Genomic DNA, 55,565 nt, shown 5'->3' on the forward strand with positions numbered 1-55,565 from the left:
CGTTGACGGCCGGGCTCACCATGGCGCCCGGCGGCGTGGTCTTCGGGCTGTGCGGGTTCTTCTGGCACAAACTGCCCGCGCGCGTCCACGCGGCGGTGACGCCGATCGGGTACGTCGGATCCGCCGCGGCGTACGCCTTGCTGGCGCTGAGCCTGCGCGACGGCGGCCACGGCGGCGCGCTGTTCTTCGTGGCGCTGATGCTCTTCGGGCTCTCGATGGGACCGGCGTTCGGGTCCCTGATGGCGCATTCGCTGACGCACGTCCCGCTCGCGAGCGCGGCGGACGTCAGCGGGCTGCTGACCACGACGTTGCAGCTGGGCCAGGTCGTCGGCGTCGCGACGTTCGGGAGTGCTTTCCTGACCCTGGCCGGGGGTTCGTCCGCGCACGCCATCACCACGACGATGACCGGGGCCGCCGTGCTGCTGCTCGTCGGAGCCGGGTTCGCCGTGGTGCTGGCGCGCGCGTCGGTCAGGCGTTAGTGCGGCTGCCGCCCTTGATCCGCGCGTAGATCGCCGAAGCCGCGATGACACCGACGACGGCGGCGACGATCTGGAAGACGTGCCGGATCCAGTCGATGCCGTTCGTGTCCCGGACGCCGAACACGCCGGCGAGCCAGTTGCCGATGAACGCGGCCACGATGCCGACGACGATCGTCAGCCAGATCGGGATCTTCTGGTCGCCGGGCGCGAACAGCCGGCCCAGCACGCCCAGGATCAGGCCCACGATGATCGTCGAGATGATGCCCCAAAGTCCGCCGAGCACGGGTGCCTCCTCGGATTGCCGAATAAGAACAACCGTGACACCGCCCGGCGCGACCTGCCCGTTTGAACCCTCGATGGGGTGACACACAAAAAGATCCGGCCCGGCCCGCCCCCGACGGCGAACCGGGCCGGATCGGCCTGGTGGTGGTGCGCTGGTGCGTTACCTCGATACGCCGCGTCGGCCGTAGGCCCCGGCGGCGATGCTGACGCCGATGGCGGCGAGGACGACCTGGGTGAGGATCTCCAGCCAGTCGATCCCGTTGGTGTCGGCGTAGCCGATGCCACGCGCGATCGCCGTGCCGATGAACGCGGCGACGATACCGATCAGGATCGTCAACCAGATCGGGATGCTCTGCTTGCCCGGTGCGACCAGCCGCCCGAGCACACCGATGATCAGGCCGATGATGATGGCGCTGACGATGCCGGCGATAGTCATCGCTTCTCCTCTCAAGGGATCCGCGGTCCCGGTGTTCCGGGGCTCCGCGGCTCGATGGTCGGAATGCCCCGGGTGGGTGACGGCGAAACACGGTGTACCGGGAATTACCCTCCTCGCCGCCGCATCGTTACTACGTCTGCCGGACACGGCGAAGGGGCCCTCCCCAGCGGGAAGGGCCCCTTCGGGCGTGACTCAGAACGCGGCTTCGTCGAGCTCCATGAGCGCGTTGTCCGCGGCCTCCACGATCGCGCGGCGCGCGGTCAGCTCCGGCAGCACGCTCTTCGAGAAGAACGACGCCACGGCGATCTTGCCCTCGTAGAACGGGACGTCCTTGGCGGACGCGCCCGCGTCGAGCTTGGCGATGGCGACCTCGGAGTGCTTGAGCAGCTGCCAGCCGATGAGCAGGTCGCCGACGGACATCAGCAGCCGGACCGTGTGCTGGCCGACCTTGTTGATGTTCTGCGGGTCTTCCTGCGACGCCGTCAGGTAGCCGATCAGCGAGCCCAGCATGCCCTGGGTGTCCTCGAGGGCCTGCTTGAGCAGCCCGCGCTCGTTCTTGAGCCGGCCGTTGCCCGCCTCGGACTCGATGAACTTCGTGATCTCGCCGGCGACGAAGGCCAGGGACGCGCCCTTGTCGCGGACGATCTTGCGGAAGAAGAAGTCCAGCGACTGGATCGCCGTGGTGCCTTCGTACAGCGAGTCGATCTTGGCGTCGCGGATGTACTGCTCGATCGGGTAGTCCTGCAGGAAGCCGGACCCGCCGAGGGTCTGCAGCGACTGCACGAGCTGCTCGGTGGCGCGCTCGGAGCCGACACCCTTGACGATCGGCAGCAGCAGGTCGTTGACGCCGTGCGCGACCTTCTGGTCACCTTCGCCGGTCCACAGCTGGTCCTGGAACGACGCCGTGTACAGGTACACCGCGCGCAGACCCTCCGCGTACGCCTTCTGCAGCATCAGCGAGCGGCGGACGTCCGGGTGGTGCGTGATGGTGACGCGCGGCGCGGCCTTGTTCAGCATGTTCGGCAGGTCGGCGCCCTGGACGCGCTCCTTGGCGTACTCGAGCGCGTTGAGGTAGCCGGTGGACAGCGTGGCGATGGCCTTGGTGCCGACCATCATCCGGGCGTACTCGATGACCTGGAACATCTGCGCGATGCCGTCGTGCACCTCGCCGAGCAGCCAGCCCTTGGCCGGGGTGCCGTGCTGGCCGAACGTCAGCTCGCACGTCGTCGAGGCCTTGATGCCCATCTTGTGCTCGACGTTCGTGACGAAGGCGCCGTTGCGCTCGCCCAGCTCGCCGGTCTTGGTGTCGAAGTGGAACTTCGGCACGAGGAACAGCGACAGGCCCTTGGTGCCGGCCTTGGTCTCGATGCCGGGACCCTCGGGCCGCGCCAGCACGAGGTGCATGATGTTTTCGCTCATGTCGTGCTCGGCGGAGGTGATGAACCGCTTCACGCCGTCGATGTGCCAGGAGCCGTCCTCCTGCTGGACGGCCTTGGTGCGGCCGGCGCCGACGTCGGAACCGGCGTCCGGCTCGGTCAGCACCATCGTGGCGCCCCAGGCCCGGTCGATCATCAGCTCGGCCCAGTGCTTCTGCTCTTCGGTGCCGTTCTTGTTCACGATCATCGCGAAGTTGGGGCCCGCGAGGTACATGAACAGCGGGGCGTTGGCGCCGAGGATCAGCTCGGACGCGGCCCACTGGACGGTCGGGGGCAGGCCGAAGCCGCCGAGGTCCTCGGTCAGGCCCAGGCGCCACCACTCGCCGTCGAGGAGCTGCTGGTAGCTCTTCTTGAACGACTCGGGGATCTTGACGCTGAAGGTCTTCGGGTCGTACACGGGCGGGTTGCGGTCCGCGTCGGCGAAGGACGCGGCCAGCGGGCCGGACGCGAGCTTGTTCAGCTCGGCCAGCACCCCGCGCGCGGTCTCCTCGTCCGACTCGGCGAGCACACCCTTGCCCAGGCGCTCCTGAACGCCGAGTACCTCGAAGAGGTTGAACTCCAGGTCTCGGACGTTGCTCTTGTAGTGGCCCATGTCGTCACTCCAATGTGTTCGGCTCCCCGGCCGGGCACACACTCGCCTTACTCGCCGGTAACTTCAGGATATTACCTGCGGGTAACTGGAGCAAGCAGATCCGCACTTCCGAGTACCGGAAATCCCCCGAAAAGTGGGCCCCGAGCAGCGTGACCCGGGTCAGCGGTTGCCGGGGATGGCCGTTGTGTCCGCCGTCACCGGCACGTGGCCGTCGTCCGCTCGGACGATCAGTATCCCGCCCCGGAAGGCGATCGTCACGGCGTGTGTCCGGTCGCGGGCCGAGAGCTTTCGCAGGATGCTCTTCACGTGGGTCCGCACGGTCTCGACGGACAGGAAGAGCAGCTTCGCGATCGCCGAGTTCTCGAGCCCCTCGGCGACCAGTTGCAACACCTGGTATTCGCGCCTGGACAGCGGCATCCCGCCGCGCGGCGCCGGTGGGCTGTCGTGGGCGAGGTCCCCCTTCGGCACGGTCGAGCGCTTCGGCCTGGCGGTGAGCGCGGCCAGTCCGGGGTCGATGTACCGGCGCTCGGTGTGGGCCCGCCGGATCGCTTCGGCGAGCCGTCGTGAATCGATCGACCGCGGCACGATCGCGTGCGCCCCGGCGGCGATCGCGGCCGCCAGGTACTGCTGCGTGCGATTCGCGTCACGGACGAGCGTGACGATGATCAGCGCCGGGTCGCCGGCGTTGAGCAGCTTCGTCAGGTGGCAGTTCGGATCCAGCGCCGAATCGAGTACGACGACGTCCGGTTTCACCTGCTCGCACAGCTGCAACGCGGCGTGGTGGCTCGCCGCTTGGCCGGCCCAGTGCAGCCCCTGGCTGCGGTGGACCAGCGCGGCGAGGCCGTCGCGGTAGATCGGGATCGGATCGACGACAGCCACGCCGAGACTGCGCCCGCCGGGTCCGGCCGGCCCGGTGGGCCTGCGGGTGGGCTCGATGCCGTGCATCGTGGGCCTCCGTCTCTGCGCCGTCGCTCTTGGGACGCCGGACGTGTCCCCTCGGTTTCACGCGATCCGGCACCACCCGGTCCCCCCTGCCGGGACCGGCCAAAAGTGACTCCCTCTGCTTGGTACGAGTCGCAAGTTCGCAGCTCATGACGCCAGTTCCCCCTCATGGCCCAACCCGCCGGTTACAGCAAACTCTGGGTAGAAAACCCCTCCGGGACGGCTGCTCGACCGGGAGCAGAACGACCTGATGGGGCGGCGGGTGCTACTGAGGGTGGCCCGTGTCGATTCGCGTCCTCCCGGCTCGTCCCCCTCTAACGTCCAAGGTGCCGGTTGGATGCGGGTTGTGACTGGTCAGCAGGGTGCGAGCGGGGCTAGCGACTCACGACCGCGGCCCGCAGCGCGGCGAACTCCGCCGCCAGCCCGTCGGGCGTCCAGTGGGCGTTCAGGCCGCTCGGGTTCGGGAGTACCCACACGTGTGTCCCTCCGATGAGCAGCTCCTGCGGGCCGACGCGCGCCTTCGGGAAGCCGAACGCGGTCCGGTACGCCGTGATCCCGACCACGGCCAGCCACCGCGGCCGGAATTCGAGCACCTTCGCGGTCAGCAGTTCCCCGCCGTCACGCAGTTCGTCGTCGGTGAGCTCGTCCGCGCGGGCGGTGGCCCGGCCGACGACGTTCGTGACCCCGAGCCCCAGGTCGAGCAGCTTGTCCTGCTCGGAGGGGGTGAACCGCCGCGGGGTGAAGCCGCCGCCGTGCAGCGCCGGCCAGAACCGGTTCCCGGGCCGCGCGAAGTGCTGCTTGAGGGCACCGGAGTAGAGGCCGGGGTTGATCCCGCAGAACAGCACGTCGAGGCCGACCGCGATGACGTCCGGAATGGTGGTGCCGTACGCGGCGGTCAGCTGGTCCTTGGTGGGTCGGGTGTTCACCCGTCCAGTCTCCGGTACGACTTTCGGACCGGCACGGCACAAGTCCCCCTGCCCGCGACGTCGATCACCCATCCGGTTCCGCGTGTTCGGCTCGCGAACCGGCTGCCCGCGACGTCGTCCTGACCTCGGCTGATCCGATCTTCGACGCCTGGCTCGCCGCGGACCGGACCTGGTTCGCCGCACGGGCTCGTTGCCGGGGGTAGCGAATTCACCACTGACCTGCGTACCCTGTGTGATCTCCCGCACAGCGTCGTACCGAGGAGGATTCGTGCAGCTTCCGATCGTCCTCGGGCTGGTCGCGCTGGTCCTGGCCGTGGCGGCCATCGTGGTCGTTCTCGAGGACCGCCGTGCCGCGAAGCGTGCCGCCCTGCAGCGCAAGGCTCGGTTAGCGCGTCTGGGCGAGGTGGATCCGCTGGCTCCGGGCCGGCTGCACGTCGACCGTTGAAGGCTTGGCCCGCAGCAGGGCCAGCAGGAGCGCCCCGAACACCCAGCCGACGCCGGCGCCGAACGTGTTGTTCACGAGATCGTCGACGTCGAAGATCCGGTAGACGTACGGCGCGGTGCCGAAGTTCGCGGTGACCTGCGTGATCTCGATGAGCAGTGACGCCGTGAAGCCGATCAGCGTGGTGCCGACGAGCCCGCGGCGCCACAGGACCCGCGCGAACACCCCGAGCGGGACGAACAGCAGGACGTTCATGCAGGCCTGCTGGAACGTCTGCGTCATGAACCACTGCGACAGCGGCTCACCGTGCTTCAGCAGCTCGGTGTGGATGTCGGTGATCCACTGGAACGGGTGCAGCTGCACGGTCTGGCTCAGCCGCCGGGTGCCGGGCCCGGGCAGCGGCAGGAAGACGACCGCGAAGGTCATGCACCCGTAGAGCAGCACGGCCGCGGTGGTGACGATGCCGCGCAGCCGCAGGCCACCGTGCCGCGCGAGCTGGGTGAGCAGCTGCGGCACCAGCACGACGGTCCACAGCGCGAAGAAGCCGATGAGTCCGTACTGCAGGGCGGTGACCTGTGCGTTCGTCATGCCGCCGACGTTATGGATCTTGCCCGGGGTGCCGCTTCGGTCGAACAGCCGGACGCCGGACACCCCCATCGGCCACTTGGCCGACCCGGCGACGGGCCGATCGGTCAGGGCCGGTGGCCGCGACATCCGGTGTTACCGGACGCCGGCGAACTCCGGCTCGCTCGTCCGCGTGCGGCCGAATGGCTGGTCTTCCCGATGTGCGTTGCGCCACAGCTGCAGGGGCACGGCCCGGCCGCGCGGTTCCTGGACGCGGTCCGCGTGGCGGCCGCGGAAGCCGTCGCTGTGCACGTCTTCGAGGGGAACGCCGCGCGAGACGTGGCTGCGAGCGACTCCGTTTCATGCCCACCGGAGACAGCGAAGACGTTCCGGGCAACGGCCGCCGCCATCTGGTGTGGCTTGCGCTCACGCGGGAATGACCGCGACGCTCGGCACGTAAGTCTTGTGGGGGAAACGAAAGGAACGCTCATGGCACCGGTCCGGGTCGGCATCGTCGGGCTCAGCGCGAACGGCGGCTGGGCCGCGACCGCGCACGTGCCCGCGCTGGCCGCGGTGGAGGGCTACGAGCTCCGCGCGCTGAGCGCGAGCAGCGCCGAGTCGGCGCGCGTGGCCGGCGAGAAGTACGGCGTGCCGCTGACCTTCGGCGACGCCGGGGAGCTGGCGCAGCACCCGGAGGTCGACCTGGTCGTCGTCGCGGTGAAGGTGCCCGAGCACCGGGCGCTCATCGAGCCCGCGCTGGCCGCGGGCAAGCAGGTGCTGAGCGAGTGGCCGCTGGGCGTCAGCCTCGCGGAGACCCGGGAGCTGGCCGAAGCCGCGAAGGACGGTCAGACGGCCGTCGGGCTGCAGGGCCGCTCCGCGCCGGCGTTGCGCTACCTGCGTGACCTCATCAAGGACGGCTACGTCGGCCGCGTGCTCTCGACGTCGCTGATCGCGTCCGGCGGGAACTGGGGCTCGAGCGTCCGCGCCGGCCGTGACTACCAGCTGCACCCCGAGGGCGGGGCGACGCTGCTGACCATCCCGTTCGCGCACACCGCCGACACGCTGCACATGGTGCTCGGCGGGTTCGCCGAGCTGTCGGCCACGATGGCGACCGTCCGGCCGCGGGTGCGCGACGAGGTCACCGGCGACGCCGTCCCGATGACCGTGCCCGACCAGATCGCCGTCTCCGGCGTGCTGACCGGCGGCGCGATCGTGTCGCTGCACCTGCGCGGCGGGACGTCGCCGGCCACGGACTTCCTCTGGGAGATCAACGGCACCGAGGGCACCCTGGTCGTCGAGGCCGCGGACCCGCTGTTCTGGATCTCCAAGCTGACGTTGCGTGGCAGCCGCACCGGGACGCTGGAGCGGCTCGCCGTGCCGGCGCGGTACGAGCTGCCGCAGCTGGCCGGGCGCGCGTCCGAACCGTCGTACAACGTCGCGCACGCCTACGCGCGGCACCTCAAGGGCGACCTGCCGGACTTCGGGCACGCGCTGCGCGTGCACCGGGTGCTCGACGCCGTCCAGCGGTCGGCCGACACCGGGACGCGGGTTCACCCGGACGTAGAGTAACTGTTACCGGCGGTTGTAGCTTTTCCATGGACCCGGACCTACTCTCGGGTAATGGACGACGTTGTCTACGACCGCGCGGGCCACGGCGAACCGCTGGTGCTGATCCACGGCATCGGGCACCGCCGCCAGGCGTGGGCGCCGGTGTTTCCGCTGCTCACGCCGCATCGTGACGTCATCGCCGTCGACCTGCCCGGCTTCGGCGAGTCGCCCGAGCCGGCCGGCGGTTACGGCGTCGAGCCCGCGCTGGTGATGTTCAAGGACCTCTTCACCGAGCTCGGCCTCGACCGGCCGCACGTCGCGGGCAACTCGCTCGGCGGGCTGCTTTCCCTGGAACTCGGCCGCGCCGGGCTCGTCCGCAGCGTCACGGCGCTGTCGCCGGCCGGGCTGTGGAACCGGCGGCAGAAGCTCTACGCGATCGCGACGCTCAAGGCCCACCGCGCGCTCGCCCAGCGCACCCCGCCGAACGTCGTGCGCCGGCTGGCCGCGACGGCGGCCGGGCGGAAGGCGCTGGTGGGGATGATCGTCGGCCGCCCCGAGCTGCTCTCGCCCGAGATCGTCGCCGAAGACGCGCACGCGCTCGCGACCGCGCCGGGCTTCGAGCCGACCGCCGCGCAGTCCCGCGGCAGTTTCCGCTTCGCGGGCCCGGTCACCGGCGTCCCGGTGACGATCGCGTGGGCCCAGCACGACCGGGTCCTCGCCCGGCCGCGCGTCGCCGAGCTGCGGAAGGTCGCGCCGAACGGGACGTTCACGCTGCTGCCGGGCTGCGGGCACGTGCCGATGAGCGACGACCCGGAGCTGGTCGCGAAGACCCTGCTCGCCGGAAGCCGTTAGATGACATTCGCTTTACGTCCGTCTTTTGACCCTGGTAGTTGACTCCGCCGCGAGGCAGAATCCTCCGCCGTGCGCCCGTGTGGGGACCTTGGGCGCGAATCGGAGGAAACACGCATGAGGCTTTCAACCCGGCTCGTGGTGCTCGCCGCGGCCGCGCTGGCGACGACGGCGGTGACCACCGCACCCGCGTCCGCGGGCCAGCGCCCGGATCCGACGACGGACGTCCGGATCATCACGTTCAACGACTTCCACGGCAACCTCGAGCCGCCGTCGGGTTCCAGCGGCCGGGTCACGCAGTCGGACGGGACCACAGTGGACGCCGGTGGCGCCGCCTACCTGGCGACGCACGTGAAGCAGCTTCGCGCGCAGGTGCGCAACTCGCTCGTGTTCTCCGCCGGGGACAACGTCGGCGCGTCGCCGGTGGTCTCGGCGCTGTTCCACGACGAGCCGACCATCGACTTCCTGAACCAGATCGGCGTGAGCGCGTCCGTCGTCGGCAACCACGAGTTCGACGAGGGCTACAAGGAACTGCAGCGCATGCAGTTCGGCGGTTGCAACCCGACCGACGGTTGCCAGTTCGACAAGAAGTTCAAGGGTGCGGACTTCCCGTTCCTCGGGTCCAATGTGTACTTCACCAACGGCCTGCCCGCGTTGCTGCCGTTCACCGTCAAGTTCGAGGGCGGTGTGCCGATCGGTGTCATCGGCGCGACGCTGAAGGACCTGCCGACCGTCGTCACGCCGGAGGCCATCAAGGGCCTGAAGTTCGGTGACGAGGTCGAGGCGATCAACCGCACCGCGAACCTGCTCGACTTCCTCGGCGTCAAGTCCCAGGTCGTGCTGCTGCACCAGGGCGACAGCACCGAGATCGAGGGCCCGAACGACTGCCGGGTGCTGCCCGGCCCGGCCACCGCGATCGCGAAGGCGGTGACCCCGAAGGTCGACGCCATCTTCACCGGGCACAGCCACCAGCAGTACAACTGCGTGATCAACGACCCGGCGGGCCAGCCGCGCACGGTCATCCAGGGCGCGTCGTTCGGCCGCCTGCTGTCCGTGGTGGACCTGAAGATCAACCTGAAGACGCGCGACGTCGTCCGGTCGGCCACGCAGGCCCACAACGAGATCGTCACGCGCACGGTGACGCCGGACCCGGCCGTCTCGGCGCTGGTCGCCGACGCCAAGGCGAAGTCGGCGCCGATCGCGAACAAGCCGGTCGGCACCATCACCGCCGACCTGCCGGCGGCGGGCAACGCGGCCGGTGAGTCCTTGCTCGGCGACGTCATCGCCGACGCGCAGCTCGCGGGCACGCAGTCGAACAACGCCGTCATCGCGATCACCAACCCGGGCGGCATCCGCGCCGACCTGACGTACAAGTCGTCTGCGAACAACGAGGGTGACGGCGTGGTGACCTACGGCGAGGCGTTCACCGTCCAGCCGTTCGCGAACATCATGCAGACGATCACGCTCACCGGCGCGAACCTGAAGAACGTGCTGGAACAGCAGTGGGCGCCGGGGGTGAACCCGAAGTTCCTGCAGATCTCGAGCTCGCTGCACTACAGCTACTCGGCCGCCGCGCCGCAGGGCTCGCGGATCTCGAACATCACGGTGAACGGCACGCCGGTCGACCCGGCGGCGACGTTCCGCGTGTCGGTGAACAACTTCCTCGCCGCCGGCGGGGACGGCTTCACCGAGTTCACCAAGGGCACGAACCTGGCCGGCGGACCGGTGGACCTGGACGCGCTGATCGCGTACCTGGGCGCCCACCCGAACCTGGCCCCGCCCGCGGCGGACCGGATCACCCTGCTGCCGTAGCTCCGGTATTTCCAAGACGCCGGGTCGACAATGGACCCATGACGACTTGGGAAGACGTCGTCCGCCTGGCCTCGGGACTGCCCGAGGTCGAGGCGGCGACCTGGTACCGCACGCCCGCGCTGAAGGTGGCGGGCAAGGGGTTCGCACGGCTGCGCACCGAGGCCGAAGGCGGCCTGGTCGTGATGTGCGGGCTCGACGAGAAGGCCGCGTTGCTGGAATCCGGCGACGCGGCCTTCTTCACGACCCCGCACTACGACGGCTCCGGCTCGATCATCGTCGACCTCGGGAAGGTCGACGTCGATCAGCTGCGTGAGCTGCTCGAAGAGGCGTGGCGGCTGAAGGCGCCGAAGCGGCTCACGACTTGAGCTCGCCCTTGAGCAGGCTCATCAGGATCATGTCGTGGCGCTCGCCGTCCATCGCGACGAACGCCTCGCGGTGGCGGCCGTCCTCGGAGAACCCGACCTTGCGGTAGACGTGCCGGGCGCGCTCGTTCCCGGCGACGACCCAGAGCGTGATCATGTGCAGGCGCATGGCGTTGAAGCCGTAGCGGCACATCAGGTGCAGCGCTTCGGTGCCGTAACCGCCGCCGTTCCGGTACTCGGCGTCACCGATGTAGACGTCCAGCTCGGCGTTGCCGATCTCGGGCTCGGCGTCCCGCAGGTCGATGACGCCGATGAGCTTGCCGTCGGCCTTGGCCTCGATCCCGAGGACGACCAGTTCGTAGCTGTTGGCCGGGCGTTCCTCGGCGCGCTTGCGCAGTTGCGCGAGGGAGCGCGGGTGGCTGTTGTTCATCCACCGGCCGACCTCGGGGTCGTGAACCCACCGGTGGATCTTCTCGGCGTCCTCCGGCTCCAGCGCGCGCAGCCGGACGAGCTCCCCCTCGAGCATCGTTCCCCCTAGTCCCGCTTGAGCAGCAGGAAGTCGTGGACGTTCAGCAGGCCGAGGAACTGCCGGACGGGCGTCGGCATGGCCTGGCGCGACTCATCATGCACGAGCCGGGCGCCGTGCACGTGGTGGTTTTTCCGCCGGGTGACGACCGTGCAGCCGCCCTCGGCCAGCACGTTCTTCACCCAGTCGGCGTCCGGCCCGTAGGTCAGCGCGACGACGTAGCCCTCCGCCGTGCCGAAGACGTTCACCGGCGTCCGGTACTCCCGGCCCGACTTCCGTCCCTTGTGGACGATCATGCCGAACCCGGGCGCCCAGTTGACGACGTACTTGTTGACGCGGTTGGTCGCGACGCGGTTGAAGCGGGCGAGACCCTTGGGGAGCACCATGGCGGCCATAATATCAACGTGCGATGAATTAAGCGACCGGACGACCCCGGCTCCCGGGCCGCCGTCGCCCGATGGTGGGATACGGGGCATGTCGACCGAATGGCCGCTGCGCCAGGACCCGGAAGCACCGGTCATCATCGCCCTGGCTCTGGTGACCGACGCCGACGCACTGGGCTTCGTCGTCCTGGACGACGAAGACGACTGGTTCATCAGCGACGGCACCGAGCTGTCGGAAGACGTGCTGGTCAACCGCGAGAACTTCGGCAAGCTGTCGGTCCGCGAGGCCCTCGAGCTGCTCCCGCAGCTGGCCGCGCTCGCGGAGCTGCCGACGGGCATGGCCGCCGACTGGGACCCGGACCACCGCGCGTGGCTGCTGTCCTCGGTGACCGGCTCCGACGACGAGGACGAGGACATCCGCCTGCTCGCCCAGCGCCGCGCGGCCTGGGAGTTCGAAGGTTCGCCGGACGACGAGGTCCAGATCAGCAGCGGCCTCACCGAGCTGCCGACCGGGTCGGAGCGTCCGGTCCGCGCGGTCCGCCAGGTCGTCCGCGAGCAGGACGGCACGTGGCTCTTCGTCGGCTTCGAGGTCCCGGAAGCGGAGGACTTCGAGGTCGAGGGCTTGGAGCTGGAGCACGTCGCGAAGCTGTATCCGGACGTCCGCACGGTGCTGAAGGCCGCACCGGGCCAGGTCTACGACCGCGAGACGCCGGACGCCGAGTGGGAGCTCGTCGAAGGCTGAGAAAAGTCCGGCGCGGTTGTCCTGGAGACGTCCGCGCCGTTCGTCCTTACAGTGAGAGCCGGCGATCGGCGCCGGCCGACCTCTGTGAGGAGCTGTCATGCCCAAGTACGCCGCCATCATCTACGCCTCCGACGTCGACCCGACCCAGCCCGAAGCCGCCGGCATGATGCGGGACTACGACGAGTTCGGCGCGGCCGCGCAGGCCGTGATCCGCGGCGGCGCGGCCCTGTACCCGACCGCGACCGCGACGACCGTCCACGTCACCGGCGGCAAGGGCGGCGACATCGTCACCACCGACGGCCCGTACGCCGAGACGAAGGAAGCCCTCACCGGCTTCTACCTCATCGAGTGCGCCGACCTCGACGAAGCCGTCAAGGTCGCGGCGCAGATCCCGGGCGCCTGGGACGGCGCCATCGAAGTCCGGCCGGTCGTCGAATTCGGCAAGTGACCTTCGCCGGTGACGCGGTCGCGCGGCTGGTCCGGGACGAGGGCACCCGGGTACTGGCCACGCTGGTCCGCGTCACCGGCAGCGTCGACCGCGCCGAAGACGCCGTCCAGGACGCGGTGGTCCGCGCCCTCGAGACGTGGCCACGCGACGGCGTCCCCGCCAACCCCCGCGGCTGGCTGCTGGTCGCGGCCCGCAGGCGCGCGGTCGACGTCGTCCGCCGCGAAGCGAAGCGCCTCGGGAAGGAGGCCGACGCGATGCCGGCCGTCGACCCGTCCCCCGACCCGCTCGCGGTCCGCGACGACCTGCTGAGGCTGGTCTTCACGTGCTGCCACCCGGCGTTGTCCCTGGACGCGCAGGTCGCCTTGGCCCTCCGAACGCTGGGCGGCCTGTCGACGTCAGAGGTGGCCCGCGCGCTACTGCTCCCCGAAGCGACGCTGGCGAAGCGCCTGACGCGCGCGAAGCAGAAGATCGCGCAGGCCCGGATCCCCTACCGCGTGCCGTCTTCCGAAGAACTGCCCGCACGCCTGACCGGCGTAGCGTCGACGGTGTACTTGATCTTCAACGAGGGCTACACGGGCCGCGCGTCGTTGACCGCCGAGGCGGTGCGCTTGGCTCGCCTGCTGGTCTCACTGATGCCCGACGAGCCGACGGCGCTAGGTCTCTTGGCGCTGGTACTACTGCAAGACGCCCGCCGTGAGGCCCGCTTTTCGTCGGGTTCGCCGGTGCTGCTGGCTTTCCAGGATCGCTCGCTCTGGGACCCTGAGTTGATCAAGGAAGGCGTGTCGTTGGTGGGTGCGGGCCTACGCCGAACCCCCTCGGTGCCGAACCCATACGTGATCCAGGCGGCGATCGCAGCTTGCCACGACCTCGCGCCGACGTACGAGGAGACCAACTGGGACGCGGTGATCTCCTGGTACGACGTGCTGTTGTCGATCCAGGACACGCCGGTAGTGCGCTTGAACCGCGCGGCCGCGGTGGCGGAACGGGACGGTCCTGCGGCGGCTTTGGCTTTGGTGGACGCATTGCCGGGCCTGGAGGACTACCCGTGGTGGCACGCATCGCGGGCGGAGTTGTTGCACCGCTTGGGTTCCCTGGCTGCGTCCGAGGCGCTGGACCGCGCGGAGGAGGCCGGACTTCCGGCCGGTCAGGCGGCGCACCTGCGTCAACGGATAAATCAGTTGCGCCAGACCCGGACAATGGACTCATGAGTTTGAAAGAGCGATTGGTCGACTGGACCGACTTGGAGGAAGCGGAATATTATCTGGCGATCGAACTCGGCGTATTTCGCGGTGACGAAGAGTGGGTCGGGATCAAGTGGATCTTCTGGTCCGCGAACAAGCTGGGCAACGGTCTCTACAAGGCACTGCTCGGGTTGGTCGACGCCGGCGTGCTCGAATACCGCGACGAACCCGACCATCAGGTGCGCTGGTGTCACGCTCGTGAATCGGAAAGCGAAAAGCCCCGGATCTGAGACCCGGGGCTTTCGACTGAGAGCGGATGACGGGAATCGAACCCGCGTATTCAGCTTGGGAAGCTGATGTTCTACCATTGAACTACATCCGCAGTGCGTGGCAAGCATACACGGCGCGGTGATCCCCTTGTCCAGACCCTCCCTCCTTGACGTCGGCGCGTCAAGTGACAACACTTGTTGTCGACGTCGGAGGTGTGCCGGATGGATGATCCCGAGCTGTTCCGGGAGGGCGGGTTCCGGCTCGCTTCGCGGCTGTTCATCGAGGGTGACATCCGGGGTGACGAGCGGCAGGTCGCCCGGCTTCGGGAGTTCGCGCAGGTCGAGGATCGGCTCGCCGACGACGTTGTCGCCTGGATGGCGCAGCAGCCGAGGGGGCAGGGGCACCGGCTCTTCGAGGACGCTCTCAATAACGGCGCCGGGGCCGAGGGGCCGCTGGAGGCTTTCTTCGCCGCCGTCGAAGCGAAGCCCTACTGGGTTGATGACGAGCGGCTCGAGCGCGGTGCGAAGGCCATCACGCGGGCCGGGTTGCTCGGGCTCTTTCCGCTTGGCGACATGTCGCTCATGGGTGGCTACCTCGCCTCGCGCGCGACGAAGTCGCTGGTCGGGACCGGGGAGATCGAGTACAAGGCCACCCGGCGGCTCGTCGAGACCGCGGCCTGGTGGATCGATGTCACCACGCCCGGTGCCCTGAAGCACGGCGCCAAGGGGTACGCCTCCGCTCTCCGCATCCGGGTCGTGCACGCCCACGTGCGCGCCGCCATGCATCGGCGGGACGACTGGGACCACGCGGCCTGGGACAAGCCCGTCAACCAGGTGCAGACCGCCGGCACGCTGTTGCTCTTCTCGCTCGTCTACGTCTTCGGCACGCAGCTGCTCGGCCTCCGCTACTCCGCCCGCGAGCGCGGCGACATCCTGCACCTCTGGCGCTACATCGGCTGGCTGATGGGCGTCGACGACGAGCTGCTGCCCAGTGACGAAGAGGACGCGTGGCGGCTGCTCTGGCTGCTCGCCGCCACCGAGTTCATCCCCGACGACGACTCCAAGCGGCTCGCGAAGGCGCTGGTCGAGGCCAATGCCGCCGTCGGGGAAGGGCGTGGGGCCGTCGGGAAGGTGCTGTCGCACGTCTCCGTCGCCGTGCACTCCTCGATCTCGCGGCTCGTGCTCGGGAAGACCAACGCCGACTTCCTCGAGCTGCCGAACGACCTTCTCGCGCAGGCCGTGATCGTCACCGCGGCGGGTGTCAATTTCGCCGCCGAGACGGTGCGGCGGTTCATTCCCGGGGCCACCGCGCTGCAGGAACGGATCGGCGAGGCCGGTCGCCGCGGGTACGTGAAGCGGCTCGAGAAGCTCTTCTCGCCCGATGCCACCTACGCGCAGCACATGCGTGCGGCCTAAACCCACCGGATAGGCTTTGCGACGTGCTGCTCAGTGACCGTGACCTTCGCAAAGAGCTCGATGCCGGCCGGCTCGGCATCGACCCCTTCGATCCCGGCATGGTCCAGCCGTCCAGCGTCGACGTCCGGCTCGACCGGTTCTTCCGCGTCTTCAACAACAGCAAGTACACCCACATCGATCCCCAGCTGCAGCAGGACGAGCTGACCTCGCTCGTCGAGAAGGAGGGCGACGAGCCCTTCGTGCTGCACCCGGGCGAGTTCGTGCTCGGCTCGACGTTCGAGCTCGTCACCCTGGCCGACGACCTGGCCGGCCGCCTCGAAGGCAAGTCGTCGCTCGGGCGGCTCGGGCTGCTCACGCACTCGACGGCGGGCTTCATCGATCCCGGCTTCTCCGGGCACATCACGCTCGAGCTGTCGAACGTCGCGAACCTGCCGATCACGCTCTGGCCGGGCATGAAGATCGGCCAGCTGTGCATCTTCCGGCTGTCCAGCTCGGCCGAGCACCCGTACGGCTCCAGCGAGGCCGGCTCCCGCTACCAGGGCCAGCGCGGGCCGACGCCGAGCCGGGCGTACAAGAACTTCCACCGCGTCGACACCTGGCGCTAAGCCGCGACCTTCTCGTTCCAGTCGATGTGGTGGTTCCACATGAACGCGTTCGGGTCCTCGCTCTGCGGCTTCGCGAACGCGCGCTTGATGAAGAAGTCGCGGATCACCCGGCCGACCGGGCCGATCAGCTTGTCGTCGCCGTTGCGCTTGCCGCGCGCGACGACCGCTTCGACGCGCTCGCGCCGCAGCCCCTCGTAAGTGGTCAGCGCCTGGGCGATGTCCGGCACGTCGCGCAGGCACTTCCCCAGCGTGACGGCGTCTTCGATGGCCATCGACGCGCCCTGGCCCGCCGCCGGTGACGTCGCGTGGGCCGCGTCGCCGATGATCACCATGCGGCCGCGGTGCCAGATCGGGACCGTCGGGAAGTCGAACGTCGGCCAGGCCGGGTAGACGTCGCGGGTCGCGCGGATGATCTCGGCGGCCGGCGTCCGGTCGCGCGACACCAGGTCCAGCAGCTCGGTGCGCAGTTTCTCGCCGGCGAGCGCGGCCAGTTCCGAGCCGGTCGGCTCGGTCTTGCGGGCCGGGTTCGCGAACCACCAGACGCGGCCGTCCGGGCTGACGACGTGGCAGAAGAACAGGCGCCGGCCGAAGACCATGTTCAGCACGCCCGGCTCGTCCGGCAGCGTCAGGCCCTCGGCGAACCCGCCGGTGTTGAGCAGCGGCACGTACCGCGGCGACGGCGCGTCCGGGTCGATGATCGTCCGGACGCGGGAGCGCAGGCCGTCGGCGCCGATCAGCAGGTCGCCCTCGGCGTGCGAGCCGTCCGAGAACTCGGCCCTGACCTGCGCAGACGTCTGGTTCGCGCCGATCAGGCGTTTGCCGTACTCGGCGTGGATCCCGCGCCTCGCGGCTTCGTCGCGCAGGGCGACGTACAGGTCCGAGCGCAGCACCGTCTGGCTCACGGTGCCGTCCGGCAGCGTGCCGCCGAGCGGGAACTCGGCCAGCCGCGTGCCGTCGCCCAGGCCGATCGACATCCGCGGCGAGTCGAAGCCCGTGCTCTTGACGACGTCCTTCAGGCCGAGCGGCAGCAGCGCGTCCAGGCCGTTGACCGCCAGGGTCAGGAACGCGCCGACGCCCTCGGCGCCGCGGTCGTAGGCCTCGAACAGCAGCGGCTCGTGGCCGGCTTCGTGCAGTGCGATGGCGGTGATCGTCCCCGCGATCCCGCCCCCGATGATCAGCGCCCGTGTCATGTCCTTCGTCTCCTCGAAACTCTTAGAAACTAATTCGTTCTGTCGAACTAAAGAGTGGGCTACGCTGGTCGCCGTGTCAAGCGAGCGAGCGAAGCTGGTCGAAGAGGTCCTGCTCGGGGCGCGGGAACTCTCGACGGAGACGGTCATGTTCCACACCGCGATCGCCGAGACGCGGGGGTTGTCGCCGGTCGAGAGCAAGGTGCTGGACTACCTCGCCCGGCTCGGCCCGCAGATGCCGAAGGAGCTGGCGCGGCTCTCCGGGCTCGCGCCGGCGTCGGTGACGGCGTTGATCGACCGGCTCGAGCGCAAGGGGTTCGTCGCCCGCGAGCCGCACCCGGACGACCGGCGCAAGGTCCTCATCGCGCTCGACCCGGGCGCGATCGAGCGCAGCGTGCACCTCTGGGACCACCTGGTCGCCAAGGTCATCGAGCTCTGCGAGCGCTATTCCGACGACGAGCTCCGCACGGTGATCGGGTTCGTCGCGGCCGCCGCGGCCATCACCCACGAGTCGACGACACGGCTCACGCATTCCCCGGGCGGGTGATCACCAGGGTCAAAAAGGGCGGGAAAGACGGGAGCGTGTCAGGCTCCGAAAAGTCGCCTCGGCCCCCGGGAGTACCCGTATGTCGCTGTCCAGGAAGTCACTCCACCTCCTAGTGGTCCTGGCGCTGGTCCTGATGGCCTCGGCAATCGCTCCCCTTGCGGAAGCGGCGGTCGTCAAGCCGTTCCAGCTGAACTACGACGAAGTCGTCTACGGCGATTTCCTCTACGCGGGCAACGGCGTGGTGCGGTGCCCGGTGAACGCGGACAACGCGCCGACGACCGGCACCGGCAACACCCCTGCGACCTGCGCGAACACCGCCGATCGGCGGGACACGCTCGTCAACGACAACTTCTTCATGCAGTGGGCCGACGTCGACGCCGACCGCGGCACGTTCGATTCCGCCAAGGCGACGGTCACCATTCCGCCGGGCGCGAAAATCCTCTTCGCGCGGCTCAACTGGGCGGGTAACACCGGCGCTTACACGACGTCGCCGGGTGTTTTGTCGCCGACGAAGATGTGCCAGTCGCGCAACAACAACACCGCCGCGATCGTGCCGCCCGGAACACCCGTGAAACAGGACGTCCGGCTCACCGTCGGCGCCGGGAAATCCGTCGACGTCCCGCCCGCGGTCTACACCGAAGACCCACTCGACACGTTCAGCGGCGGCCAGTACTACTCGGCCTACGCCGACGTCACCAAGCAGTTCGCCGACGCGCCGACCGGGTCCGCGCTGGACCTGACCGTCGGCAACGTCTGGGCGCCGAAGGGCTTCAACTGCATGGGTGGCTGGTCGGTCGCCCTGGTCTACGCCTACCCGGAACGCAACGCCGACTACGCGCCGAACAAGCGCGAGGTGTTCATCTACGACGGGCACGTCCGGCAGAACAGCACCGACAAGCCCACGACCACGACGATCACCGGGTTCCGCGCCGCCGCCGCGGACGCGCACGTCGGCGTCACCGCCTACGAGGGCGACTGGGGCATCTCGGGCGACCAGTTCCTGATCAACGACAAACCGGCCGCCGAACCGTCGGCCGGCGGGACGTCGAACTTCTTCATCTCGAACGCCGACGGTGCCGGCGATCCCGCGGTGAAGAACAACTTCAGCGTGGACGCGAAGTCGTTCAACGTCGACACCATCCCGGCCGGCGCGACCAGCGCCAAGCTCGGCTTCGCCACCACCGGCGACTCCTACCTGGCGCAGAACCTCGCCTTCTCGACGCCGGTGCCCGAGCTCCAGATCAGCAAGCGCGCGGAACCGGCCCAGGTGCACCCGGGCGAACCGGTCACGTTCACCATCGTCGTGACCAACCCGAGCGGCGCGCCGGCGTCCGGGGTGAAGGTCGCCGACGACGCGTTCCCGGCGTGCAGCAAGGACATCGGCTCGCTCAAGGGCGGCCAGACGGTCAGCTACACCTGCACCGCGACCGCGCCGGACAAGGACTTCACGAACACCGCGAAGGCCACCGGCACCAGCGCGCTCGGCGATCCGCTGGACGGCACGGCGACCACCTCGGTGAACGTCATCCACCCGGCCATCGGCATCACGAAGATCGCCGACAAGCCCGCCTACCGCGCCGGCGACACCGTGACGTTCACGCTCAAGGTCACCAACACCGGCGACGCCAACCTCACCGCGCTGCAGGTCACCGACCCGAAGACGCCGTCGTGCGCGCAACGGCTCGCGGGCGTGCTGAAGCCCGGCGAGACCCGCACCCTCACCTGCACGACGAAGGCACCGGTCGCCGACGGCGTCAACACCGCCACCGCCAGTGGCGTCGACGGCCTCGGCAAGCAGGTCACGGCCACCGCCGACGCACCAGCACCGACGATCGCCCCGGCCATCGACGTCACCAAGACGGCCGGCCCGACGGTGATCCACGCCGGTGAGGCCGTCACGTGGACGATCACCGTGAAGAACACCGGCGACAGCCCGCTCGCCCCGGTGAAGCTCACCGACGACACGACGACGTCGTGCTCGCGCACCATCGACAGCCTCGACGCGGGCGCGGCGCAGACCTACACCTGCACCGCGAACCCGTCGAAGACCACGACGAACACGGTCACCGCCACCGGCACCGACCGCTCCGGCCAGCCGGTGACCGACACCGCGTCGGCCACCGTCACGGTGATCAGCCCGGCGCTGACCATCACGAAGGACGCCTCGCCGACGACCGTCCGCACCGGTGACCAGATCACCTTCACGATCACCGTCACGAACTCCGGTGACGTGCCGCTGACCGACGTCGCCGTCACCGACGACCGGACCCCGGCGTGCGCCAAGACGTTCGGCACGCTGGCGCCGCAGGCGAAGCAGACCTACACCTGCACCACCCCGGCACCGGCCGACGACTTCACGAACACCGCGACCGCCACCGGCAAGGACCAGCTCGGCCGCGAGGTGAAGGTCACCGACGACGCCGTCGTCGACGTGATCCACCCGGCGATCGCGATCGTCAAGGACGCCGCTCCCGCGCAGGTCCGCGAGGGCGACACCGTGACCTGGACGATCACCGTGACCAATACCGGCGACGTGCCGCTCACCGACGTCGGCGTGGCCGACGACCAGGTCGCCCCGTGCGCGAAGCCGCTCGGAACCCTGGCGCCGCAGGCGAAGCAGACGTACACCTGCACCACCGTCGCGGGCACCGCCGGCTTCACGAACACCGCGAAGGCCACCGGCACCGACCCGACGAAGCGGCCCGTGAACGCGTCCGACGACGCCTCGTTCACCGTGCAGCACCCGGCCGTCACGATCACCAAGGACGTCACCGGCGGACCCTTCCGCCAAGGCGACACCGTGCCGTTCCGGATCACTGTGCGCAACACCGGTGACGTGCCGCTGACCGGCGTCCAGGTCACGGACGCGCTCGTCGCCGGCTGTGCGCAAGCCTTCGACGGCACGCTCGAACCCGGTGGCACGTGGGGCTTCGGCTGCACCGGCACCGCGCCGGCCGACGACTTCACGAACACCGCGCAGGTCACCGGCACACCGCCGGTCGGCCCCGCCGTGACCGCGTCCGACGACGCCGCCGTCGACGTGATCCACCCGGGCATCGCGATCACCAAGGACGCCGACCCGAAGGTCGTTCGCGCGGGCGACACCGTGACGTTCACGCTCACCGTGACGAACACCGGCGACAGCCCGCTGCGGGACGTCTTCGTGGCCGACCAGCTCGCGCCGGAGTGCGCTCAGCGTCTCGGCACGCTGGCGCCGCAGGCGAAGCAGACCTACACCTGCACGCTCGTGGCCGGCGAAGCGGACTTCACCAATACCGCCACCGCCAACGGAACCGACGGCACGAACCGCCCGGTGACGTCGACCGCCGAGGCCGCGGTGGACGTGATCCACCCGGCGATCAGCATCACCAAGGACGCCGCGCCCGCCCAGGTTCGTGAGGGCGACACAGTGACGTTCACGATCGTCGTGAAGAACACGGGCGACGTGCCGCTGACCGAAGTGTCCGTTGTGGACAGCCGGACGCCGTCGTGCGCTCAGACCATCGGCTCCCTCCTTCCCGGTGCCGAACAGCACCACTCCTGCACCGTAACCGCGGGCACCGACAGTTTTACGAACACGGCGACCGCGACCGGCACGGATCCGACCGATCGCCAGGTCACGGCCACCGACGACGCGTCGTACACCGTGCTGCACCCGGGGCTGGCCATCACGAAGGACGTCAAGGGCGGCCCGTTCCGCGAGGGCGACGCGGTCACGTTCACGATCACCGTCGAGAACACCGGCGACGCCCCGCTCACCGCGTTGACGGTGACCGACGAGCTCGCGCCGGCCTGCGCCAAGACGTTCGAGACGTTGGCCCCCAAGGAAAAGCAGACCTACGACTGCACGATGACCGCGCCGTCGGACGACGTCGTCAACCGGGCCGAGGTGACCGGGCAGCCGCCGACCGGGCCGCCGCTGGACGCCGACGACACGGCCAAGGTCGACGTCATCCACCCGGCCGTGAAGATCACGAAGGAAGCTTCGCCGACGACAGTGCGCGAAGGCGACGAAGTCACCTTCACCATCGTCGTGACGAACACCGGCGACGTCCCGCTGACCAACGTGTCCGTTGTGGATGATCAGACGCAGTCGTGCCCCCGGACGTTCGACACCCTGGCGCTCGCCGGCGTCCAGACCTGCACCTGCACCACCACGGCCCCGTCGGACGACTTCACGAACACCGCCGGTGTCAACGGCACCGACCCGACCGGCCGCCCGGTGACCTCGACCGCCACCGCCGCGGTCGACGTCATCCACCCGCAGCTCGCGCTGATGAAGGACGTGACGCCGTACGAAGTCCGCGAAGGCGACACCGTCACCTTCTCCATCCTGGTGAAGAACACCGGTGACGTGCCGCTGACCGACGTGACGGTCGCCGACGACCGCACCCCGGCCTGCGCGCACACCGTCGCGACGCTGGCGCCCGACGCCGAAGAGACGTACACGTGCACCACGGTGGCGGGCCGGGACGGCTTCACCAACACGGCCACGGCCACCGGCCAGGACCCGACGAACCGGCCGGTGACGGCGACCGACAGCGCCACCTTCGTCGTCCAGCACCGGGCCTGAGCATCACCAAGAACGTCCGCGGCGGCCCGTTCCGCACCGGCGACTCGGTGCCGTTCGACATCGTGGTGACCAACACCGGGGACGTCGACCTGCACTCGGTGACCGTCGCCGACACGATCGCCCCCGAGTGCGTGCGCAGCATCGGCGCGCTGTCGGCCAAGGGCGTCGAGCGCTACGAGTGCACGATGACCGCGCCCGCCGACGACGTCACGAACGTCGCGAAGGTGACCGGAACGCCACCGACGGGCGACCTCGTGACCAGTGAGGCGCAGGCGGACGTGGACGTCATCCACCCGGCGGTGAAGATCGACAAGTCGGTCTCGCCCGCGCAGGTCCGCCCGGGCGACGAGGTCACTTACACGATCGTGGTGACCAACACCGGCGACGTGCCGCTGTCCACTGTGGTCGTCACCGACGACAAGACGCCGGGTTGTGCCTTCACCGTCGCGAAGCTGGACGTCGGGGGCAAGGAGACGCACCAGTGCTCGGCGACGGTCCGCGAGGACGTCACCAACGTCGCGTCGGTGACCGGCGACGACCCGACCGGGCGCCCCGTCACCGCGACCGACGACGCCAGTGTCGACGTGATCGGCCCAGGCATCACCGTGACGAAAACCGGCCCGGCGAAACCGCTTCTCCCGGGCCAGGAGGCCGTATTCACGGTCGTCGCGAAGAACACCGGCGACGTTGCGCTGACCGGCGTAACGCTGAATGACCCGATCGCGCCGAAATGCTCGGTCGAGATCGGCACGCTCGCGCCGGGAGAATCGTCGAAACCGATCTCCTGTTCCGTGACGATGGGCAATGACGACGTCACGAATACGGTGACCGCGACCGACCACGATCCGAACGGAAAACCCGTCACGGCGACCGACGACGCGCCGGCCAAGGTGGCGAAACCCGCGATCGACCTGCAGAAGAAGGCCGACCCGACGATCCGTCCGGGTGGGACGGTGACCTTCACGCTCGTCGTGCGCAACACCGGGAACGTCGACCTGGCCGACGTCGACGTCACGGATCCGGCGTACCCCGCCTGCGCCCGGAAGTTCCCGCGGCTTCCGGTCGCCGGCCAGCAGGAATGGACGTGCACGACGACCGCGCCGGCCAGTGGTGATGTGAGCAACACTGCGACGGCCACCGGGACGCCCGACACCGAGCAGCCCGGGAAACCCGTGCGGGACAGCGCATCCACCACCGTCCGCGTCGTGACGACGCCGGTTCCCCCTGGTCAGGACCCGGAGCCGACGCCGTTGCCGAACACCGGTTACGACCCGGTTCCCGCGGGCCTAACGGCGTTGTCGCTGCTGGGGTGCGGTGTCCTGCTGCTACTGGGCGTCCGGCGGTCGCGTCGGAGCTGACGGAAACCGTTCTCGAAATCGTGTGTTCGCCACAATGCGAAGAGTCACAGTTCGTTAGGAGGGTTCTCGCTGTAATCGTTCCGTGATACGTTCCTGCGCCGTGTCCCCCATTGGTGAACGTGCTCGCGTGGTGATGGTGTCACTCAGTGTGCTGCTCGGCGTCTTTTCCGCCGCGACCGGCACCTGGATGGCCACCGCCGAAGGAAACACCTCCGAGGCGGCCGCCGCGGCTCTGGTGCTCCCGAACGAGCCCGGCGGGTCCGGCGGCACCAGCGGCACGGACCTGAACGGCCACGCCCAGAACCACGGGGGACAGCAGCAGCCGGCCCCGACGACCTCGGCCGCGGCTCCGACGACGTCCAGCGCGGCCCCGGCGCCGACCGAGACGTCCACGCCCCCGCCGCCGTCCACTTCCGAGGCGCCGCCGACCACGAAGCCCGCGGCCCGTGTCGCGCCGTCGGTCGCCGGCCAGGTCCTCGACCTGGTCAACGTCGAGCGCGGGAAGGCGGGCTGCAAGGCGCTGGCCGAGGAATCGCACCTCACCAAGGCCGCGCAGGACTACAGCGACGACATGTCGGCCCGGAATTTCTTCTCCCACACCAACCCCGAGGGCGTCACGTTCGACCAGCGCATCAAGACCGCCGGTTACTCGAAGCCGGGCGCGGAGAACATCGCGAAGGGGCAGACGTCGGCGGCGCAGGTCATGGACTCGTGGATGAACTCCGAGGGCCACCGCGCGAACATCCTGAACTGCTCGCTCACGAAGCTCGGCGTCGGCTTCACCAAGGCGGGCAACTACTGGGTCCAGGACTTCGGGTACTGAGCTAGGCCGGGTTGTTCCACCGCTCCGCGATGTCGCCGTAACGAGCGAGCACGGTCGCGCGCAGGTCGGGATCCGTCCGCGGCACCGGCTCGATGAACACCTCGGTGACGTCGTTGAACGCCTCGGTCAGCTCGGCGGCGATCCGGACGCAGGCGCGTTCGAGGTCCGCGGCGCCGAGGGAGTCGTCGAAGTCCACCCGGGTGCAGACGAGGACCTGGTCGGTGCCCATCAGCATGGTCTGCAGGTCCACGACGGCCTCGATCTCCGGCGCGGCCGAGAGGTGGTCGCGGACGCCGCGGACGATCTCCGGGTTGGCCTGGCGGCCGATGAGCAGGCCGCGGTTGGTCCGCCCGAGCAGGTAGGCGACGCAGGCGAGCAGCACGCCGATGACGATCGACGCGACGCCGTCCCAGACCTCCGAGCCGGTGAGCTGGTGCAGCCCGATGCCGGCGAAGGCGACCAGCAGGCCGACCAGCGCGGCCGAGTCCTCGAACAGCACGGTCTTGGGCGTCGGGTCGTCGATCAGCCGCAGGTAGGCCCAGAAGGACCGGTTCTCGGCCTTGGACTCCCGGCGGGTCTGGCGCACGGCCTGCACCCACGACGTGCCTTCGAGCAGGAACGCCACGGCCAGCACGATGTAGCTGAGGATCGACGTGCTCTGCGCTTCACCGTGCCCGAAGAGCGTCGAGACGCCTTCGTAGAGCGCGAACATCGAGCCCGACGCGAAGATCGACACCGCGGCGAGCAGCGACCAGAAGTAGCGCTCCTTGCCGTAGCCGAAGGGGTGCACGCGGTCGGCCGGGCGATCGGAACGTTTCAACGCCGTCAGCAGCAGGGCTTCGGTGAACGTGTCGGCCACCGAGTGCGCGGCCTCGGACAGCATCGCGCCCGAGCCGGTGATGATCCCCGCGACCAGTTTCATGATCGCGATCGCCAGGTTCACCCCACCGGCGAGCAGAACGGTCAGGGTGCTTTCGCCGCCGGAGTTGCCGGAATCCTCGCTCACCTTGGTGAGCGTAATGGTCAGAGCCGGCGCAGGCCGTGCAGCACGCGCTCCATGAGGGCGACCGCCGGCCGGCCGTCGACGCTCACGCGGGTGTCGTGGATGGTCACCAGGCCCTGGTCGGCCATGTCGTCGAGCAGCACCCGGGCGACGCCGAGCGGGACGCTGAGCCGGGCCGCGACCTCGGCGACCGAGAGCGGGTGGTGGCACAGCGTCCGCACCGACCGGAACTCGCCGGACAGCCGGGCGCCGTTCCAGTGCGCGCCGGCCCGCGTCGAGACGAGGGCCTCGATGGCGAGGTGGCGTCGCGACTTCGTGCGGCCGCGGGTGAGGACGTACGGGCGCACGAGCGTCCGCGAGCCGGTGGCGTGGTCCTGGGGCGGGATGACGGGTTCGGCGAAGTCCTCGTCGAGCTCGACGTCACGGGCGGGCGGCGGCACCGGGGCCGGCTCGCGCACCGCCGGGGCGGGCTGGTCGGCGGCCGGCGCGGCCGGGAACCGGGCACCGACCCGGCCGACCGAGGAGGACGGCCCGGGCAGCGCGACGCGATCCTCGACGTCGTCCGGGAGCGTGTTGAGGGCGTGCCGCCCGGACGACGGGAACCGTGCGCCCACTCGTCCGGTGGTGGTCCGCCGGTCCTCGCCCATCCTTGCCGCCCCCTGATTTTTCACGATCGTCAAAGGTGATCCCGGCGGCTGCGCCGACGTCGGGGAAAGGCCAGGATACGCCGGTTGTCCGGCGGACAGTCCAGGATTTGTCCTCGTCTTGCTCCGCCATTTCGGTGATTTTTGCGATCGCTATTGGGGTAATCGATTGCCTTGAGGAATTCCCAGCTAGTGGACCATGCGAACACTCACCTGGGTACGAACTCGGCGGGCGGTGACAACGAGTAGTGCCACGGACACGACAATCAGCGCGGACTGTTCGAATATCGCGGCGGGGCCGTGTTCGATCGCCGTTTTCAGCCCCAGCCAGCAATAAGTGAGCGTCGCTCCGGCGGCCAGCGGGAACGCGGGCGGCCGCAGCCGCACGACGGCGACCACGGTGGCCGCCTCGATCGCCAGCAACAGCCCGACGAGCAGCCACGGCAGGCTGTCCACCGACCGGAAGACCAGCTGGAACGCGGTGCTCGCGCCGAGGCCGAGCACGAACGCGACCCACGGACGCCCCGGCGTCAACGACCACGCCGGCGCGCGGAACCGGAACGCGGTGACGACCAGCGCGACGACGACCAGCGCGGCCCCGGCGAGCTGCGCGGGGTGCGCGACGAAGGGCGCGAAGGCGTAGGTGATGGCGAAGGTCGCGACGGCGCCGACCAGCAGAGACGCGCTCCACAGGCTCAGGCCCACCTTCTTCAGCCACGGTTCGCGGCCGAAGAGCGCCTCGGCGATCGCGATCGGCGCGCCGATGCTCCACACGACGTGCAGCGTCAGCACGTAGAGCGTCCACGGGCCGCCGATGCCGAGCAGCGGCACGTGCCCGAACGACAGCAGGTCCTGGCCCAGGTAGTGCGGGTTGAACAGCGTCTGCGTCAGCAGGCCCTCTTCGAAGACGCCGAACGCCAGCGCGAGGGTGAGGATGGTGGGCCAGCCGCGTCCGGCGCGTCGGGCGGCTTCGCGGATGAGCAGCGCGGCCGCGCCGTAGAAGGCGACGTAGAGCGCGAACATGCCGAGCTGCTGGCCCAGCTCCGGCGGACCGGCGAGGTACTGGTCGGCGAGCAGGAACTCGGCCGTGAACGGGGCGAGCAGCGCCAAGGTGAGTATTCGCATGCCCTCATCGTCGAGCGGCCGCGACGTCGGGACCTGGGCCAACGATCACGGCCCGGCCATGACATCCGTCGTGGCCGGGCCGTGAGCGCGTCAGGCTTCTTCGGACGTCTCCGCGAGCGACGGCGCCCCGAGGGCCACCGGCTTCGGCTCCGGCTTGCGCTTCACCGACTCCAGCAGCATCTGCGCGACGTCGACGATCTCGACCTTCTCGCTCGCGCTGCCGTCGGCCTGCCGGGCCGTGAGGCCGTCGTTCAGCATGACCTTGCAGAACGGGCAGCCCGTCGCGATCTTCGACGGCGCGGTGCCGAGCGCCTCGTCGACGCGCTCGACGTTGATCCGCTTGCCGATCTTCTCTTCCATCCACATCCGCGCGCCGCCGGCGCCGCAGCACATCGACTTGTCGCCGTGCCGCGGCATCTCGCGCAGCTGGGCGCCCGTCGCGCTGACCAGCTCGCGCGGCGCGTCGTAGACCTTGTTGTGGCGGCCGAGGTAACACGGGTCGTGGTAGGTGACGTCCTCGGCGACGGGTGCCACCGGCACCAGCTGCTTCTCCCGCACCAGGCGGTTCAGCAGCTGCGTGTGGTGCACGACGTCGAACTGGCCGCCCAGCTCCGGGTACTCGTTGGCGAGGGTGTTGAAGCAGTGCGCGCAGGTCACGACGACCTTGCGCGTCTTGCGCTCCCGGCCCTCGAACACCGAGTTCAGGATCTCGACGTTCTGCTGCGCCAGCATCTGGAAGAGGAACTCGTTGCCCGCGCGACGGGCCGGGTCACCGGTGCAGGACTCCTCCGAGCCGAGCACCTTGTACTTGACGTCGGCCATGTGCAGCAGCTCGGCGACTGCCCGCGTCGTCTTCTTCGCGCGGTCCTCGAACGCGCCGGCGCAGCCGACCCAGAACAGGTATTCGGCGTCGCCCATGTCGCCGTCGAACACCGGGACCTCGAAGTCCAGGTCCTCGGTCCAGGCCAGCCGGTCCTTGGCGTTCTGGCCCCACGGGTTGCCCTTGTTCTCCAGGTTCTTGAACATGCCGTTCAGCTCGCTGGGGAACGACGACTCGATCATCACCTGGTAGCGGCGCATGTCGACGATGTGGTCGACGTGCTCGATGTCCACCGGGCACTGCTCGACGCAGGCGCCGCAGCTGGTGCAGGACCACAGGACGTCCGGGTCGATGACACCGCCGTCGTCGCCGATCAGGGCCTTCTGGGACTCGGCGATCGCGAGGACGTCGATACCGGCGTACATGTTGTCGCCGCTGAGACCCACCTCGTCGCCGGCCATGTCGCGCTTGCCGCCGGCCAGCAGGTACGGCGCCTTCGAGTAGGCGTGGTCACGCAGCTGCGTGATGAGCAGCTTCGGCGACAGCGGCTTGCCGGTGTTCCACGCGGGGCACTGCTCCTGGCAGCGGCCGCACTCGGTGCACGTCGAAAAGTCGAGCCAGCCCTTCCAGCTGAAGTCCTCGATCTTGCCGACGCCGAAGGTGTCCTCGTCCGGGTCGGCTTCCTCGAGGTCGAGGACCTTGCCGCCGCTCATCATCGGCTTGAGCGCGCCGAGGGCGACGCCGCCGTCCTGCTCGCGCTTGAAGTAGATGTTGAAGAACGCGCTGAAGCGGTGCCACGCGATGCCCATGGTCATCGTGCGGGCGACGACGATCAGCCAGACCGTGGCGCTCATCAGCTTGACGAACGCGAAGACCGTGACCAGGTTCGGGCTGGCCGGCAGCAGCTCGCCGAGCGGGTTGGAGACGAAGGCGGCCCAGGTCGGCGTCTCGTGCGCGCCGAGCGCGGCCTTGGCGGCGCGGACGCCGATGATCCCGATGCCCTCGATGAGGACGACGGCCTCGATGAAGTAGGCCCACTTGAAGTTGGAGCCCTGGAAGCGCGACTGGCGGTCGGCGCGGCGCGGGTGGTTGCGCTGGCGGATCGCCATCAGCACCAGGATGCCCACGATCGTGCCGAGCCCGAGCAGCTCCATGAGCAGCTGGAACGGCGGGAAGTCGTCGAGGACCGGCCAGCCCCAAGTCGGCACGAACACCTCGCCGTAGGCCTCGAACAGTGCGAGCGAGCCGAGCAGGAAGCCCCACATGACCAGCCAGTGGGCCGGCCCGACACTGCGCTTCCGGTTCATCCGGGTGTGCGCCGCGAACTCCTTGACCAGCGTCATGAGACGCGGCACGAAGGGCCCGTTGCGGGTCGCGTCGGGCTGGCCGAGGCGGATGACCCGCACGAAGCGGGCGATCGTCGCGGCGAACATGCCCCAGGCGACGAGGCCGAGCAGGACGGAGAGCCCGCCGAGCGTCAGTTGCAGAGCGCCCATCTTTCGGGTGCCTTTCGTCCGGATGGATCAGTGGTGGTGCCGGGAGACTAACCTTCCTTACTGATGAGTAACCCGCTGAGTGGGGCTAAGTCCCACCGATGTGGTGTACGTCGCTCTTTGTTTTGGGACGATCGTTCAGGTAGTTTTCACCCTATGGGTGCGTACCTTCTCCTCGCGCTGGCGATCGCCGCCGAGGTCTCCGCGACGGTCTCCCTGAAGCTCTCCGAGGGCTTCTCGAAACTCGGCCCGTCGATCATCGTGGTGCTCGGGTACGCCGTCGCGTTCGTCGCGCTGTCGTACGTCCTGAAGAAGGGGCTGCCGATCGGCGTCGCGTACGCGATCTGGGCCGCCGCCGGCGTCGCGCTGGTCGCGATCGTCGGCGTCGTGTTCCTCAAGGAACCGGTCAACGCGGCCATGATCGCCGGGCTGGCGCTGGTGATCGGTGGCGTGGTGCTGATCGAGATCGGGAGCGCGGCGTCGTGAAACTGCAGGTCGACGGCCGGAAGGTCCGCGGGGAGAAGCGGCGCGCGGAGATCATCGCGGCGACGCTGCGGGTGATCGAGCGGGACGGCGTCGCGGGCGTCACCCACCGCACGGTCGCGACCGAGGCCGGCGTCCCCACGACGTCCACGACGTACCACTTCTCGTCCCTGGACGACCTCCTGATCGCAACGCTCATCTCGTGCGCCCGCGACATGGCGACCGAGGTGTACTGGATGATCGACCGCGCCCGCTCGCGCGGCAGCCGCGGCGCCGAGGAGGTCGCGGGCCTGCTGGCGGAGGCGCTGGGACCGCGCCGCGGCCGCACGATGGCGGAGTACGAGCTGTACCTGCTCGCGGCCCGCAAGCCCGAGCTGCGCCCGGCCGCGCGGCGCTGGCTGGACGTCCTGACGTCGATGGTCCGCCACGACGACGAGGTGTCCTTCCGGGTCTTCCTGGCCGGCATCGACGGGCTGCTGATCCAGGGCCTGATCGACGACGAGCCGCCGTCCGCCGACGAGCTTCGCCCGGTTGTCGCCTACCTGCTGAAACCCAGGTGATCTAGCGTCGGCGCATGACCACGAAGCAAGAAGCCGCAGAGGCCGTTCTGGCCGCGAAGGTCCGGCTCGGCCTCAGCTGGGCCCAGCTCGCCGAAACCCTGGACGCGCCGCTCGCCTGGACGACGTCCGCGCTGCTCGGCCAGCACCCGGTGCCCGCGGAGATCGCCGCGAAGGCCGCGCAGGTCCTGGAGCTGGACGCCGACGCCGAAGCCGCGTTGCGCCTGCAGCCGACGCGCGGCGCGCTCGACGACGTGGTGCCCACCGACCCGACGATCTACCGCTTCTACGAGGTCCTGCAGGTCTACGGGCCCACGATCAAGGAGCTCATCCACGAGCAGTTCGGTGACGGGATCATGAGCGCGATCAACTTCAAGCTCGACGTCTCGCGCCGGGAGGACCCGGGCGGCGAGCGCGTGGTCGTCACGATGGACGGCAAGTTCCTGAAATATCAGTGGGGCTGAGCCGCCGGTCTTGGGTAGCTTGCCGATCATGCGGACATTCGGCGACTACGAACTCGACGACGACCGGGCGCGGCTGGACCTCGAGGTGGTGTGGAAGTTCCTCTCCACCGAGGCGTACTGGGGCCGCTGGCGCACCCGCGCGCAGATCGAGGCGGCCGTCGAAGGCTCGTGGCGGGTCGTCGGCGCCTACCGCGGCGGCGAGCTGGTCGGCTTCGCCCGCGCGTTCTCCGACGGCGTCTCGTCGGCGTACCTGGCCGACGTGTTCGTAGTGGACTCCGCGCGCGGAACCGGCGTCGGCAAGGAGATCGTCCGCGAGATGATCGACAACGGCCCTGGCGCGGGCTTCCGCTGGATGCTCCACACGGCCGACGCCCACGGGCTGTACCGGCAGTTCGGCTTCGGCGAGCACACGAAGGGCCGCTACCTGGAGCGCGAGGGCGTCAACGCGGAGTCGTTGCGCTGAAAGGCTTCGGCCGGGGTGGGACCGGGGTGTCGTTGCCGATACCCCGATCCAGCGCCGTCAGCCCTTGTTCTCGTAGACCGGCGTGAGCACCGCGCGGGCCAGGGTGTGGCCGAACATGTTGAAGCCCAGGAACGCCGGCGTCGAGTCTTCGCCGATCTCCAGCTTGTCGACGTCGAGCGCGTGCACCGCGAAGTAGTAGCGGTGCGGGCCGTGTCCGGGCGGGGGCGCCGCGCCGAGGTACTGCCTGACGCCGCCGTCGCCCTTGAGCGTCACCGCGCCGTCGGGCAGGCCGGAGCCGTCGCCCGCGCCCGAGGCCAGCTCCGTCACTGTCGCCGGGAGGTTGAACGCGGCCCAGTGCCAGAAGCCGCTGCCGGTGGGCGCGTCCGGGTCGTAGCAGGTCACGACGAAGCTCTTGGTCTCCGCCGGGAAGCCCTCCCACGCCAGGTGCGGCGAGCGGTCCTCGCCGCCGGCGCCGAAGATGCCGGACAAGTGGGGCGTCGCCAGCGTTTCGCCGTCGGCGACGTCGTTGCTGCGGAGGGTGAAGGACGGCACGTCGGGCAGGGATTCGTACGGGCCGGGTTGCTGCGGCATGGATCCTCCTGATCACGGAACTGGAGACGTCCGCCAGGTTAGGCCCCGGAGCGCGACCCCGCGTGTCAGGGACGGATCTCAGGGTTCTTCGGGGGGTTACCCCCATGTACTGGGTGGTGTCCCGGTCCTAACGTTTTCCGGGCAGAGGGAAACTTCACTGAGGGGACCAAAGACCATGGCGCGCCCGCTTCTGGCTCTGGGTGGCATCGCACTGATCGGCGTCGGCCTGGCGACCGCGTTCGGCTGGGGCTGGGGATCGGACTTCCAGAACGACAACACGCTTTCGCAGACCATTCGCAGCGTGAAGCTCGAAGGCGACTCGGGTGACGTGAAGATCCGCACCGGCACCGGGCCGTCGACCGTGCACCAGGAGATCAACTACCACTGGCGCGGCAACCCGGGCGACACCTTCTACCGCGTCGACGGCGACCAGCTCGTGCTCGGCGACTGCGGGAACAACTGCTCGGTCGACTTCGAGGTCGTCGTGCCCGCCGGCGTGCCGGTCACCGGCAAGGTCGACTCGGGCGGGCTGGACATCGCCGGCGTGGCGAGCGTCGACGTCCAGGCCGACTCCGGGAGCGCCCGCGTCGAAGACGTCTCCGGCGCGGTGAAGCTCCACCTCAGCAGCGGGTCCATCGACCTGCACGACGTCGGCGCGGTGACGGTGCAGAGCGATTCCGGCAGCGTGACCGGCGACGACGTGCGCGGCCCGGTCGACGTCGGCGCCGACAGCGGCCGCGTCGAGTTCACGCTGGCGCAGGCCAACGACGTCAAGGTGCACGCCGACAGCGGCAGCATCGAGCTGACCGTGCCGGGCGGCCCGTACCGCGTCCAGGGCGACAGCGACAGCGGGCACCGCGAGATCGACGTCCCGACCGACGGGTCCGCTGCGCACACGCTCGACCTCAACACCGACAGCGGCAGCGTCACGGTCCGCGCGGCCTGACGCTTCTCTCACACCGACTTTTATTACGACACAGGGGAAATTCCGATGGGCAAGATCGAACGGCGCGTGCTGGCGGCCGCGCTGCTGGGGGCCGTCGCGATGTTCGGCGTCGTGGGTTTCACGCGCGGCGAGAACACCGAGACGCCGGCGCAGGGGGTGCCGGTCACGGTGGATTCCCACTATCGAGTGACTTCGTGGGACGGCACCGCGGCGGAAACCGTTGCGCTGCAAGAGACTCCGGATTTCTTCTTCTCCGCCTGGACCGGCCGCCGCTCCTGAATTGTCGGGGGCCGCTGTTAGGAAGGGGGCACGCCGAAAGCCGGCGTGCAGGGGGAGGAACCAGATCATGGACATGCGCCGGGTCGTCGCGTTCGTCGCGGCGGTCGTGGTCCTGGCGGCGGTGCCGGCCGTCGCGGAGGCAGCCGTCCTGCCGTGGCACCCGTGTGCCACCCAGCAGGAACCGGCCGCCGAGTGCTCGGCGGTCGACGTGCCGATCGACCGCGCACAACCAGGCCTGGGCTCGGCGCGGCTCGCGCTGGCCCGGCTGCCGGCGCTCGACCCGGCCCACCGGATCGGATCGCTGCTGGTGAACCCGGGCGGGCCGGGCGGCTCCGGTGTCGGATTCGTGCAGTACGGCGGGCTGGCGTCGCCGGACCTCGCGCGGCTGCGCGAGCGGTACGACATCGTCGGCTTCGACCCGCGCGGCGACTGGTTCAGCACGCCGCGGATCACCTGCGACCCGGCGACGCTGTACGACCCGGCACTGGACCGGTTCCCGGCGACCGGGCCGGGGTTCGCCGCGCTGGTGGCGCACAACCGCGCGGCGGGCCAGGACTGCCTGGCCCGCACCGGGCCGCTGCTGGCGAACGCGGACACGCAGAGCGCGGCCGAGGACATCGAGACGATCCGGGCCGCGCTCGGCGAAGCGAAGATCTCGTGGCTCGGCCTTTCCTACGGCACCGAACTGGGCGCGGTCTACGCGTCGAAGCACCCGGACCGGGTGCGCACGATGGTGCTCGACGGCGCCGTCGACCACGCCCGGCCGCTGCGCCGGGCGATCCTGGAGGAGGCCGCGGCCACCGAAGACGCGCTGGTCCGGTTCGCGGACTGGTGCCGCGGCTCGGCGGACTGCGCGCTGCACGGCCGGGACGTCCTGCGCTTCTACGACGACGTCGTGGCCCGGGCGGGCAGCGGTGCCGTCTGGTCGAGCGAGCTGGGGCGGTCCGCGACGGCCGACGAGATCTCGGCGGGCGTCTACAACCACCTCTACATCCGCGAGGAGTGGCCCGCGCTGGGCCGGGCCCTGGCCGCGGCCGGCGGGGAGTTCCCCGACGCCAAGGGCCTGACCGAGCGGAACCAGTTCCTCTCCCCGATCTACGGGGCCTACCGGGCGATCGGCTGCCACGACTTCCCGTCGCCGTTCACCGGCCCCGCGGACATGGGGCTGATGGCCGGGGTGCTCCGCATCGCGGCGCCGCACAGCTGGCGGTACTCCGAGTACTGGGACTTCACGAGCGGCTGCACCGGCTGGCCGGTCCCGGCGAAGAACCCACCGCAGCCCCACCCGGTGCACGGCGCCCCGCCGATCCTGGTGGTCGGCGGCGCCCACGACCCGGCGACGCCACTGGCCTGGGCCCGCGGCCTGGCGGCGAGCATCGACGGCGCGACCCTGCTGACTCGCACCGACGACGGCCACACGGGGCTGTTCAACTCCGCGTGCGCCCGCGCGGCCGAGGTGGACTACCTGATGAGCGGCCGCCCGCCGGCGCGGGGAACGGTCTGCCGGTGAGCAAGCTTCGCTCGGTGCTCGTCCCATCCCAGGTGGACCACCTGGTGAGCGGCCTCACACCCGCTCGGGACCAGGTCTGTCGCCGACTCCGGGAACAAGAACCCCGGACCGCTCGTTAGCCACCATGTAAGGTTGAGCGCAGTCGACTCAAGTCCGACTTGACGAGGCGCGTGAAGGCCCGATAGAACTTGCCAGTACCTCGCTCAAGGCGAGGACGAATTTGCAGGTCACGAACCATAGCAGGCATACACAGGAGGAAGCACCATGGCGCGAGCGGTCGGCATCGACCTCGGCACGACCAACTCGGTCGTCGCCGTCCTGGAGGGCGGCGAGCCGACGGTCATCGCCAACTCGGAAGGCTCCCGGACCACCCCGTCGATCGTCGCCTTCGCCAAGAACGGCGAAGTGCTGACCGGTCAGCCGGCGAAGAACCAGGCGGTCACGAACGTCGACCGGACCATCCGGTCCGTGAAGCGGCACGTCGGTACCGACTGGAAGACCGAGATCGACGGCAAGAACTACACGTCGCAGGAGATCAGCGCGCGAGTGCTGATGAAGCTCAAGCGCGACGCCGAGGCGTACCTGGGCGAGACGATCACCGACGCGGTGATCACCGTCCCGGCGTACTTCGAGGACGCGCAGCGGCAGGCCACCAAGGAAGCCGGCCAGATCGCCGGCCTGAACGTGCTCCGCATCGTCAACGAGCCGACCGCCGCCGCGCTGGCGTACGGCCTGGACAAGGGCGAGAAGGAACAGACCATCCTGGTCTTCGACCTCGGTGGCGGCACGTTCGACGTCTCGCTGCTGGAGATCGGCGAGGGCGTCGTCGAGGTCCGCGCGACCTCCGGTGACAACCACCTCGGTGGCGACGACTGGGACGAGCGCATCGTCAAGTGGCTGGTCGACAAGTTCAAGGCCACGAACGGCATCGACCTCACCAAGGACAAGATGGCGCTGCAGCGCATCCGTGAGGCTTCCGAGAAGGCGAAGATCGAGCTGTCCAGCTCGAACTCGGCCGGCATCAACCTGCCCTACATCACGGTCGACGCCGACAAGAACCCGCTGTTCCTCGACGAGCAGCTTTCCCGCGCCGAGTTCCAGAAGATCACCTCGGACCTGCTCGAGCGCACCCGCAACCCGTTCAACAACGTGATCCGCGACGCCGGCATCGCCGTCGGCGACATCGACCACGTCGTGCTCGTGGGTGGTTCCACCCGCATGCCGGCCGTGTCGGACCTGGTCAAGGAGCTGACCGGCGGCCGCGAGCCGAACAAGGGCGTGAACCCGGACGAGGTCGTCGCGGTCGGCGCGGCGCTGCAGGCCGGTGTGCTCAAGGGTGAGGTCAAGGACGTCCTGCTGCTGGACGTGACCCCGCTGTCGCTGGGCATCGAGACCAAGGGTGGCGTGTTCACCAAGCTCATCGAGCGCAACACCACGATCCCGACCAAGCGCTCGGAGATCTTCTCCACCGCGGACGACAACCAGCCGTCGGTGCAGATCCAGGTGTTCCAGGGTGAGCGCGAGATCGCGGCGCACAACAAGAAGCTCGGCATGTTCGAGCTGACCGGTCTCCCGCCGGCCCCGCGTGGCGTGCCGCAGATCGAGGTCACCTTCGACATCGACGCGAACGGCATCGTGCACGTCCTGGCCAAGGACCTGGGCACGAACAAGGAGCAGTCGATGACGATCACCGGTGGCTCCGCGCTGCCGAAGGACGACATCGAGCGGATGGTCAAGGACGCCGAGGCGCACGCCGAGGAGGACAAGACCCGTCGCGAAGAGGCCGAGACCCGCAACCAGGCGGAGACGCTGGTCTACCAGACCGAGAAGTTCCTCAAGGACAACGACGACAAGCTGCCCGAGGACCTCAAGGGCAAGGTCAAGTCCGCGATCGACGAGTCGAACGAAGCCCTGAAGGGCACCGACTCGGCGAAGATCCGCGAGTCGATCGAGAAGCTGAACACCGCTTCGCAGGAGCTGGGCACCGCCCTGTACGCCAACGCGAACGCCGACGCCGCGGCCGGTGCGGCCGGAGCTTCGGGTGCCGCCGGTGACACCGGCGCGGCCGGTGCTCAGGACAAGGCCGACGACGTGGTGGACGCCGAGATCGTCGAAGAGGACGAGAAGAAGTGACCCACAGCTACGACGAATCCGAGAACCAGGGCCGCGGCCCCGAGGAGCCGGTGGTCGTGCGTGATCGACGTCGCGTGGACCCGCAGACCGGGCAGGTTCGCCCGCCCGGTCCGGCCCACGCGGCGCCGGAGCCCGAGGCGCCCGTGGAACACGCGGGCCCCTCGCTCGGCGAGTCCATCATGGACGATTCGGTGGCCGTGGTCTCCGACGTCGAGAAGGAGCTCTCCGAGCGCACCGCCGACCTCCAGCGGCTGCAGGCCGAGTACGCCAACTACCGCAAGCGCGTCGAGCGTGACCGCGAAGCGGTCGTGATCGGCGCGAAGGCGACGGTGGTCAACGATCTGCTGCCGCTGCTCGACGACCTCGAGCGGGCCGACCAGCACGGTGACCTCACCGGGGCGTTCAAGGCCGTCGGCGACAAGCTGATCAGCGGTCTGCAGCGCGCGGGGCTCGAGTCGTTCGGCAGCGAGGGCGAGCCCTTCGACCCGAGCGTGCACGAAGCCGTGCAGCACAACACCTCGCCGGACGTGGCGGGCCCGACGGTCACCGTGGTCATGCGCCGCGGCTACCGCTTCGGCGACCGCGTGCTGCGGGCGGCGCTGGTCGGCGTGACCGACCACGAGCCCGGCGCGGCCCAGGTGGACCCGCCGGTCGGTGGCGAACTGCCGCTCGACAGCGGACTCGATGAGCAGCAGCAGTAAGCAGTATCCGGTTCCAGCGGAAGGAGGAGGCGCCCGATGAGTGCTCGGGAATGGATCGGTAAGGACTTCTACCGGGAACTGGGCGTCTCCTCCGACGCCACGGCGGACGAGATCAAGAAGGCCTACCGCAAGCTGGCCAAGGAGAACCACCCGGACGCGAACGCCGGCAACGCGCAGGCGGAGCAGAAGTTCAAGTCGGTCTCCGAGGCCTACGGCGTGCTCTCCGACGCCAGCAAGCGCAAGGAGTACGACGAGGCGCGGCGCCTGTTCGGCGGCTCGGGCGGTGGCGGATTCAACTTCCCCACCGGCGGCGGTTCCGGCGGCTTCGACATGGGCGACATCTTCGGCCAGGCCGGCGCGGGTGCGGGCCAGCAGGGCGGGATGGGCGGGCTCGGCGACATCCTCGGCGGGCTGTTCGGCCGCGGCCGGTCGTCGGCCGGCGCGACGGCGAACCGGCCGCAGCGCGGTGCCGACGTCGAGACGGACGTCCGGATCGACTTCACCGAGGCGGTCAAGGGCGCGACCCTGCCGCTGCGGCTGTCGAGCCCGGCGACCTGTTCGACGTGCGGCGGCAACGGCGCGAAGCCGGGCACGTCGCCGCGGACCTGCCCGACCTGCAGTGGGTCGGGCCTGGTCAGCCGGAGCCAGGGCGCGTTCGCGTTCTCGGAGCCGTGCCGCGACTGCCGCGGCCGCGGGCAGATCATCGACGACCCGTGCCCCGAGTGCGGCGGCGAAGGCATCAGCACGCGGACCCGCACGCTGACCGTCCGGATCCCGCCGGGCGTCGACGACGACCAGCGCATCCGGCTGGCCGGTCAGGGTGAGCCGGGCCGGGGTGGCGCGCAGGCGGGCGATCTGTACGTCCGGGTGCACGTGGCTCCGCACGCGTTGTTCGGGCGCAAGGCGCTCGACCTGACGATCGCGGTGCCGGTGGACTTCACCGAGCTCACGCTCGGCACCACGATCACGGTGCCGACCCTCGATGGCAAGGTCTCGCTCAAGGTGCCGCCCGGCACGGCGAGCGGGCGGGTGCTGCGCGTGCGCGGCAAGGGCATCGCGAAGCGCGACGGTGCGCAAGGTGACCTGCTCGTCACCCTGCAAGCGGCGATTCCCGCCAAACTGGACGACAAGGCGCGCGAGGCTCTGCAGTCGTACGCCGAGGCGATGGCCGGGCACGACCCCCGGCCGGAGATCACTGAGCTGCTCGAAGGCAGGTGAGTGGGATGTTCGGCGGGATTCCCCCGGAGGAGGACGAAGAGACCCCGGTGTTCGTCATCTCGGTGGCGGCCCAGCTGGCAGGGATGCACGCGCAGACGTTGCGCACCTACGACCGGCAGGGCCTGGTGTCGCCGGGCCGCACCTCCGGCGGCGGGCGCCGCTACTCGATGCGGGACATCGCGCTGCTGCGCGAGGTCCAGCGGCTGTCGCAGGAAGACGGCGTGAACCTGGCCGGCATCAAGCGCATCATCGAGCTGGAGAACCAGGTCGACGCGCTGCGGGCGAGGCTGTCGGAGATCACCGAGGAACTGGCCGCGGCGTACGCCGCCGGGGAGCAGGCCGCGGCGGCCGCGCACGCTTCCTACCGCCGGGACCTGGTCCCGATGAACCAGCAGACCGCGATGGTGGTCTGGCGCCCCAAGCGCCGTTAGTCCGCAAGGTCCGTGAAGGCCTCCTTACCGGCTCTCAAAGCCGGTAAGGAGGCCTTCACGGCTTTCAAGCCCCGGGCGCGTCAGGGCTTGAAGTTCAGCAGCTGCTTCACCTCGGCGCTGCGCGACTCGATGACCCGGCGGGCCAGGTCGCGGGCCTGGGCGTTGACACCGCCGCTCGTGCCGTTCTCCGTCTGGGCCAGCTCGACGGCTCCTTGCTGCTGACCCGTCAGGACGTCCAGGAACTTGCGGCCGAACTCCGTGTCCGGTGCGGTCTTCAGCGTGCCGACCAGGTCCGGGGCGGTCATCTGCATGCCGCCGTGGCCGGCGTGGGCCGCCGGGTTCATGTCCATCGTCTCCGGCTGGTTCCAGCTGCTCAGCCAGCTCTTCATGTCGTTGATCTCGGTCTGCTGCGTCGACTCGATCGCCGCCGCCAGGACCTTCAGGTCCGCGGGCAGCTGCCGCGTCTGCGCCAGCCGGGCGATCTCGATGCCCTGCTGGTTCTGGGGAATCAGCATCTGCAGGAACATCACGTCGGCCGCGTTGTACGCCGGGGCGGCCGCCGTCGCGCCGCTGCCGCATCCGGCCAGCAGCAGTGCGACGGCGACCAGCAGGAACCTCACTGGCGCTGCCAGAGGGCCGGGGTGTTCGGCGGCTCCCAGCCCGCGATCGCCGTGTGCGGCTGGAGGCAGCGGTAGCTCGCGCCGCCGTACGTGACGACGTCACCGGCCTTGTACGCCGTGCCCGCGGCCCACGTTCCGCCGGCCGGCGGGGTCGTCGTCGGGGGCGGGGTCGTGGTGGGCGGCGGGGTCGTGGTCGGCGGCGGCGTGGTGGTGGGCGGCGGGGTCGTCGTGCCGCCACCACCGATCTGGAGGTCGACGCAGCTGTAGAACGCGTTGGACGTGTCCGAGATGTTCCAGATGGCCAGCACCTTCACCCGGCCTGAATAGCCCGAGAGGTTCACCGTGTGCGACAGCGTCGCCGGCGGCTGCTGGTTGTTGCCGGGGAACGTCGCGACGCGGGTGTTGCCGATGTAGTAGTCGTAGCTCGACGTGGCGTGCCGGGCGGTGAACACCCAGTTGAACGTCACCGTCGTGCCGACGGACTTGGCCGGCCACGGCTTCGACTCGTCGGCCAGCTCGGCGAACTGGGACAGCCCGCCGTTGCAGCTGCGCAGGCCCTTCGGGCCCTCGACGCTCTGGGGTTCGTAGACGATCTGCCCGCAGTTCGGCACCTTCCCCGCCGCGCAGTTGGCCTGCCTGCTGGGTGGGTCGGAGATGTAACCGTGGGCACTGGCTGAGGCGGCAGGGAGGACGACCACCAGCACCGGCGCGAGGATCGCACCGGCGGCGGCCGCCAAGAACTTGCGCTTCAAGGTCATTTCGGCTCCTCGAAGGGGGAACGACGTCGTTCCGGAGGGAGGGCGAACGAGCACATCCGGGGGAGATGTGGTCTAGACCATAAGTTGATTCGGGCACAACGGTCAACGAACTACCGCCATTCGGCGGTTTTCCTGCTCCGGTCGGCTCAGCGCGAAGGTCGGTCCAGGTGTTCACCGAAGAAGTCCGTCACCCGGCGCCACGCGTCCTCGGACGCTTCGTGGTGGTAGGTGAAGCCGACGACCTTGAGCAGCAGGTTCAGCGGCGCCGCGACGTCGATCTTGTTGGCGAACCCGTGACTGGCGCCCGGGTACTCCTTGACGTCGTGCGGGACCTCACGCTCGGTGAGCGCCGTCTCGAGTTTCGCGGCCGCGCCGCGCAGGCCGAAGTCCTTCTGGCCGAAGCTCGCGACGATCGGGCAGGCGTCGTCCAGCACGGACAGGTTCTTCGGCAGCTGGCCGTAGTAGGGCGCGGACGCTTGGAAGCCGCGTGACGCCGCCACGAGCGCGAAGCCGCCACCCATGCAGAACCCGGCGATGCCGATCCGGCCGCTGCAGTCCGGGCGCGCGGCCAGGAGCGCGCGGGACGCCTCGATGTCGTCGAACGCCTGGCCCCGGTTCGCGAACATGTCCGAGAACACGCGCCGCACGCACCGGCGCATGCCGCCGCGCGAGTACAGGTCGGGGCTGAGGGCCAGGAAGCCCTCGCCGGCGAAGCGGTCGGTGATGTTGCGGGTGTCCTGGCTCAGCCCGAACGCGTCGTGGATGAGCACCACGCCCGGGTGCGGCCCCGCTCCCTCGGGTTCCGCCAGGTAACCGCCGATGCCGCCCGAAACCGGAATAGTCGTCTCCATATCGGCGACGATAGCGAGCGATCAGTCGAGCGTGAACGGGTCGTACGATATTCGTTCCAGATCGACGCCCTTGGTCAGCAGTTTCGCAATCGTCGCCTGGATCATCTGCGGAGATCCGGAAACGAGCACGTCGTGGTTCTTCCACGTGCCGCGCTGGGTCACTGCGTGGGCGAGCGTGCCGCGGTCGCCGCCGGACAAAGCGCCCTCTTCGGTAACCGGGGTTACCGTAAGCCACTTCGACGTAGCGCTCAGCCGTCGCAAATCTTCCAGTGCGTAGAGATCTTCCGGTCTGCGGCCACCGAAGAACAGGTGCACCGGCGGGTTCCGCTTCCACCGCTGGAGGTCGTCGAGGATGGCGAGCAACGGCGTGAGCCCGGTGCCGCCGGCGATCATCAGCAGCCGTTTCTTCGTGGTGCTCGGCCGTACGCTCAGCGCGCCCATCGACGGCCCGAGCCGCCAGACGTCACCCTGCTTGGTGTGGTTGACGATGGCGCCGCTGACCCAGCCGCCCGGCACGGTCCGCACGTGGAAGGTGAGCTGGCCGTCGCCGCGAGGCGCGTTCGCCGGCGAGAGGTACCGCCACAACCGCGGTCGTTGCGGCACCTCCACGCTGACGTAACCGCCGGCGCGGTACGGGAGCAGGCCCTCGGTCTGCACCTTGACCAGCGCGACGTCGCGGGTGAGCTTCCGGTGCTCGAGCACGGTCGCCGACCACGACGCCGGCCCGGTCTCGGCCTGGGCGGCCTCGCGCATGGTCTTGGCGATGATCCCGTACGCCGTGGACCACGCGGACTCCACTTCGGGCGTCCACTTGTCCTTGAGGAACCGCTTCAGCGCCGCGAGCAGGGCGATCCCGACGGCGTCGTAGTGGCGCGCGACGACCGCGAACTTGCGGTGGTCGCGGCCCAGCTGGCCGAGGAAGGTGACGAGCTCGTCCGGCCGGTCGACCATCTGCACGACGTACACCAGCGCGCGCAGCAGCCTGCTGCGCTGGGTCGTCATGGAGACCGGGAACAGGTCACGGCAATCGGGCGCGACCACGAACAACGCACCGTAGAAGTACTGCGCGAGTTCGTCGGCTTTCGCCTCGACCACCGCAAAACTTTCCCGGATCAGCCGGGCCATCTCTCGGCCCTCTCCAGCCGAAACGGGAACGGGGGTGGACACGGGCAGGGTGGGGATCTTCACGGATTCAGCAGTCATCGGGAACGGTTTTCTCCAGTCGTGCATGGCTTTGTGGCGCCGTCCACGCGGCACAGCTGTAGCGGTACCGCCCCCGAGGGTTCCCGACTGTAGGCGCATTCCCGTGCAGATGCGCGTGATTCCGCGCGTTCCCCTCGAACGGAGCAATTTCGCCACGCGCGGTCAACCCGGCCTGGCACTGCGTAAAAACGATCACCCGGAAGGATTCACGAAAACCCGTAACAATTGCCGAAGTGCAACCGACTCATTCATCGGACGAGTGCGTCACCATTGTCGGGCGCTAGTCGATCGTGAACGGGTCGTACTGGATCTGGTCCAGCGCGCTGCCCGCGACGAGCATCCGCGAGACGGTCGCCCGGATCATCGCCGGCGAGCCGGAGACGAGGATGTGGTGCCCCGGCCAGGAGCCGTAGCGCGTGACGGCCTCGGCGAGCGTGCCCTGCTCGAACCCGGGGACGTCGCCGCCGCGCTCCACCACCGGCGTCACGTTCAGCCAGGGGTTGATGGAGGCGAGCGCACGCAGTTCTTCGAGGTCGTAGAGGTCCTCGCGGGCCGCGCCGCCGTAGAAGAGGCGCACCTTGGGGTTCTCGCCCCACAGCGCGAGGTGGTCGAGGATCGAGCGCAGCGGCGCGATGCCGGTGCCGCCGGCGATCATCAGCACGTTCCGCGCGGCCTCGCGGTCGACCGCCAGCCGGCCCAGTGGCGGCCCGAGCCGCCAGACGTCGCCGGGCTGCGTGTGGCTGACGATGGCGCGCGATACCCAGCCGCCGTCGACGGCGCGGACGTGGAACTCGATGCCGCCGTCCTCGCGCGGCGCGTTCGCCGGGGACAGGTAGCGCCACAGCCGCGGCCGCTGCGGCACTTCGACGCTCATGTACTGGCCGGGGTGGTAGGGCACCAGCTGGTCCGGGACGAGCCGCACCAGGGCGAGGTCCCACGTCAGCCGCCGGTGCTCGACGACGGTGGCGTGCCACGACGGCGGGTTCTGGTCGGCCGCGGCGGCGTCCTGCATGGCGCGCGCGGCGATGGTGAACGCCTCGGCCCAGGCCCGCTCGACCTGGGGCGTCCACTCCCGGCCGAGGTGGTTCTTCAGCGACGCCAGCAGCGCCGTGCCGACGGCTTCGTAGTGCCGGGGCGCCACGCCGAACTTCCGGTGGTCGCGCCCCAGCTGCCGCAGGAACGGCGCCAGGTCGTCGGGCCGGTCGACCATCTGCACGATGTGCACCAGCGCGCGCACCAGCCGGCCGCGCTGGATCTCCATGTTGATCGGGAAGAAGTCGCGCGTGGTCGGCGCCAGGGTGAACAGCATCCCGTAGAAGAACTGGGAGATGTCCGCGATGTACGGCTCGGACCTGGCCCAGCTGTCCCGGATGAGCTGGACCATCGCGGTGACGGCCGGGGGTGCCTCGCGCGAGGTCGAGGAGCGGGGGAGCGGGCTGACCGAGTCGGCTGTCATGGGCCGGGGTTCGCCGGTCGGGGACGGAGGGTGGGCGGCACCCGGTCGGTCACCGCCGGTCCGGGCACGACGACGGCAGTTCCGCGCACAGCCGCCTCCCGGTGTCCATCGCTTCCGCCCAGTCACTCCGCGCACGCTTCGTGCGCGGCCCGTCCGCAGGGTAGCGGCCGGGCGCCCTTTTGCCCGCATTGTTGCTCCGACCGGGTGTATTGCCGCCAGTGTCGGCGTGGGGGACCTCACCGGGCCGATGCTTGCCCTGCGCAAGTGTCCGGCAATAAACTTGTATTGCACAACTAACAGGCAGTACCGGGAGGGCTCCGATGAGTTTCGACGACACCGAGGACGACGTCCGGGTCGAGCTCATGCGTGAGCTGAAAACCGCGTCCCAGCTGCAGCACGCCTGGATCATGCAGGCCTGGCAGGACGCGCCGGGGCTGCACCCCGCGGCCGCGATGCTGCTGTCGGACCTGGCGAAGAACGGCGAGGCGCGGCCCTCCGAGCTGGCGAAACGCCGGTTCGTCGACCTGTCCGTCGTCAGCAGGCAGATCACCCAGCTCTCCGCCGCCGGGCTGATCGACCGCCGTCCCGCGCCCGAGGACGGCCGGGCGACGCTGGTGAGCGTCTCCGAGAAGGGCCGCGCGGAGCTCGCCAACTGGCGGACCAACTACCTCGAGTTCATGGAGCAGGCCCTCGGCGGCTGGGACGACGCCCGCGTCACCGACCTCACCGGGCGGCTCGCGGAGATGAACACCGACCTCCGCCGCGCGCTCGGCAGCGTGGCGTGTCTCGCTGACACGACCAAGTGACGGACGGGCAATCGGTCACACCGCCAGTTGCATTCGGCGTGACCGATTGTCTCCGTTCGGTCCTGACTTCCCGGTGCTGACCAGAGCTAACGTCGATGGGTGACGCGTAGCCGGGTCGCACTGCTGTGCGCGTTGGGGATCGACAACTTCGGCTCAGGTCTGTTTCTCCCGCTCGCCCTGGTCTACGTGACCCAGGTGGTCGGCGTGCCGCTCGCCGTCGCGGGCACCGCGGTCACCCTCGGCACGGTCGGCGGCCTGGTCGTGCCGCCGCTGGCCGGACGGCTGGTGGACCGCGTCGGGCCGCGCGTCGTCGTCATCTGCGCCCAGCTGCTGCAGGCCGCCGGCGCCGGCGCGTACCTGGTGGCCGACGGCGCCGGGGCCGTGGTGTTCGCCGCGGTCCTGCTCGCCGCCGGGCAGCAGCTGTTCTACAGCTCCCTGTTCGTGCTCATCGCCGACGTCGCGGGCGACGTCCCGAAGGATCGGCCGTTCGCCGAGGTGGGGATGGTGCGGGCCGGCTGCTTCGGCCTCGGCGGGCTGGTGGCGGGAGTGCTGCTGACCTGGCAGGGGCTGGCCGGGTACCGGGTCGCGCTCCTGCTGGACGTCGGCACGTTCGTCGTCGCCGCCGGCATCCTCGGCTTCTGCGTCCAGCTCGTGCGACCGCACCAGAGGGACTGCGAGCGGCCCGCGCGGGTGCTGCGCAACCGGCCGTACCTCGCGTTGATCCTGTTCAGCGGCCTGTTCGGGCTCTCGCTCGAGTTCTTCCTGATCGGCACGCCGGTGTTCGTCCTCGACCGGCTGCACGGCCCGGCCTGGCTGCCGGGCGCGATCCTCGCCCTGCTCACCGTGCTGACCAGCGTCGGCGGCACGCTCGCGCTGCGGCTCACGGCGAAGCTGACCCGGATCGGCGCGATGCGGGCCGGCTCGGCGTTGTTCTCCGCGTGGTGCCTGGTCAGCCTGGGCGTGCTGCTCGTCCCCGAAGGCTGGCGGGTGGTCTACCTGCTGGTCTCGACGCTGGTGTTCGCCGCCGGCGACCTGGTCTTCGGGCCGCGCTCGGGGGCGCTCGCCGAGGCTGCGGCACCTCCGGACGCCCGTGGACGTTATCTCGCTGCGTACCAGTACGCGTTCACCATGGCGCAGGTCCTCGCGCCCGCTGTGGTGGCCTTGTTCTCGGTCGCCGACTGGTTACCCTGGGTGCTGGTCGGGGTGTGCGCCGGGCTCGCCGTCGCCGGGCTCGGGACGCTCGCGCCCCGGCTGCCGGCGGACGCGGTCGCACCCGGCCAAAGTTGAGCGGAACAGACTCAAGTCTTCGTGCGTTGTAGAGATTGACGGGCTTCGGTCAGGCCTGTCACCAGGACTTTCTTGTAATCGAGCATGAGGTGAGGGATGGACGCTTTCAACCCGACCACGAAGACCCAGCAGGCGATCTCGTCCGCGGCGCAGGCGGCCACCATGGCCGGCAACCCGCACGTGTCGGCCGCCCACCTGCTGGGCGCCCTGCTGGCGCAGGGTGAGGGGCTGACCGCACCGCTGCTGACCGCGGTCGGGGCCGACCCGGGGGTGGTGCACAAGGAGCTCGAGCCGATCACCGCGGCGCTGCCGTCGGCGACCGGTGCGACCGTGTCGAGCCCGCAGTTCGACACCTTCGCCGTGAAGTCGCTGACGCACGCCCAGAAGCTGGCGACCGAGCTGGGCGACGAGTACGTCTCGACCGAGCACCTGCTGGTCGGGCTGGCCACCGAGGGCGGCCAGGTGGCCGACCTGCTCAAGCGGCACGGCGCCACCCCGGACGCGCTGCGTGAGGCGTTCGCCAAGGTTCGCGGCTCCGCCCGGATCACCAGCGCGGACCCGGAGAGCACGTTCAAGGCGCTGGAGAAGTACGGCGTCGACCTGACCGCGCGCGCCCGTGCCGGCGAGCTCGACCCGGTCATCGGCCGGGACACCGAGATCCGCCGGGTCGTGCAGGTGCTGTCGCGGCGCACGAAGAACAACCCGGTCCTGATCGGCGAGCCGGGCGTCGGCAAGACGGCGATCGTCGAGGGCCTGGCCCAGCGCATCATCGCCGGTGACGTCCCCGAGTCGCTGCGCGGCAAGCGCGTCATCGCCCTCGACCTCGGGTCGATGGTGGCCGGCGCAAAGTTCCGCGGCGAGTTCGAGGAGCGGCTGAAGGCCGTGCTCAAGGAGATCACCGACTCCGCGGGCGAGGTCGTCACCTTCATCGACGAGCTGCACACCATCGTCGGCGCCGGCGCGACCGGTGAGGGCGCGATGGACGCGGGCAACATGATCAAGCCGATGCTCGCCCGCGGTGAGCTGCGGATGGTCGGCGCGACCACGCTCGACGAGTACCGCCAGCACATCGAGAAGGACGCCGCCCTGGAGCGGCGCTTCCAGCAGGTGCTGGTCGGCGAGCCGTCGCCGGAGGACACCATCGCGATCCTTCGCGGGCTGAAGGAGCGCTACGAGGTGCACCACGGCGTCCGGATCACGGACGCCGCCCTGGTCGCCGCGGCGACGCTGTCCGATCGCTACATCACCGCGCGCTTCCTGCCGGACAAGGCCATCGACCTGGTCGACGAGGCCGCGTCCAAGCTGCGCATGGAGATCGACTCGCGGCCGGTGGAGATCGACGAGGTCGAACGCGCTGTGCGCCGACTCGAGATCGAGGAGATGGCGCTCGCCAAGGAGAGCGACGCGGCTTCGAAGGACCGGCTCAGCGCGTTGCGCGCCGAGCTGGCCGAGAAGCGCGAGACGCTGACCGCGCTGACCGCGCGCTGGCAGAACGAGAAGGGCTCCATCGAGAAGGTCCGCGAGCTCAAGGAGCAGCTGGAACAGCTGCGCGGCGAGTCCGAGCGCGCCGAGCGCGACGGTGACCTTGGCAAGGCCGCCGAGCTGCGCTACGGCCGGATCCCGGCGCTGGAGAAGGAGTTCGAGGCCGCGACGGCCGCGAACGAGGCGAGCCAGCAGAACGTGATGCTCAAGGAAGAGGTCGGCGCCGACGACGTCGCGGACGTCGTGGCCGCGTGGACCGGCATCCCGGCGGGACGGCTGCTCGAGGGCGAGACCGGCAAGCTGCTCCGGATGGAAGAGGAGCTGGGCCGGCGGGTCATCGGCCAGCCCGAAGCCGTGCAGGTCGTGGCGGACGCGGTGCGCCGCGCCCGGGCCGGCGTCGCCGACCCGGACCGGCCGACCGGGTCGTTCCTGTTCCTCGGCCCGACCGGCGTCGGCAAGACCGAGCTGGCCAAGGCGCTGGCGGAGTTCCTCTTCGACGACGAGCGGGCGATCCAGCGGATCGACATGAGCGAGTACGCCGAGAAGCACTCGGTGGCGCGCCTGGTCGGCGCCCCGCCGGGGTACGTCGGGTACGACCAGGGCGGGCAGCTGACCGAAGCCGTCCGGCGCCGGCCGTACTCGGTGGTGCTGCTCGACGAGGTCGAGAAGGCCCACCCGGACGTCTTCGACGTGCTGCTGCAGGTCCTCGACGACGGGCGGCTGACCGACGGCCAGGGCCGGACGGTCGACTTCCGGAACACCATCCTGATCCTGACGTCGAACCTCGGCTCGCAGGCCATCGCCGACCCGAACCTGGACGAACGCCAGCGGCGGGACGCGGTGCTGGACGTGGTGCAGCGGCAGTTCAAGCCGGAGTTCCTCAACCGGCTCGACGACATCGTCGTGTTCCACTCGCTCGGCACCGAGCAGCTGACGTCCATTGTGGACATCCAGGTGGCCCGGCTGGCCGCGCGGCTGGCCCAGCGCCGGCTGCACCTGGAGGTCACCGACGGCGCCCGCGAGTGGCTCGCCCTCAACGGCTTCGACCCGATCTACGGCGCCCGCCCGCTGCGGCGGCTGGTCCAGTCGGCGATCGGCGACAAGCTCGCGAAGGAACTGCTGTCGGGCGAAGTCCGTGACGGCGACACGGTCCGGGTCGACATCCCGGACATCGAGGCGGGCAACGCGCTGACGGTGACCCGCGTCTGATCCGCCACTCGGAAACCCCGAAAGTGCAAGTATCACCAGGCCAACCGGCGCTCGTCTTCGAAGACGGCGCCGGTTGGCCCGTTTTCGTCCACAGTGGCCAGCCGGATGGCCACTTCGGCGCCTTCTTCGGGAGTGCGGCTCCCGCGAAAGCCGTTGAAATCCGTGGCGACGTGACCGGGTGCGGCGCCGTTCACCTTGATCTTCGTGTCCGCGAGTTCCCGCGCGTAGTGCGCGGTCAGCGCGTTGAGGGCGGTCTTCGAACCGGAGTAGGACATGGACGGCTGCCCGGCCCAGGCCCCGTCTTCGCCGATCGAGCCGCGTTTGCTGGTCACGTTGACGATCCGGCCCGCGGGTGACCGCCGCAGCAGCGGCAGGAACGCGTTCGTCACGCGGACGACCGCGAACACGTTGGTCTCGTAGACCCGCCGCAGTGTCTCCGCGGTCTCGTCCGACGGCTTCCCGTACCCGCCCGCGTTGATCCCGGCGTTGTTCACCAGTACGTCCAGTTCCCCGATCGCCGCCACCGCGTTTTCGACGTCCTCGTCGGAAAGCACGTCGAGCCGGACGAACTTCGCGCCGATCTCCGCGGCGGCGGCCGCACCGCGGCCGACGTCACGCGCTCCCGAGTTGCCGCTCGTGGACCGGCTCAGCAAGGACGACATGGCGTTGTGGCACGCCTGGAAGCGCGCGGCCGAAACCGTGCGGGCCCGGGTCGTCGAGGACGTCGCCGCCGCGACCGAACTGTCCGATCCGGACTTCGGCGTGCTCACCCGCGTCGCCGAGGACGGGAAGGGGAGCCTGCGGCAGAACCAGCTCGCCGACTCGATGGGGTGGCACCGCAGCCGGTTGTCGCACCACCTGACCCGCATGGAGCAACGCGGGCTCGTGACGCGGCGGCCGGTCGACGGCGGGGTCGAGGTCGTCATCACCGACGCCGGCCGTGCCGGCGCCGGCCGCGCAGAAGGCGCACGTGCCTGCCGCCGCCGTGCGGGCTCACCTGGTCGAACCGCTCGGAAAGGCCGACCGGGCCACGTTCTTCGCGTGCCTTGCAGCCCTGGCCGAATCGTGCGATTAAGCGATTTGTCGACGTTGCAGGCGGGAAATGCTTCGAATGGGCGCGGCGACACGGGTACCGGCGATCATCTCTTCGGCGTAGCAGGCGATACGCTGACGATCGTGGGTATTCCGGCGTGGATCTGGTTCGTCATCGCGGCCGTCGCCCTGGTGGCGGGGCTGGGGCTGCTCGCCGCCGATCGGGCGAAGGAGGGCTCGCGCAACCGCGAGCGCATGCGCTGGGCACAGTTGCGCGGCTGGCAGTTCGTCGAAGAGGACGAGCGGCTGCCGCAGCAGTGGTCCAACGGTGCGATCGGCTACTTCGGCGCGGACGCCGCCGTCAACGTCGTCGCGGGCTCGACCTTCACCTCCGACGGCCGCCGCCCGGTGTTCATCTTCGACATCGAGTCCGAGGGGCAGATCCCGGCCGTCGTCGTCGCGGTGCGCTGCAACAAGAAGCACAAGATCCCGATCGAGATGTGGCTGTCCAGCGTGCCGTTCCAGCGCGCCGACATGCCCGAGATGCTCGGCCCGATCGGCTCCCGCTACGCCTTCGCGGACGACGCCGACGGCGCCCGCGCGGTGATCACCCAGGAGCTCGTCGACGCCGCGGACCAGCTCGGCGGCGACGTCGGCGTGGCCTGGCTCGAGAGCGAGTGGGTGCTCGCCAGCGTCGTCCCGACCGCGGGCCCGTCCCGCCTCGAGCGTCTGCTGCGCGACCTCGGCGAGATCGCGGACATCGTCGACCCGTTCGATGAGGACTACGACGCCGGTCGCCACCAGGCGAGCGCGCCGATCCCCGCCGTGGGTTCCGCGCCGGGCACCCCGGCCGCCGGGATCCCGGTGCAGCAGCCGCCGCCCGCGGACACCTCGCAGGACTAGCAGGACTAGAGGACCGGCCGGTCCAGCGCGCTCAGCGACACCGACGGGTGCTGGTCCAGCGTGCCGCGCACCGAGGTCGTGCCGCCCTGGACGTGAACCACGCGGTCGACGCCGAAGTCGCCGCCGAACGAACCCGATGACAGGCTCTGCGACGTTCTGACCAGGCCGGACGCCGGCCCCAGCGTGCCGCCCACCTCGTGCTTCTGGCCCACGTCGAGGACACCGGTGAAACTGCTGATGACGTGCTGCTCGGACGTCGTGCCGACCGCACCCAGCTGACCGAGGTCGACGGCCTGCCCGGACGAGCGGCGGGCGGCGATCCCGCCGGTGAGGTCTCCGGTGAACAGCCCGGTGTCGAGCTGCTCGGCGTGCTCGCTCAGGACGTCGACACCGTGGCCCAGCCAAACGCCCTGGTGGGCGCTCTCGGCGACACCCGCGCGTTCGCCGCCCGTGGCGACGGCCTCCGTGCGGTCGGCGGCGAGCCGCACGTCGCCGAGCCGCTTGCCGACGACGTCGCGGCGGGTCGCGGTGAGGGCGTCGCCGTCGTTGTTCAGCGTCGTGGTGTGCCGGTGGTCGATCGGCAGCGTCAGGTCGGACGGGGCGGCGAACGCCGAAACGGGGGCGGCGAAGAGGAGGGCGACGGGTGCCGCGCCGGCGGCGACCCTGGGCAGATAGCCGCTCTTGCGCCTGCTGTGCTTACCCATGCCGGGACGATAGCCCGGGCGCCAAACGGCTGCATCTCGGGCCCTGACCAGCGCGTATGGTTCACCCACATGACCACCACCAACGTCTTTGCCGGGGGTCCGGGTGGCGGCGCCCTCGGCCCGGGGCGAAGCCCCGGACATCACACCGCCGTGATCACCGGAGCCACCGCGGGCATCGGCGCGCAGTTCGCGCGCACGCTCGCCGCCGAGAAGTACGACCTGGTGCTCGTCGCCCGGGACGCCTCGCGGCTGGAGACCTACGCCGCCGAACTGCGCGAACGCCACGGCGTCGCCGTCGAGGTGCTGCCCGCCGACCTGTCCGAAGTGGACGGACGAACGGCCGTCGAGGAGCGGCTGGCCGCCGGCCCGGTCGACCTGCTCGTGAACAACGCCGGGTTCGGGCTGGGCGGCGACTTCTGGACCGTCTCGCCGGACGCGCTGCAGCGCCAGCTCGACGTCAACGTCACCGCCGTCCTGCGGCTGACCCGCGCGGTGCTGCCGGGCATGGTCGACCGCGGTCGCGGTGACGTCATCCAGGTCAGCAGCGTCGCGGGCTTCTTCAGCGGCCGCGGCTCGACCTACACCGCGAGCAAGAACTGGGTCACGTCGTTCACCGAGGGCATCGCCGCGTCGCTGCCGAAGGGCGTCCGGATGATGGCGCTCTGCCCGGGCTTCACCGCGACCGAGTTCCACGAGCGCGCCGGCCTCGACCGGCCGGGCCCGAAGATCGCCTGGCTGGGCGTCGAACAGGTGGTCGACGAGGCCCTCGCGGACCTGCGCCGCGGCAAGGTGATCTCGGTGCCGAGCCTGCAGTACAAGGTCGTCGTCGCGATCGGGGGCCTGCTCCCACGCGCGGTGCTGCGCAAGATCAGTGGCGGTTTCGGCGGCAAGGGCCGCACCTGAGTAGGGCTGTCCCTACCTTCGAAACGCGCGTCAGCACCAGGGAGGTCCGGGCGCTACCTGCCTAGCGTTCTTCCCATGACAACTGGGTGGCACGAGGCAGCCGACGCGGTCCGGCTCGAAGCCGTGCGCAAGGAGTACGGCGAAGGCGTGGTCGCGCTGGACGGGGTCTCGATCTCCTTCCCGCGCGGCGGTTTCACGGCTGTGATGGGCCCGTCGGGCTCGGGCAAGAGCACGTTCCTGCACTGCGCGGCGGGCCTCGACCGGCCGACGTCGGGGCGGGTCGTGCTCGACGGGCAGGACCTCGACGGCAAGAGCGAGACCTACCTGACCAAGCTGCGGCGCGACCGCGTCGGCTTCGTGTTCCAAGCGTTCAACCTGCTCCCGGCGCTGACGGTCGAGCAGAACGTCGTCCTCCCGCTGCAGCTGGCCGGGAAGCGCGCGGACAAGCGGCTCGTCTCGCGGATCCTCACGCACGTCGGGCTCGACGGCCGCCGCAAGCACCTGCCCGGCCAGCTGTCCGGCGGGCAGCAGCAGCGCGTCGCGATCGCGCGGGCCCTGGTCACCGACCCGGCCGTGCTGTTCGCCGACGAGCCGACCGGCGCGCTCGACACCCGCACCGCCGCCGACGTCCTCGGCCTGCTGCGCGAGTCCGTCCGGGCGTCCGGCCAGACGGTGATCATGGTGACGCACGACCCGGTCGCCGCGTCCCACGCCGACGACGTCGTGTTCCTGGCCGACGGCCGGATCGCCGGCCGGCTGGCCCGGCCGACCGCGGAAGCCGTCGCCGAGCGGATGACCCACCTCGGTGCCTGGGACCGGTCGGCGGTGCGGGCCTGATGTTCAAGCTGGCACTGCGCACCCTGCGCCTGCGCAAGGGCGCCTTCCTGGCGACGTTCGTCGCCGTCTTCTTCGGCGCGGTGATCGTCTCCGCCTGCGGTGGCCTGATGGAGTCGGGCATCCGCTCCGAGACGCCGGTGCAGCGGCTGGCCGCGGCGCCGATCGTCGTCGGCGGGCAGCAGACGCTCAAGCTGCCGGAGGACGACCCGGCGACCCTCGACCCCGAGGACAAGCACAAGTTCGAGAACGGCACCCTGGCCGAGCGCGTCCGGGTCGACGCCGCGCTGGCCGACCGCATCCGCGCGGTCCCCGGTGTCACGAACGTCGTCGGCGAGGTCAGCTTCGCCGCGCAGATCGGCTCCGCGAGCGCGCTCGGGCACGCCTGGGACTCGGCTGTGCTGACGCCGTACACGTTGCAGGGCCAGGCACCGCAGCCCGGTGAAGTTGTGGTGGACGCCGGGCTGGGGCTCGCTGTCGGCGCCACGCTGCCCGTCGCCGCGCACGGCGAGGTCGCCCAGTACCGCGTCTCCGGCATCGCCACCGCGCCGCAGCCGATGCGGGACGCGGCCGTGTTCTTCGCGCCTTCGGACGCCGAGCGCCTGGCCGGGCACCCCGGCCGGTTCGACACGATCGGCGTCTTCGGCGGTGACGTCGCCGCGGTGACGGCGGCGGTCGGCGACGCCGGTGTCGTCCTGACCGGCAGCGACCGGGGCCTGCTCGAGTTCCCGGAAGTCGACGCGGGCGGCGAGAACCTCATCGTGCTGTCCGCGGTGTCCGGCGGGCTGTCGGCGTCGGTCATGGTGTTCGTCGTCGCCGGGACGCTCTCGCTGTCGACGCAGCAGCGTCAGCGCGAACTCGCGTTGCTGCGCGCCATCGGCACGACCCCGCGCCAGCTGCGGCGGATGGTGCTCGGCGAGGCGCTGGTCGTCGGGCTGCTCGCGGTGGGGGCCGCGATCGCCCTCGGCCCGCTGCTCGGCCGGTGGCTGTTCGACCAGCTCGCGGCCAACCACGTCGTCCCCGACGTGCTGCGCTTCGAGCAGGGCTGGCTCCCGGCGACGGTCGCCGCGGGCGCGTCCCTGCTGGCCGTCGTCGGCGCCGCGTTCGTCGCGGGACGGCGCGCGTCGAAGGTCCGCCCGACCGAGGCGCTCGCCGAAGCCGCCGTCGAGCGGCGCTGGCTGACGCCGATCCGGCTGATCACGGCGATCCTGTGCTTCGGCGGCGGGACGGCGCTGGCGATCGTCACGGTCGCGGTGATGACCGGCCCGGTCGCGGCCAGCACGTCCGGCCCGGCCGTGATGCTGTGGGCGTTCGGCCTGGCGGCGATCAGCCCCGGCGTCACGAAGGTGATGGCGACGCTGCTGCGCTGGCCGCTGCAGGCGGTCACCGGTGTGGTCGGCCGCGTCGCGCTGCTCAACACCCGCGTCGTCGCGGTCCGGACGGCCGGCGCGGTCACGCCGATCATGCTCGCCGTCGGCATCGCGACCGCGAACATCTACCTGCAGACCACCCAGGAAGCCGTCTCGAACCAGGCCTACACCGAGGACCTGCGCGCGGACGCCGTCGTCGGCTCGGCCGGCGGGCTCGACCCGTCGGTGCTGGGCCGCGTGAGCGCGGTCCCGGGCGTCGCCGGGGTTTCGGAGTACGTCACGAGCACGGTGTTCATCGAGAAGCCGTACGAGTCGAACCAGGACAAGGACGGCTGGGCCTCGGTCGGCCTGACCGCGAGCGGGGCCGCGCAGACGGTCGCCACCCGGGTCACGGCCGGCAGCCTGGACGCGCTCACCGGCAACACGATCGCGCTGCCCGACACCCTCGCGACGTCGTTGAACCGGCACGTCGGCGACACGATGTCGCTGCGGCTCGGCGACGGCACGGCCGTCGACGTCCGGGTCGCGGCGATCGTCGCGCAGCGGGCCGGGTTCGAG

55 protein-coding genes, 1 tRNA gene and 1 pseudogene (2 of these 57 only partly in view) are annotated in these 55,565 nt (G+C 70.0%); 34 read left to right on the top strand and 23 right to left on the bottom strand.

What is annotated here, in order from left to right:
* Positions 1-479, top strand: partial view of an MFS transporter gene (locus tag OG570_RS12035; RefSeq protein ID WP_326956538.1) — the end only. Its footprint begins 925 nt before the window's first position; only the last 479 of its 1,404 coding nucleotides appear in the window; the start codon falls outside the window, past its left edge; it ends in the stop codon at positions 477-479.
* On the opposite strand, the gene OG570_RS12040 is transcribed toward OG570_RS12035, so the two are convergent.
* The 7 genes from OG570_RS12040 to OG570_RS12070 all read right to left on the bottom strand — a co-directional run bounded on the left by OG570_RS12040 (position 469) and on the right by OG570_RS12070 (position 6,411).
* Entirely contained in the window at positions 469-762 is a 294-nt protein-coding gene (locus OG570_RS12040; protein ID WP_247059437.1) for a GlsB/YeaQ/YmgE family stress response membrane protein, read from the bottom strand. The genes OG570_RS12035 and OG570_RS12040 overlap by 11 nt on opposite strands.
* A 159-nt stretch (positions 763-921) precedes the next feature.
* Entirely contained in the window at positions 922-1,197 is a 276-nt protein-coding gene (locus OG570_RS12045) for a GlsB/YeaQ/YmgE family stress response membrane protein (protein WP_326945293.1), read from the bottom strand.
* A 192-nt stretch (positions 1,198-1,389) separates the two neighbouring features.
* On the bottom strand, positions 1,390-3,225 hold the full coding sequence (locus OG570_RS12050) for an acyl-CoA dehydrogenase (protein WP_247059435.1): 1,836 nt from the start codon (positions 3,223-3,225) through the stop codon (positions 1,390-1,392).
* Positions 3,226-3,384: 159 nt separating this feature from the next.
* Positions 3,385-4,170, bottom strand: a complete 786-nt coding sequence (locus OG570_RS12055) for a response regulator transcription factor (protein ID WP_326945292.1) — start codon at positions 4,168-4,170, stop codon at positions 3,385-3,387.
* 371 nt (positions 4,171-4,541) lie between these two features.
* On the bottom strand, positions 4,542-5,093 hold the full coding sequence (mug, locus tag OG570_RS12060; protein WP_326956539.1) for a G/U mismatch-specific DNA glycosylase: 552 nt from the start codon (positions 5,091-5,093) through the stop codon (positions 4,542-4,544).
* Positions 5,094-5,478: 385 nt separating this feature from the next.
* Positions 5,479-6,123 carry a VanZ family protein gene (locus OG570_RS12065; RefSeq protein ID WP_326959990.1) on the bottom strand — a complete coding sequence of 215 codons (645 nt, stop codon included), beginning with the start codon at positions 6,121-6,123 and terminating at the stop codon, positions 5,479-5,481.
* 132 nt (positions 6,124-6,255) lie between these two features.
* Positions 6,256-6,411, bottom strand: a complete 156-nt coding sequence (locus OG570_RS12070; protein ID WP_326956540.1) for a hypothetical protein — start codon at positions 6,409-6,411, stop codon at positions 6,256-6,258.
* Between the two features lie 177 nt (positions 6,412-6,588).
* On the opposite strand from OG570_RS12070, the gene OG570_RS12075 reads away from it, so the two are divergent.
* The 4 genes from OG570_RS12075 to OG570_RS12090 all read left to right on the top strand — a co-directional run bounded on the left by OG570_RS12075 (position 6,589) and on the right by OG570_RS12090 (position 10,673).
* Entirely contained in the window at positions 6,589-7,668 is a 1,080-nt protein-coding gene (locus OG570_RS12075) for a Gfo/Idh/MocA family protein (protein ID WP_326956541.1), read from the top strand.
* A 51-nt stretch (positions 7,669-7,719) separates the two neighbouring features.
* Positions 7,720-8,499 (top strand): alpha/beta fold hydrolase, encoded by a 780-nt coding sequence (locus OG570_RS12080; RefSeq protein WP_326956542.1) that lies wholly within the window; start codon positions 7,720-7,722, stop codon positions 8,497-8,499.
* 114 nt (positions 8,500-8,613) lie between these two features.
* The gene (locus OG570_RS12085; RefSeq protein WP_326956543.1) at positions 8,614-10,308 is read left to right on the top strand and encodes a bifunctional metallophosphatase/5'-nucleotidase; all 1,695 of its coding nucleotides are present in this window, start codon (positions 8,614-8,616) and stop codon (positions 10,306-10,308) included.
* Between the two features lie 38 nt (positions 10,309-10,346).
* Complete coding sequence (locus OG570_RS12090; protein ID WP_326945286.1) at positions 10,347-10,673, top strand: MmcQ/YjbR family DNA-binding protein; 327 nt, start codon at positions 10,347-10,349, stop codon at positions 10,671-10,673.
* Here the strand turns inward: OG570_RS12090 and OG570_RS12095 are convergent.
* On the bottom strand, positions 10,663-11,196 hold the full coding sequence (locus tag OG570_RS12095; protein ID WP_326956544.1) for a GNAT family N-acetyltransferase: 534 nt from the start codon (positions 11,194-11,196) through the stop codon (positions 10,663-10,665). The genes OG570_RS12090 and OG570_RS12095 overlap by 11 nt on opposite strands.
* Positions 11,197-11,204: 8 nt before the next feature.
* Complete coding sequence (locus OG570_RS12100) at positions 11,205-11,582, bottom strand: nitroreductase family deazaflavin-dependent oxidoreductase (RefSeq protein ID WP_247059418.1); 378 nt, start codon at positions 11,580-11,582, stop codon at positions 11,205-11,207.
* Positions 11,583-11,670: 88 nt separating this feature from the next.
* Between OG570_RS12100 and OG570_RS12105 the strand changes: the two genes are divergently transcribed.
* From OG570_RS12105 to OG570_RS12120, 4 genes are all read left to right on the top strand, one after another.
* Positions 11,671-12,321: a hypothetical protein gene (locus tag OG570_RS12105; protein WP_326956545.1), complete on the top strand. Its 651-nt coding sequence runs from the start codon at positions 11,671-11,673 to the stop codon at positions 12,319-12,321.
* A 97-nt stretch (positions 12,322-12,418) separates the two neighbouring features.
* The gene (locus OG570_RS12110) at positions 12,419-12,769 is read left to right on the top strand and encodes a YciI family protein (protein ID WP_247059414.1); all 351 of its coding nucleotides are present in this window, start codon (positions 12,419-12,421) and stop codon (positions 12,767-12,769) included.
* On the top strand, positions 12,766-13,977 hold the full coding sequence (locus OG570_RS12115) for an RNA polymerase sigma factor (RefSeq protein WP_326956546.1): 1,212 nt from the start codon (positions 12,766-12,768) through the stop codon (positions 13,975-13,977). The genes OG570_RS12110 and OG570_RS12115 overlap by 4 nt, the downstream gene beginning before the upstream one ends.
* Entirely contained in the window at positions 13,974-14,240 is a 267-nt protein-coding gene (locus tag OG570_RS12120; protein ID WP_326945281.1) for a hypothetical protein, read from the top strand. Before OG570_RS12115 ends, OG570_RS12120 begins: the two co-directional genes overlap by 4 nt.
* A 21-nt stretch (positions 14,241-14,261) precedes the next feature.
* Here OG570_RS12120 and OG570_RS12125 read toward each other — a convergent pair.
* Positions 14,262-14,332, bottom strand: a tRNA-Gly gene (locus OG570_RS12125).
* A 109-nt stretch (positions 14,333-14,441) separates the two neighbouring features.
* On the opposite strand from OG570_RS12125, the gene OG570_RS12130 reads away from it, so the two are divergent.
* Positions 14,442-15,635 carry an oxygenase MpaB family protein gene (locus tag OG570_RS12130; RefSeq protein WP_326956547.1) on the top strand — a complete coding sequence of 398 codons (1,194 nt, stop codon included), beginning with the start codon at positions 14,442-14,444 and terminating at the stop codon, positions 15,633-15,635.
* 23 nt (positions 15,636-15,658) lie between these two features.
* Complete coding sequence (gene dcd, locus OG570_RS12135) at positions 15,659-16,240, top strand: dCTP deaminase (RefSeq protein WP_247059392.1); 582 nt, start codon at positions 15,659-15,661, stop codon at positions 16,238-16,240.
* On the opposite strand, the gene OG570_RS12140 is transcribed toward dcd, so the two are convergent.
* On the bottom strand, positions 16,237-17,430 hold the full coding sequence (locus tag OG570_RS12140; RefSeq protein ID WP_326956548.1) for an FAD-dependent oxidoreductase: 1,194 nt from the start codon (positions 17,428-17,430) through the stop codon (positions 16,237-16,239). The two genes, dcd and OG570_RS12140, sit on opposite strands and share 4 nt — an antisense overlap.
* 73 nt (positions 17,431-17,503) lie before the next feature.
* Between OG570_RS12140 and OG570_RS12145 the strand changes: the two genes are divergently transcribed.
* The 4 genes from OG570_RS12145 to OG570_RS12160 all read left to right on the top strand — a co-directional run bounded on the left by OG570_RS12145 (position 17,504) and on the right by OG570_RS12160 (position 24,728).
* Complete coding sequence (locus OG570_RS12145) at positions 17,504-17,974, top strand: MarR family winged helix-turn-helix transcriptional regulator (RefSeq protein ID WP_247059390.1); 471 nt, start codon at positions 17,504-17,506, stop codon at positions 17,972-17,974.
* Between the two features lie 133 nt (positions 17,975-18,107).
* Entirely contained in the window at positions 18,108-22,547 is a 4,440-nt protein-coding gene (locus OG570_RS12150; RefSeq protein ID WP_326956549.1) for a DUF7507 domain-containing protein, read from the top strand.
* Positions 22,548-22,594: 47 nt separating this feature from the next.
* A complete protein-coding gene (locus tag OG570_RS12155; RefSeq protein WP_326956550.1) occupies positions 22,595-23,905 on the top strand; it encodes a DUF7507 domain-containing protein in 1,311 nt (436 codons plus the stop codon).
* 127 nt (positions 23,906-24,032) lie between these two features.
* Entirely contained in the window at positions 24,033-24,728 is a 696-nt protein-coding gene (locus tag OG570_RS12160) for a CAP domain-containing protein (protein WP_326956551.1), read from the top strand.
* A gap of 1 nt (position 24,729) precedes the next feature.
* Here OG570_RS12160 and OG570_RS12165 read toward each other — a convergent pair whose 3' ends face one another.
* The 4 genes from OG570_RS12165 to OG570_RS12180 form a co-directional block, all read right to left on the bottom strand.
* Positions 24,730-25,734 carry a cation diffusion facilitator family transporter gene (locus tag OG570_RS12165; protein ID WP_326956552.1) on the bottom strand — a complete coding sequence of 335 codons (1,005 nt, stop codon included), beginning with the start codon at positions 25,732-25,734 and terminating at the stop codon, positions 24,730-24,732.
* 17 nt (positions 25,735-25,751) lie between these two features.
* Positions 25,752-26,345 (bottom strand): DUF742 domain-containing protein, encoded by a 594-nt coding sequence (locus OG570_RS12170; RefSeq protein ID WP_326956553.1) that lies wholly within the window; start codon positions 26,343-26,345, stop codon positions 25,752-25,754.
* A gap of 219 nt (positions 26,346-26,564) precedes the next feature.
* Positions 26,565-27,500 (bottom strand): hypothetical protein, encoded by a 936-nt coding sequence (locus OG570_RS12175; RefSeq protein ID WP_326956554.1) that lies wholly within the window; start codon positions 27,498-27,500, stop codon positions 26,565-26,567.
* Between the two features lie 90 nt (positions 27,501-27,590).
* Positions 27,591-29,816 (bottom strand): (Fe-S)-binding protein, encoded by a 2,226-nt coding sequence (locus OG570_RS12180; RefSeq protein ID WP_326956555.1) that lies wholly within the window; start codon positions 29,814-29,816, stop codon positions 27,591-27,593.
* A gap of 153 nt (positions 29,817-29,969) precedes the next feature.
* Here OG570_RS12180 and OG570_RS12185 point away from each other — a divergent pair, with 153 nt between their 5' ends.
* From OG570_RS12185 to OG570_RS12200, 4 genes are read left to right on the top strand one after another with little or no spacing between them, the layout of a single operon-like run.
* A complete protein-coding gene (locus tag OG570_RS12185; RefSeq protein WP_326945270.1) occupies positions 29,970-30,299 on the top strand; it encodes a DMT family transporter in 330 nt (109 codons plus the stop codon).
* On the top strand, positions 30,296-30,856 hold the full coding sequence (locus OG570_RS12190) for a TetR/AcrR family transcriptional regulator (protein WP_247059375.1): 561 nt from the start codon (positions 30,296-30,298) through the stop codon (positions 30,854-30,856). The genes OG570_RS12185 and OG570_RS12190 overlap by 4 nt, the downstream gene beginning before the upstream one ends.
* 14 nt (positions 30,857-30,870) lie before the next feature.
* Positions 30,871-31,317 (top strand): cyanase, encoded by a 447-nt coding sequence (gene cynS, locus OG570_RS12195; RefSeq protein ID WP_326945268.1) that lies wholly within the window; start codon positions 30,871-30,873, stop codon positions 31,315-31,317.
* 28 nt (positions 31,318-31,345) lie between these two features.
* Complete coding sequence (locus OG570_RS12200) at positions 31,346-31,780, top strand: GNAT family N-acetyltransferase (RefSeq protein ID WP_326956556.1); 435 nt, start codon at positions 31,346-31,348, stop codon at positions 31,778-31,780.
* Positions 31,781-31,837: 57 nt separating this feature from the next.
* Here OG570_RS12200 and OG570_RS12205 read toward each other — a convergent pair whose 3' ends face one another.
* Positions 31,838-32,371 (bottom strand): YbhB/YbcL family Raf kinase inhibitor-like protein, encoded by a 534-nt coding sequence (locus OG570_RS12205; protein WP_326956557.1) that lies wholly within the window; start codon positions 32,369-32,371, stop codon positions 31,838-31,840.
* A 175-nt stretch (positions 32,372-32,546) separates the two neighbouring features.
* On the opposite strand from OG570_RS12205, the gene OG570_RS12210 reads away from it, so the two are divergent.
* The 7 genes from OG570_RS12210 (at position 32,547) to OG570_RS12240 (ending at position 39,589) form a co-directional block, all read left to right on the top strand.
* The gene (locus OG570_RS12210; protein WP_326945265.1) at positions 32,547-33,317 is read left to right on the top strand and encodes a DUF4097 family beta strand repeat-containing protein; all 771 of its coding nucleotides are present in this window, start codon (positions 32,547-32,549) and stop codon (positions 33,315-33,317) included.
* Between the two features lie 45 nt (positions 33,318-33,362).
* Positions 33,363-33,596, top strand: a complete 234-nt coding sequence (locus OG570_RS12215; RefSeq protein ID WP_326956558.1) for a hypothetical protein — start codon at positions 33,363-33,365, stop codon at positions 33,594-33,596.
* A 67-nt stretch (positions 33,597-33,663) separates the two neighbouring features.
* The gene (locus OG570_RS12220) at positions 33,664-35,106 is read left to right on the top strand and encodes an alpha/beta hydrolase (RefSeq protein ID WP_326956559.1); all 1,443 of its coding nucleotides are present in this window, start codon (positions 33,664-33,666) and stop codon (positions 35,104-35,106) included.
* A gap of 264 nt (positions 35,107-35,370) precedes the next feature.
* Positions 35,371-37,239, top strand: a complete 1,869-nt coding sequence (dnaK, locus tag OG570_RS12225; protein ID WP_326945262.1) for a molecular chaperone DnaK — start codon at positions 35,371-35,373, stop codon at positions 37,237-37,239.
* Positions 37,236-37,940: a nucleotide exchange factor GrpE gene (grpE, locus tag OG570_RS12230; RefSeq protein ID WP_326956560.1), complete on the top strand. Its 705-nt coding sequence runs from the start codon at positions 37,236-37,238 to the stop codon at positions 37,938-37,940. The genes dnaK and grpE overlap by 4 nt, the downstream gene beginning before the upstream one ends.
* Before the next feature lie 36 nt (positions 37,941-37,976).
* Positions 37,977-39,158 (top strand): molecular chaperone DnaJ, encoded by a 1,182-nt coding sequence (gene dnaJ, locus OG570_RS12235; protein ID WP_326956561.1) that lies wholly within the window; start codon positions 37,977-37,979, stop codon positions 39,156-39,158.
* A gap of 5 nt (positions 39,159-39,163) precedes the next feature.
* Positions 39,164-39,589, top strand: coding sequence for a heat shock protein transcriptional repressor HspR (locus tag OG570_RS12240; protein WP_326956562.1), 426 nt, complete (start codon positions 39,164-39,166; stop codon positions 39,587-39,589).
* Between the two features lie 80 nt (positions 39,590-39,669).
* Here OG570_RS12240 and OG570_RS12245 read toward each other — a convergent pair whose 3' ends face one another.
* From OG570_RS12245 to OG570_RS12265, 5 genes are all read right to left on the bottom strand, one after another.
* Complete coding sequence (locus tag OG570_RS12245; protein WP_326956563.1) at positions 39,670-40,209, bottom strand: DUF305 domain-containing protein; 540 nt, start codon at positions 40,207-40,209, stop codon at positions 39,670-39,672.
* Positions 40,206-40,967 carry a lytic polysaccharide monooxygenase gene (locus OG570_RS12250; RefSeq protein ID WP_326945258.1) on the bottom strand — a complete coding sequence of 254 codons (762 nt, stop codon included), beginning with the start codon at positions 40,965-40,967 and terminating at the stop codon, positions 40,206-40,208. The genes OG570_RS12245 and OG570_RS12250 overlap by 4 nt, the downstream gene beginning before the upstream one ends.
* Before the next feature lie 146 nt (positions 40,968-41,113).
* Positions 41,114-41,818, bottom strand: coding sequence for a dienelactone hydrolase family protein (locus OG570_RS12255; RefSeq protein ID WP_326956564.1), 705 nt, complete (start codon positions 41,816-41,818; stop codon positions 41,114-41,116).
* A 21-nt stretch (positions 41,819-41,839) separates the two neighbouring features.
* On the bottom strand, positions 41,840-42,943 hold the full coding sequence (locus OG570_RS12260; RefSeq protein ID WP_247059355.1) for a globin domain-containing protein: 1,104 nt from the start codon (positions 42,941-42,943) through the stop codon (positions 41,840-41,842).
* A gap of 358 nt (positions 42,944-43,301) precedes the next feature.
* Positions 43,302-44,477 carry a globin domain-containing protein gene (locus OG570_RS12265; RefSeq protein WP_326956565.1) on the bottom strand — a complete coding sequence of 392 codons (1,176 nt, stop codon included), beginning with the start codon at positions 44,475-44,477 and terminating at the stop codon, positions 43,302-43,304.
* A 320-nt stretch (positions 44,478-44,797) separates the two neighbouring features.
* Between OG570_RS12265 and OG570_RS12270 the strand changes: the two genes are divergently transcribed.
* From OG570_RS12270 to clpB, 3 genes are all read left to right on the top strand, one after another.
* Positions 44,798-45,283 carry a MarR family winged helix-turn-helix transcriptional regulator gene (locus OG570_RS12270; RefSeq protein WP_326945256.1) on the top strand — a complete coding sequence of 162 codons (486 nt, stop codon included), beginning with the start codon at positions 44,798-44,800 and terminating at the stop codon, positions 45,281-45,283.
* A 99-nt stretch (positions 45,284-45,382) separates the two neighbouring features.
* Entirely contained in the window at positions 45,383-46,570 is a 1,188-nt protein-coding gene (locus OG570_RS12275) for an MFS transporter (protein ID WP_326956566.1), read from the top strand.
* A gap of 96 nt (positions 46,571-46,666) precedes the next feature.
* Positions 46,667-49,261 (top strand): ATP-dependent chaperone ClpB, encoded by a 2,595-nt coding sequence (gene clpB / locus OG570_RS12280; protein WP_247059351.1) that lies wholly within the window; start codon positions 46,667-46,669, stop codon positions 49,259-49,261.
* Between the two features lie 32 nt (positions 49,262-49,293).
* Here the strand turns inward: clpB and OG570_RS12285 are convergent, their stop codons facing one another.
* On the bottom strand, positions 49,294-49,923 hold the full coding sequence (locus OG570_RS12285; protein ID WP_326956567.1) for an SDR family NAD(P)-dependent oxidoreductase: 630 nt from the start codon (positions 49,921-49,923) through the stop codon (positions 49,294-49,296).
* Between OG570_RS12285 and OG570_RS12290 the strand changes: the two are divergent.
* Both OG570_RS12290 and OG570_RS12295 read left to right on the top strand, forming a co-directional pair.
* Positions 49,922-50,155 (top strand): annotated as a pseudogene (locus OG570_RS12290) (MarR family winged helix-turn-helix transcriptional regulator); the annotation flags it as partial. The gene OG570_RS12285 and the pseudogene OG570_RS12290 sit on opposite strands and share 2 nt — an antisense overlap.
* Before the next feature lie 282 nt (positions 50,156-50,437).
* On the top strand, positions 50,438-51,196 hold the full coding sequence (locus OG570_RS12295) for a hypothetical protein (protein ID WP_326959992.1): 759 nt from the start codon (positions 50,438-50,440) through the stop codon (positions 51,194-51,196).
* A gap of 5 nt (positions 51,197-51,201) precedes the next feature.
* Here OG570_RS12295 and OG570_RS12300 read toward each other — a convergent pair whose 3' ends face one another.
* Complete coding sequence (locus tag OG570_RS12300; RefSeq protein WP_326956568.1) at positions 51,202-51,900, bottom strand: hypothetical protein; 699 nt, start codon at positions 51,898-51,900, stop codon at positions 51,202-51,204.
* Positions 51,901-51,969: 69 nt separating this feature from the next.
* Here OG570_RS12300 and OG570_RS12305 point away from each other — a divergent pair, with 69 nt between their 5' ends.
* The 3 genes from OG570_RS12305 to OG570_RS12315 form a co-directional block, all read left to right on the top strand.
* Positions 51,970-52,803: an SDR family NAD(P)-dependent oxidoreductase gene (locus tag OG570_RS12305; RefSeq protein ID WP_442788266.1), complete on the top strand. Its 834-nt coding sequence runs from the start codon at positions 51,970-51,972 to the stop codon at positions 52,801-52,803.
* 75 nt (positions 52,804-52,878) lie between these two features.
* The gene (locus OG570_RS12310) at positions 52,879-53,640 is read left to right on the top strand and encodes an ABC transporter ATP-binding protein (protein WP_247059342.1); all 762 of its coding nucleotides are present in this window, start codon (positions 52,879-52,881) and stop codon (positions 53,638-53,640) included.
* Positions 53,640-55,565 carry the 5' portion of an FtsX-like permease family protein gene (locus OG570_RS12315; protein WP_326956570.1) on the top strand. 588 nt of this gene lie beyond the right edge of the window, so the window shows 1,926 of its 2,514 coding nt (coding positions 1-1,926); the start codon lies at positions 53,640-53,642; the stop codon falls past the right edge of the window. The genes OG570_RS12310 and OG570_RS12315 overlap by 1 nt, the downstream gene beginning before the upstream one ends.

It is taken from the genome of Amycolatopsis sp. NBC_01286, from assembly GCF_035982555.1.
Classification (GTDB): domain Bacteria; phylum Actinomycetota; class Actinomycetes; order Mycobacteriales; family Pseudonocardiaceae; genus Amycolatopsis.

Bases quoted from the DNA above. Each gene is read 5' to 3' on its own strand.
- OG570_RS12075 (WP_326956541.1), top strand. From the start codon at position 6,589: ATGGCACCGGTCCGGGTCGGCATCGTCGGGCTCAGCGCGAACGGCGGC.
- OG570_RS12120 (WP_326945281.1), top strand. From the start codon at position 13,974: ATGAGTTTGAAAGAGCGATTGGTCGACTGGACCGACTTGGAGGAAGCG.
- clpB (WP_247059351.1), top strand. From the start codon at position 46,667: ATGGACGCTTTCAACCCGACCACGAAGACCCAGCAGGCGATCTCGTCC.
- OG570_RS12310 (WP_247059342.1), top strand. From the start codon at position 52,879: ATGACAACTGGGTGGCACGAGGCAGCCGACGCGGTCCGGCTCGAAGCC.
- OG570_RS12050 (WP_247059435.1), bottom strand. From the start codon at position 3,225: ATGGGCCACTACAAGAGCAACGTCCGAGACCTGGAGTTCAACCTCTTC.
- OG570_RS12090 (WP_326945286.1), top strand. From the start codon at position 10,347: ATGACGACTTGGGAAGACGTCGTCCGCCTGGCCTCGGGACTGCCCGAG.
- OG570_RS12215 (WP_326956558.1), top strand. From the start codon at position 33,363: ATGGGCAAGATCGAACGGCGCGTGCTGGCGGCCGCGCTGCTGGGGGCC.
- OG570_RS12105 (WP_326956545.1), top strand. From the start codon at position 11,671: ATGTCGACCGAATGGCCGCTGCGCCAGGACCCGGAAGCACCGGTCATC.
- OG570_RS12305 (WP_442788266.1), top strand. From the start codon at position 51,970: ATGACCACCACCAACGTCTTTGCCGGGGGTCCGGGTGGCGGCGCCCTC.
- OG570_RS12210 (WP_326945265.1), top strand. From the start codon at position 32,547: ATGGCGCGCCCGCTTCTGGCTCTGGGTGGCATCGCACTGATCGGCGTC.
- cynS (WP_326945268.1), top strand. From the start codon at position 30,871: ATGACCACGAAGCAAGAAGCCGCAGAGGCCGTTCTGGCCGCGAAGGTC.
- OG570_RS12285 (WP_326956567.1), bottom strand. From the start codon at position 49,923: ATGTCGTCCTTGCTGAGCCGGTCCACGAGCGGCAACTCGGGAGCGCGT.
- OG570_RS12080 (WP_326956542.1), top strand. From the start codon at position 7,720: ATGGACGACGTTGTCTACGACCGCGCGGGCCACGGCGAACCGCTGGTG.
- OG570_RS12140 (WP_326956548.1), bottom strand. From the start codon at position 17,430: ATGACACGGGCGCTGATCATCGGGGGCGGGATCGCGGGGACGATCACC.
- OG570_RS12270 (WP_326945256.1), top strand. From the start codon at position 44,798: ATGAGTTTCGACGACACCGAGGACGACGTCCGGGTCGAGCTCATGCGT.
- OG570_RS12110 (WP_247059414.1), top strand. From the start codon at position 12,419: ATGCCCAAGTACGCCGCCATCATCTACGCCTCCGACGTCGACCCGACC.
- OG570_RS12240 (WP_326956562.1), top strand. From the start codon at position 39,164: ATGTTCGGCGGGATTCCCCCGGAGGAGGACGAAGAGACCCCGGTGTTC.
- OG570_RS12265 (WP_326956565.1), bottom strand. From the start codon at position 44,477: ATGACAGCCGACTCGGTCAGCCCGCTCCCCCGCTCCTCGACCTCGCGC.
- OG570_RS12150 (WP_326956549.1), top strand. From the start codon at position 18,108: ATGGCCTCGGCAATCGCTCCCCTTGCGGAAGCGGCGGTCGTCAAGCCG.
- OG570_RS12260 (WP_247059355.1), bottom strand. From the start codon at position 42,943: ATGGCCCGGCTGATCCGGGAAAGTTTTGCGGTGGTCGAGGCGAAAGCC.
- OG570_RS12220 (WP_326956559.1), top strand. From the start codon at position 33,664: ATGGACATGCGCCGGGTCGTCGCGTTCGTCGCGGCGGTCGTGGTCCTG.
- OG570_RS12300 (WP_326956568.1), bottom strand. From the start codon at position 51,900: ATGGGTAAGCACAGCAGGCGCAAGAGCGGCTATCTGCCCAGGGTCGCC.
- OG570_RS12095 (WP_326956544.1), bottom strand. From the start codon at position 11,196: ATGCTCGAGGGGGAGCTCGTCCGGCTGCGCGCGCTGGAGCCGGAGGAC.
- OG570_RS12205 (WP_326956557.1), bottom strand. From the start codon at position 32,371: ATGCCGCAGCAACCCGGCCCGTACGAATCCCTGCCCGACGTGCCGTCC.
- OG570_RS12250 (WP_326945258.1), bottom strand. From the start codon at position 40,967: ATGACCTTGAAGCGCAAGTTCTTGGCGGCCGCCGCCGGTGCGATCCTC.
- OG570_RS12175 (WP_326956554.1), bottom strand. From the start codon at position 27,500: ATGCGAATACTCACCTTGGCGCTGCTCGCCCCGTTCACGGCCGAGTTC.
- OG570_RS12045 (WP_326945293.1), bottom strand. From the start codon at position 1,197: ATGACTATCGCCGGCATCGTCAGCGCCATCATCATCGGCCTGATCATC.
- dnaK (WP_326945262.1), top strand. From the start codon at position 35,371: ATGGCGCGAGCGGTCGGCATCGACCTCGGCACGACCAACTCGGTCGTC.
- OG570_RS12180 (WP_326956555.1), bottom strand. From the start codon at position 29,816: ATGGGCGCTCTGCAACTGACGCTCGGCGGGCTCTCCGTCCTGCTCGGC.
- OG570_RS12200 (WP_326956556.1), top strand. From the start codon at position 31,346: ATGCGGACATTCGGCGACTACGAACTCGACGACGACCGGGCGCGGCTG.
- OG570_RS12185 (WP_326945270.1), top strand. From the start codon at position 29,970: ATGGGTGCGTACCTTCTCCTCGCGCTGGCGATCGCCGCCGAGGTCTCC.
- OG570_RS12255 (WP_326956564.1), bottom strand. From the start codon at position 41,818: ATGGAGACGACTATTCCGGTTTCGGGCGGCATCGGCGGTTACCTGGCG.
- OG570_RS12055 (WP_326945292.1), bottom strand. From the start codon at position 4,170: ATGCACGGCATCGAGCCCACCCGCAGGCCCACCGGGCCGGCCGGACCC.
- OG570_RS12130 (WP_326956547.1), top strand. From the start codon at position 14,442: ATGGATGATCCCGAGCTGTTCCGGGAGGGCGGGTTCCGGCTCGCTTCG.
- OG570_RS12085 (WP_326956543.1), top strand. From the start codon at position 8,614: ATGAGGCTTTCAACCCGGCTCGTGGTGCTCGCCGCGGCCGCGCTGGCG.
- OG570_RS12100 (WP_247059418.1), bottom strand. From the start codon at position 11,582: ATGGTGCTCCCCAAGGGTCTCGCCCGCTTCAACCGCGTCGCGACCAAC.
- dnaJ (WP_326956561.1), top strand. From the start codon at position 37,977: ATGAGTGCTCGGGAATGGATCGGTAAGGACTTCTACCGGGAACTGGGC.
- OG570_RS12065 (WP_326959990.1), bottom strand. From the start codon at position 6,123: ATGACGAACGCACAGGTCACCGCCCTGCAGTACGGACTCATCGGCTTC.